Origin of the sequence: Hydrogenophaga laconesensis (assembly GCF_031457235.1) — a bacterium.
GTDB classification, from domain to species: Bacteria; Pseudomonadota; Gammaproteobacteria; order Burkholderiales; family Burkholderiaceae_C; genus Hydrogenophaga; species Hydrogenophaga laconesensis.
The window spans coordinates 1-56107 of record NZ_JAVDWE010000004.1 but is presented as its reverse complement, the minus strand read 5'-3'; the positions used below and the strand labels follow the sequence as shown (position 1 = coordinate 56107).

General features: G+C 66.9%; 53 protein-coding genes (1 of these 53 cut by a window edge). 33 read left to right on the top strand and 20 right to left on the bottom strand.

The genetic code is table 11. From position 1 onward, the window contains the following. Both dnaK and dnaJ read left to right on the top strand, forming a co-directional pair. A protein-coding gene (gene dnaK / locus J2X09_RS08830; protein WP_204733246.1) for a molecular chaperone DnaK crosses the window boundary here: on the top strand, positions 1-794 show its 3' portion. It extends 1144 nt beyond the left edge of the window; only the last 794 of its 1938 coding nucleotides appear in the window; the start codon falls outside the window, past its left edge; the stop codon is at positions 792-794. Positions 795-878: 84 nt separating this feature from the next. After that, positions 879-2012 (top strand): molecular chaperone DnaJ, encoded by a 1134-nt coding sequence (gene dnaJ, locus J2X09_RS08825; protein WP_204733247.1) that lies wholly within the window; start codon positions 879-881, stop codon positions 2010-2012. A 50-nt stretch (positions 2013-2062) separates the two neighbouring features. On the opposite strand, the gene J2X09_RS08820 is transcribed toward dnaJ, so the two are convergent. Continuing rightward, a complete protein-coding gene (locus J2X09_RS08820) occupies positions 2063-2455 on the bottom strand; it encodes a YfeK family protein (RefSeq protein ID WP_204733248.1) in 393 nt (130 codons plus the stop codon). A gap of 123 nt (positions 2456-2578) precedes the next feature. On the opposite strand from J2X09_RS08820, the gene J2X09_RS08815 reads away from it, so the two are divergent. The 4 genes from J2X09_RS08815 (at position 2579) to J2X09_RS08800 (ending at position 10387) form a co-directional block, all read left to right on the top strand. Then, complete coding sequence (locus J2X09_RS08815; protein ID WP_204733249.1) at positions 2579-3574, top strand: ZIP family metal transporter; 996 nt, start codon at positions 2579-2581, stop codon at positions 3572-3574. 189 nt (positions 3575-3763) lie between these two features. After that, the gene (locus tag J2X09_RS08810; RefSeq protein ID WP_204733250.1) at positions 3764-8386 is read left to right on the top strand and encodes an nSTAND1 domain-containing NTPase; all 4623 of its coding nucleotides are present in this window, start codon (positions 3764-3766) and stop codon (positions 8384-8386) included. A 17-nt stretch (positions 8387-8403) separates the two neighbouring features. Then, on the top strand, positions 8404-9075 hold the full coding sequence (locus J2X09_RS08805) for a hypothetical protein (protein WP_204733251.1): 672 nt from the start codon (positions 8404-8406) through the stop codon (positions 9073-9075). An 85-nt stretch (positions 9076-9160) separates the two neighbouring features. Continuing rightward, positions 9161-10387: a lytic murein transglycosylase gene (locus tag J2X09_RS08800; protein WP_204733252.1), complete on the top strand. Its 1227-nt coding sequence runs from the start codon at positions 9161-9163 to the stop codon at positions 10385-10387. 3 nt (positions 10388-10390) lie between these two features. Here J2X09_RS08800 and J2X09_RS08795 read toward each other — a convergent pair whose 3' ends face one another. After that, a complete protein-coding gene (locus tag J2X09_RS08795) occupies positions 10391-11365 on the bottom strand; it encodes a helix-turn-helix transcriptional regulator (RefSeq protein WP_204733253.1) in 975 nt (324 codons plus the stop codon). Between the two features lie 106 nt (positions 11366-11471). Between J2X09_RS08795 and J2X09_RS08790 the strand changes: the two genes are divergently transcribed. Beyond that, positions 11472-12077 carry a glutathione S-transferase family protein gene (locus J2X09_RS08790; protein WP_204733254.1) on the top strand — a complete coding sequence of 202 codons (606 nt, stop codon included), beginning with the start codon at positions 11472-11474 and terminating at the stop codon, positions 12075-12077. A 19-nt stretch (positions 12078-12096) separates the two neighbouring features. Here J2X09_RS08790 and J2X09_RS08785 read toward each other — a convergent pair whose 3' ends face one another. The 8 genes from J2X09_RS08785 to J2X09_RS08750 all read right to left on the bottom strand — a co-directional run bounded on the left by J2X09_RS08785 (position 12097) and on the right by J2X09_RS08750 (position 19047). Further along, complete coding sequence (locus J2X09_RS08785; protein ID WP_204733255.1) at positions 12097-12786, bottom strand: nucleotidyl transferase AbiEii/AbiGii toxin family protein; 690 nt, start codon at positions 12784-12786, stop codon at positions 12097-12099. Then, the gene (locus tag J2X09_RS08780) at positions 12779-13297 is read right to left on the bottom strand and encodes a helix-turn-helix domain-containing protein (RefSeq protein ID WP_204733256.1); all 519 of its coding nucleotides are present in this window, start codon (positions 13295-13297) and stop codon (positions 12779-12781) included. The genes J2X09_RS08785 and J2X09_RS08780 overlap by 8 nt, the downstream gene beginning before the upstream one ends. A 69-nt stretch (positions 13298-13366) precedes the next feature. Next, the gene (locus J2X09_RS08775) at positions 13367-13711 is read right to left on the bottom strand and encodes a YbjQ family protein (RefSeq protein WP_204733257.1); all 345 of its coding nucleotides are present in this window, start codon (positions 13709-13711) and stop codon (positions 13367-13369) included. Between the two features lie 57 nt (positions 13712-13768). Continuing rightward, positions 13769-15379: a DHA2 family efflux MFS transporter permease subunit gene (locus J2X09_RS08770; RefSeq protein ID WP_204733258.1), complete on the bottom strand. Its 1611-nt coding sequence runs from the start codon at positions 15377-15379 to the stop codon at positions 13769-13771. 15 nt (positions 15380-15394) lie between these two features. Further along, positions 15395-16693: an HlyD family secretion protein gene (locus J2X09_RS08765; RefSeq protein WP_204733259.1), complete on the bottom strand. Its 1299-nt coding sequence runs from the start codon at positions 16691-16693 to the stop codon at positions 15395-15397. Between the two features lie 48 nt (positions 16694-16741). Further along, complete coding sequence (locus J2X09_RS08760; protein ID WP_204733260.1) at positions 16742-18160, bottom strand: efflux transporter outer membrane subunit; 1419 nt, start codon at positions 18158-18160, stop codon at positions 16742-16744. A gap of 86 nt (positions 18161-18246) precedes the next feature. Then, the gene (locus J2X09_RS08755; RefSeq protein ID WP_204733261.1) at positions 18247-18729 is read right to left on the bottom strand and encodes a MarR family winged helix-turn-helix transcriptional regulator; all 483 of its coding nucleotides are present in this window, start codon (positions 18727-18729) and stop codon (positions 18247-18249) included. Positions 18730-18876: 147 nt separating this feature from the next. Then, positions 18877-19047: a hypothetical protein gene (locus tag J2X09_RS08750; RefSeq protein ID WP_204733262.1), complete on the bottom strand. Its 171-nt coding sequence runs from the start codon at positions 19045-19047 to the stop codon at positions 18877-18879. Between the two features lie 224 nt (positions 19048-19271). On the opposite strand from J2X09_RS08750, the gene J2X09_RS08745 reads away from it, so the two are divergent. The 17 genes from J2X09_RS08745 to J2X09_RS08665 all read left to right on the top strand — a co-directional run bounded on the left by J2X09_RS08745 (position 19272) and on the right by J2X09_RS08665 (position 34538). After that, complete coding sequence (locus J2X09_RS08745; protein ID WP_204733263.1) at positions 19272-20108, top strand: ABC transporter ATP-binding protein; 837 nt, start codon at positions 19272-19274, stop codon at positions 20106-20108. 45 nt (positions 20109-20153) lie between these two features. Continuing rightward, positions 20154-21155 (top strand): ABC transporter substrate-binding protein, encoded by a 1002-nt coding sequence (locus J2X09_RS08740; protein WP_310308001.1) that lies wholly within the window; start codon positions 20154-20156, stop codon positions 21153-21155. 39 nt (positions 21156-21194) lie between these two features. After that, positions 21195-21980 carry an ABC transporter permease gene (locus tag J2X09_RS08735; RefSeq protein ID WP_204733264.1) on the top strand — a complete coding sequence of 262 codons (786 nt, stop codon included), beginning with the start codon at positions 21195-21197 and terminating at the stop codon, positions 21978-21980. Positions 21981-22134: 154 nt separating this feature from the next. Then, positions 22135-22893, top strand: coding sequence for an SDR family oxidoreductase (locus J2X09_RS08730; protein ID WP_204733265.1), 759 nt, complete (start codon positions 22135-22137; stop codon positions 22891-22893). A 240-nt stretch (positions 22894-23133) separates the two neighbouring features. After that, entirely contained in the window at positions 23134-23631 is a 498-nt protein-coding gene (locus J2X09_RS08725; RefSeq protein ID WP_204733316.1) for a cupin domain-containing protein, read from the top strand. A 114-nt stretch (positions 23632-23745) separates the two neighbouring features. Further along, positions 23746-24564 carry an alpha/beta fold hydrolase gene (locus tag J2X09_RS08720; RefSeq protein WP_204733266.1) on the top strand — a complete coding sequence of 273 codons (819 nt, stop codon included), beginning with the start codon at positions 23746-23748 and terminating at the stop codon, positions 24562-24564. Between the two features lie 14 nt (positions 24565-24578). Then, entirely contained in the window at positions 24579-25406 is an 828-nt protein-coding gene (locus J2X09_RS08715; protein ID WP_204733267.1) for an IclR family transcriptional regulator, read from the top strand. After that, a complete protein-coding gene (locus J2X09_RS08710; RefSeq protein ID WP_204733268.1) occupies positions 25403-27076 on the top strand; it encodes a thiamine pyrophosphate-binding protein in 1674 nt (557 codons plus the stop codon). Before J2X09_RS08715 ends, J2X09_RS08710 begins: the two co-directional genes overlap by 4 nt. Positions 27077-27143: 67 nt before the next feature. Next, entirely contained in the window at positions 27144-27938 is a 795-nt protein-coding gene (locus J2X09_RS08705; RefSeq protein WP_204733269.1) for an aspartate dehydrogenase, read from the top strand. Positions 27939-28063: 125 nt separating this feature from the next. Then, on the top strand, positions 28064-29536 hold the full coding sequence (locus J2X09_RS08700) for an aldehyde dehydrogenase (protein WP_204733270.1): 1473 nt from the start codon (positions 28064-28066) through the stop codon (positions 29534-29536). A gap of 21 nt (positions 29537-29557) precedes the next feature. Continuing rightward, positions 29558-30544: a Bug family tripartite tricarboxylate transporter substrate binding protein gene (locus J2X09_RS08695; protein ID WP_204733271.1), complete on the top strand. Its 987-nt coding sequence runs from the start codon at positions 29558-29560 to the stop codon at positions 30542-30544. Between the two features lie 5 nt (positions 30545-30549). Next, the gene (locus J2X09_RS08690) at positions 30550-31536 is read left to right on the top strand and encodes a Bug family tripartite tricarboxylate transporter substrate binding protein (protein ID WP_310307998.1); all 987 of its coding nucleotides are present in this window, start codon (positions 30550-30552) and stop codon (positions 31534-31536) included. A gap of 5 nt (positions 31537-31541) precedes the next feature. Continuing rightward, positions 31542-31877: a hypothetical protein gene (locus J2X09_RS08685; protein WP_204733273.1), complete on the top strand. Its 336-nt coding sequence runs from the start codon at positions 31542-31544 to the stop codon at positions 31875-31877. After that, positions 31877-32320: a RidA family protein gene (locus J2X09_RS08680; RefSeq protein ID WP_204733274.1), complete on the top strand. Its 444-nt coding sequence runs from the start codon at positions 31877-31879 to the stop codon at positions 32318-32320. The genes J2X09_RS08685 and J2X09_RS08680 overlap by 1 nt, the downstream gene beginning before the upstream one ends. Positions 32321-32322: 2 nt before the next feature. After that, positions 32323-33102: an SDR family oxidoreductase gene (locus J2X09_RS08675; protein WP_204733275.1), complete on the top strand. Its 780-nt coding sequence runs from the start codon at positions 32323-32325 to the stop codon at positions 33100-33102. 67 nt (positions 33103-33169) lie between these two features. Beyond that, a complete protein-coding gene (locus J2X09_RS08670) occupies positions 33170-34153 on the top strand; it encodes a Bug family tripartite tricarboxylate transporter substrate binding protein (protein WP_204733276.1) in 984 nt (327 codons plus the stop codon). Positions 34154-34169: 16 nt separating this feature from the next. Next, positions 34170-34538 (top strand): RidA family protein, encoded by a 369-nt coding sequence (locus J2X09_RS08665; RefSeq protein WP_204733277.1) that lies wholly within the window; start codon positions 34170-34172, stop codon positions 34536-34538. Positions 34539-34559: 21 nt separating this feature from the next. Here J2X09_RS08665 and J2X09_RS08660 read toward each other — a convergent pair whose 3' ends face one another. Next, positions 34560-35786, bottom strand: coding sequence for an SEL1-like repeat protein (locus tag J2X09_RS08660; protein ID WP_204733278.1), 1227 nt, complete (start codon positions 35784-35786; stop codon positions 34560-34562). Positions 35787-35803: 17 nt separating this feature from the next. Then, positions 35804-36523 carry a hypothetical protein gene (locus tag J2X09_RS08655; RefSeq protein ID WP_204733279.1) on the bottom strand — a complete coding sequence of 240 codons (720 nt, stop codon included), beginning with the start codon at positions 36521-36523 and terminating at the stop codon, positions 35804-35806. Between the two features lie 246 nt (positions 36524-36769). On the opposite strand from J2X09_RS08655, the gene J2X09_RS08650 reads away from it, so the two are divergent. Together J2X09_RS08650 and J2X09_RS08645 are read left to right on the top strand one after the other, a co-directional pair. Continuing rightward, the gene (locus J2X09_RS08650; RefSeq protein WP_204733280.1) at positions 36770-37990 is read left to right on the top strand and encodes an MFS transporter; all 1221 of its coding nucleotides are present in this window, start codon (positions 36770-36772) and stop codon (positions 37988-37990) included. A gap of 144 nt (positions 37991-38134) precedes the next feature. After that, positions 38135-41194, top strand: coding sequence for a hybrid sensor histidine kinase/response regulator (locus J2X09_RS08645; RefSeq protein WP_204733281.1), 3060 nt, complete (start codon positions 38135-38137; stop codon positions 41192-41194). A gap of 14 nt (positions 41195-41208) precedes the next feature. Here the strand turns inward: J2X09_RS08645 and J2X09_RS08640 are convergent, their stop codons facing one another. Beyond that, complete coding sequence (locus J2X09_RS08640) at positions 41209-41664, bottom strand: NYN domain-containing protein (RefSeq protein WP_204733282.1); 456 nt, start codon at positions 41662-41664, stop codon at positions 41209-41211. Positions 41665-42044: 380 nt separating this feature from the next. Next, positions 42045-43016, bottom strand: a complete 972-nt coding sequence (locus J2X09_RS08635) for a hypothetical protein (RefSeq protein WP_204733283.1) — start codon at positions 43014-43016, stop codon at positions 42045-42047. Between the two features lie 212 nt (positions 43017-43228). Between J2X09_RS08635 and J2X09_RS08630 the strand changes: the two genes are divergently transcribed. Together J2X09_RS08630 and J2X09_RS08625 are read left to right on the top strand one after the other, a co-directional pair. After that, positions 43229-44038: a phosphatase PAP2 family protein gene (locus J2X09_RS08630; RefSeq protein WP_204733284.1), complete on the top strand. Its 810-nt coding sequence runs from the start codon at positions 43229-43231 to the stop codon at positions 44036-44038. 56 nt (positions 44039-44094) lie between these two features. Beyond that, positions 44095-44589: a DUF1579 domain-containing protein gene (locus J2X09_RS08625; protein ID WP_204733285.1), complete on the top strand. Its 495-nt coding sequence runs from the start codon at positions 44095-44097 to the stop codon at positions 44587-44589. 6 nt (positions 44590-44595) lie between these two features. Here the strand turns inward: J2X09_RS08625 and J2X09_RS08620 are convergent, their stop codons facing one another. The 5 genes from J2X09_RS08620 to J2X09_RS08600 are packed head-to-tail and all read right to left on the bottom strand — an operon-like array spanning position 44596 to position 50282. After that, the gene (locus J2X09_RS08620) at positions 44596-46227 is read right to left on the bottom strand and encodes a class I adenylate-forming enzyme family protein (protein ID WP_204733286.1); all 1632 of its coding nucleotides are present in this window, start codon (positions 46225-46227) and stop codon (positions 44596-44598) included. Between the two features lie 2 nt (positions 46228-46229). Further along, positions 46230-47207: a Bug family tripartite tricarboxylate transporter substrate binding protein gene (locus J2X09_RS08615; protein ID WP_204733287.1), complete on the bottom strand. Its 978-nt coding sequence runs from the start codon at positions 47205-47207 to the stop codon at positions 46230-46232. Positions 47208-47233: 26 nt separating this feature from the next. After that, on the bottom strand, positions 47234-48487 hold the full coding sequence (locus J2X09_RS08610; protein WP_204733288.1) for a thiolase family protein: 1254 nt from the start codon (positions 48485-48487) through the stop codon (positions 47234-47236). Next, positions 48484-49470 (bottom strand): fumarylacetoacetate hydrolase family protein, encoded by a 987-nt coding sequence (locus tag J2X09_RS08605; RefSeq protein WP_204733289.1) that lies wholly within the window; start codon positions 49468-49470, stop codon positions 48484-48486. Before J2X09_RS08605 ends, J2X09_RS08610 begins: the two co-directional genes overlap by 4 nt. Continuing rightward, the gene (locus J2X09_RS08600; protein WP_204733290.1) at positions 49467-50282 is read right to left on the bottom strand and encodes a cyclase family protein; all 816 of its coding nucleotides are present in this window, start codon (positions 50280-50282) and stop codon (positions 49467-49469) included. Before J2X09_RS08600 ends, J2X09_RS08605 begins: the two co-directional genes overlap by 4 nt. A gap of 106 nt (positions 50283-50388) precedes the next feature. Between J2X09_RS08600 and J2X09_RS08595 the strand changes: the two genes are divergently transcribed. Then, positions 50389-51123, top strand: coding sequence for a TetR/AcrR family transcriptional regulator (locus tag J2X09_RS08595; protein WP_204733291.1), 735 nt, complete (start codon positions 50389-50391; stop codon positions 51121-51123). A gap of 2 nt (positions 51124-51125) precedes the next feature. Here J2X09_RS08595 and J2X09_RS08590 read toward each other — a convergent pair whose 3' ends face one another. Beyond that, on the bottom strand, positions 51126-52115 hold the full coding sequence (locus J2X09_RS08590; protein ID WP_204733317.1) for an AraC family transcriptional regulator: 990 nt from the start codon (positions 52113-52115) through the stop codon (positions 51126-51128). A 135-nt stretch (positions 52116-52250) separates the two neighbouring features. Between J2X09_RS08590 and J2X09_RS08585 the strand changes: the two genes are divergently transcribed. From J2X09_RS08585 to J2X09_RS08570, 4 genes are all read left to right on the top strand, one after another. Then, entirely contained in the window at positions 52251-53390 is a 1140-nt protein-coding gene (locus J2X09_RS08585) for an FAD-dependent monooxygenase (RefSeq protein WP_204733292.1), read from the top strand. A 193-nt stretch (positions 53391-53583) separates the two neighbouring features. Further along, entirely contained in the window at positions 53584-54570 is a 987-nt protein-coding gene (locus J2X09_RS08580) for a Bug family tripartite tricarboxylate transporter substrate binding protein (RefSeq protein ID WP_204733293.1), read from the top strand. Between the two features lie 189 nt (positions 54571-54759). Beyond that, complete coding sequence (locus J2X09_RS08575) at positions 54760-55275, top strand: hypothetical protein (RefSeq protein ID WP_204733294.1); 516 nt, start codon at positions 54760-54762, stop codon at positions 55273-55275. A 273-nt stretch (positions 55276-55548) separates the two neighbouring features. Continuing rightward, the gene (locus tag J2X09_RS08570; protein WP_204733295.1) at positions 55549-56025 is read left to right on the top strand and encodes a hypothetical protein; all 477 of its coding nucleotides are present in this window, start codon (positions 55549-55551) and stop codon (positions 56023-56025) included. The last annotated feature ends 82 nt before the right edge of the window (positions 56026-56107 follow it).

Below are 56107 nucleotides of genomic sequence, written 5' to 3'. Positions count from 1 at the left end.
TGCTCTCCGGCGACCGCAAGGACGTGCTGCTGCTCGACGTGACCCCGCTGTCGCTGGGCATCGAGACCATGGGCGGCGTCATGACCAAGATGATCGCCAAGAACACCACGATCCCGACCAAGTTCGCGCAGGTGTTCTCCACCGCCGAGGACAACCAGCCGGCCGTGACCATCAAGGTGTTCCAGGGCGAGCGCGAGATCGCTTCGGGCAACAAGCTGCTCGGCGAGTTCAACCTCGAGGGCATTCCGAGCGCGCCGCGCGGCATGCCGCAGATCGAGGTGTCGTTCGACATCGACGCCAACGGCATCCTGCACGTGGGCGCCAAGGACAAGGGCACCGGCAAGGAAAACAAGATCACCATCAAGGCGAACTCGGGCCTGTCGGAAGACGAGATCCAGCAGATGGTGAAGGACGCCGAACTCAACGCCGCCGACGACAAGAAGAAGGTCGAGCTGGTGCAGTCGCGCAACCAGGCCGAAGCCATGGTCCACAGCGTGAAGAAGTCGCTGGGTGAGCACGGCGACAAGCTCGAGGCCGCCGAGAAGGAAGCCATCGAAGCCGCGATCAAGGACGTGGAAGAAGCCGCCAAGGGCGACGACAAGGAAGCCATCGAGGCCAAGACCGAAGCGCTGATGTCGGCCAGCCAGAAACTGGGCGAGAAGGTCTACGCCGCGTCGCAGGCCGAGGCCGCCGCCGCGGGTGGTGCCGAAGGCGCCGAGCAGCAGGCGGGCAGCAGCAAGCCGGCCGACGACGACGTGGTCGACGCTGAAGTCAAGGAAGTCAAGAAGGGCTGATCGGGAGCCCGCCTCCGATCATCACTCGCCGCGTCCGGGCAACCTGACGCGGCGTTTGTGTTCCACACAAGCTAGTTAGAGACCATGGCTAAACGCGATTTTTACGAAGTGCTGGGCGTGCCCAAGAACGCCTCGGACGACGAGATCAAGAAGGCGTATCGCAAGCTGGCGATGAAGCACCACCCTGACCGCAACCAGGGCGATGCGGCCAAGGCCGCCGAAGAGAAATTCAAGGAGGCCAAAGAGGCCTACGAGATGCTGTCCGACCCGCAGAAGAAGGCCGCGTACGACCAGTACGGCCACGCGGGTGTGGACCCCAACATGCGTGGCGGCCCGGGTGGCGCGGAAGGCTTTGGCGGCTTTGGTGACGCCTTCGGCGACATCTTCGGCGACATCTTCGGAGGCGCTCGCGGCCAACGCGGCGGCCGCCAGGTGTACCGGGGTGCCGACCTCTCCTACGCCATGGAAATCTCGCTGGAGGAAGCCGCCGCCGGCAAGGAAACGCAGATCCGCATCCCCTCGTGGGACAACTGCGAAACCTGCAGCGGCACCGGCGCGAAACCGGGCACCAGCGTGAAGACCTGCACCACCTGCCATGGGCAGGGTTCGGTGCAGATGCGCCAGGGCTTCTTCAGCGTGCAACAGACCTGCCCCACCTGCCACGGCCAGGGCAAGATCATTCCCGAGCCCTGCACCACCTGCCATGGCCAGGGCAAGATCAAGCGCCAGAAGACGCTGGAAATCAAGATTCCCGCCGGCATCGACGACGGCCAGCGCATCCGCAGCACCGGCAACGGCGAGCCCGGGCAGAACGGCGGGCCATCGGGCGACCTCTACATCGAAGTGCGCCTGCGAAAGCACGACATCTTCGAACGCGAGGGTGACGACCTGCACTGCCAGGTGCCGGTGAGCATGACCATCGCGGCGCTCGGCGGCGAGATCGACGTGCCCACGCTGGCGGGCAAGGCCACCATCGACCTGCCCGAAGGCACGCAGAGCGGCAAGACCTTCCGCCTGCGCGGCAAGGGTGTCAAGGGCGTGCGCAGCAGCTACCCCGGCGACCTGTACTGCCACGTGGCGGTGGAGACGCCGATCAAGCTCACCGAGCACCAGCGCAAGCTGCTCAAGGAGCTGGACGAGTCGTTCAAGAAAGGCGGCCACAAGCACAGCCCGAACGACAAAGGCTGGTTCGAGAAGGCGAAGTCGTTCTTCAGCTGATCCCGTTCTCCCATCAGACAAAGCGACGCCATGGCGTCGCTTTTTTTCATTCAGGGACGGTGACCACCAGCATTCCCGCGAATGGCCCTGAGCTGTTCACCCAGCCACTGCCGGCTTTCGACCGGCGCAGCACCTTCGCAGCCGACCTGATACGCCCGTCCCGACAGGCTGCTGCGCGATGCCGCCAGCTCGATGAACTGTTCGGCGTTCCGCAAGGTGCCGCGCTTCTCGATGTACTCGAGCTTGTCCAGCAGATGCGCCTTGGCGCGGGCGCCGTCGTGCCAGCTGCCGTTGCGCTGGAACCGGCAGCCCGAGGTCTCCAGGCGGTTCAGCATGGCGTCGATCTCTGCGCGCACCGGAGCGGGTGTGGACTGCGCGAAGACCGTCGCACTCCACACCAGGGCGGTGGTCAACACAATGGCGAAGCGGTGGCGTCTGGTCATCGAAAGGGCTCCTGAAGGCCACTGTATCGCCGTCGCTATGCCCTTCATTGCCAACATCCATTGGCCTGCATCGATAGTTTTTGACAAACTGAACGCTCTTTTCGATTCACACAGGAGCGCCCCATGGCCGAACTGATCCGCCAAGTCCGCCCCGTCTGGGCCCAGATGCAACAACGGGAACTGCCCCTGCCGCCACACACCCTGCGCACCGCCCTGCTCGCGCTGGGCACCGCCCTGTTGCTGATGGCCGGCCTGGCCTCCCTCAGCACCTTCTGGGCACCGACGCGCGCGTGGTGGGAGGCGGCCGAACATGGCGGCGCCATGGCGGCGGGCGTGCAGGCGTCCCTGCTCGCAGCGGTGGCCACTGCGGTGGGCGCGCTGCCGGTGTTCCTGGTGCAACGCGTGAGCAAGCTGCAGGAGGCCGCACTGATGTCGTTCTCGGCTGGTGTGATGCTCGCGGCCGCGATCTTCGCGTTGCTGCTGCCCGCGCTGGACGCAGGTGAAACCCTGTTCGGCGCACGCACCGCGGCCACCGCGCTGAGCGGCGTCGGGCTGGCCCTGGGCATGGGCCTGATGCTGCTCATCGATCGCCTGCTGCCGCACGAGCACGCGGTGCTGCCGCCGGCCGCACAAGGCCATGCCTCGCACACCGTGGATGGCGCGACCGCACAACGTGCGTGGCTGATGGTGCTGGCCATCCTGATCCACAACGTGCCCGAAGGCCTGGCGGTGGGTGCGGCCTACGCCGGCCCGCAGGATGCCAACAGCGTGCAGGCCGGTGCCTCGGTCGCACTGGCCATCGGCCTGCAGAACATGCCCGAAGGCCTGATCGTTGCCATGGCTTTGCGCACACTGGGCCGCAGCGCAGGCCAGGCCTGGGGCGTGGCCGCACTCACCGGTCTGGCCGAACCGCTGGGGGCCATTCTCGGCCTCGCGGTGCTCGGCAGCCTGCCGGTGTTCTACCCACTGGGCCTGGCCCTGGCCGCGGGCGCCATGCTGTTCGTGGTCAGCCACGAAATCATTCCCGAGACACACCGCAATGGGTTCGAGACCCTCGCCACCGGCACGCTGCTCGCGGGGTTCGTGTTCATGCTGCTGCTCGACGCCATGTTCGCCTGAAGCTCGCGCAACACCCCGGCGCTGAATGGGAGTGACTCGGCCGGACGGCCGGTCTTGGCGCAGCCATAGGTACTACCTTATGCTGTAACCAGACGTTTCTCCCTATTGGCTTGCAGACCCGCAACCTTCGGCCGTCCCCGCGCGGCGGGTTGCAGGGTTTCTTTGCGCTTCGGCGAAAGGTGACAGATCGTGCTCGACTGGCCTGGTTTGATCCTCAAACTGCTCCCCGTGGCAGAGAACACGCTGATGCCGGGCAAGTTCAAGGAAATACAAGGCCGGGTGAGCTGCCACGCGCTGTTCCACGACATCCGCAAGAACCACCATCTCAAGCGGGCCCTCCGGCTTTCCTGGATCTCGGCCGCGCAAGTGATCGTGAACGCCACCGAGGCGGACATGCGGGACTGCCCCGACCCCGAACTGCGCAAGGACTTCGCGCGCTTCCTGCCCGTCTACACAGGTGCCATGAACCAGGTGCGCGAGGCGGCCTGCAACCTGTCCAGCAAACAGGATCTGCCGGACTCCCTGATCGACGATTTCATCTACCACTTCGTGGAGGACATGCCCGCGCATCTGGCCTTCAACGAGGGCCAGGAGGGCAAGAACTATGTCACCGGCCGCTTCCTGAACGACCTGCGCAACATCACCTGCGCGCCCGATGAACTGCCTCAGGCGCTGGTGAACAGGGCAAATGCCGGTGTCTCCAACGGCACCGACCAGCCCAGGACGTTCGGCACATTGATGTTCGACGATTTCGCGTGCGTGCTGCAGGACCCGGCGGCCTACCCCGCCGCCAGGGCCAGCTTCCTGCAGGTCCAGCACGACGTCCACAAGGAACTCAGCCGCGAGAACCTGCTGGTCAGCCAGCGCATCGTCAAGCTCGTCGAGGGGGTCGACGAGCGGATGGACCGGCTGCTGGCACAGGACCCGCTGGCCTGGCTCAAGGGCGCGCTCCTGGATCGGCTTGATACCGTCTCCGGCCAGGTCTCCGGCGTGGGCGTTCAGGTTCAGGACGTCCATGAGGCCGTGCGGGGCGTCCATGCGGATGTCACCGGCATCCAGGACGATATCCATCGGATGCACACGGCGCTCAACGCGATGCCCGAGCAGCTCGCCAGCACCCTCAAGACCAGTTTCGGGGAGGCAGGCATCCGGGGTTCCAGCCTGGTGGAATGGCACGACCCGCTGATGCATGGGGCCGACCTGGATCAGACGCGGGTCATCCACTACTGCATGTCCGAAGACCCACCGCGGTTCCATCAGATCCGCAGCACATTCCATCGGATCCAGGAGGACATGCGGATCGTCGAACCGCTGGATCTGGTGCCCTGGCACGTCCCGTCGATCGAGCGGTGCGAGCAGCAGGTACCCCGCTACTTCCAGAACGCGCTGGCCTCACTCTGCGGCGATGCCCATTGCGCCACGGTGCTGGAACTGGGCGCCAACCTCGGCGCCAGCATGGCGTGCGAGCCGAGCTTCGCGGACAGGCTCGACGACCTGCGCTGGCAGGAGGATGGCATGCCCGGCGTGGACATCGACCTGCCCAGCGACATCGGCCGGCGCAGCAAGGCCGCCAGACAAGGCTTGTTTCCATTGACGGTGGAAACCCACCTCGCGCTCTCCACATTGATGAACCGCAAGCACCTGCGCATCCTGCTGCACGAGAAGCCGGACAAGCTGTCCCGGCCGATGGCGTGTTTCCTGTCGTTCATGGCCGCCCAGGGTGTGGTGGTGGAAGACGCCGAGGCCGTGCAGAAGGACAAGACCTGGGTGCTGCGGTATCTGCAGACACTGCTCGGCATCACCCCCACCTACATCGAAAACCCGTACCCGCGCCTGGAGCACTACACGATCGACGACGCCGACCGGTACCACGGCAGGGAAACCGAACGCGATGCCGCCCTCGCCCTGCTGGCCCAGAGACGACGGGAGGGCAGGCCCGCCGTGCTGGGCGTGCGCGGTCCCAGCGGCTGCGGCAAGTCGTCCTTCGTTCAGGCCTGTCTGGTCGCGGCGCTGGCGAAGAAAGGCCACAGGGCGCTCACGCTTCGCCGCACCGACTTCCTGGGCACCGATGGCGAGACGGTGGAAGCCGCGCGGCTGCTGACCGAGAAGATCCGCTTCACGCTGGGTGTGCCCGAGGCGGGAGAGCTGCCCACGCTGTACCAGGGTCAGCCATCCTTCGTGGTGGCCAGCTGCTGCCATCAGCTCTCCATGCTGCTCAGGAAGGCCGGCGAGCCGCGCCTCGTCATCTGCCTGGACCAGTTCGAGGAGGTCATCGACGACATCGCGGATGGCAAGTCCATTCTCGAATGGATGTCGCTGCTGGGGATCATCGACCAGCTCGCGGCGATGCCGGGCATCACCATCCTCTTCACCCTGGAAGACAGCCGCTTCGACAAGCTGGCATGGGTGGCCCGGAACACGGTCATCGCTGATCCGGCCTGGCTGCGGCTGGACGACGGCCATCCCGGGTTTCTCCGCACGATCGTGCAGGCGCCCCTGCGCGAGGCCGGCTTCGAACTGGACGAGGCCATCGTCACCCGATTGGTGAACGAGGCGATCGAGCTGGACCAGAGCAATGGCGACATCGGTTCACCCCTGCCACTGCTCTCGCTGAAGATGCACAACCTGTTTCGCGAGATCCGGCGACGGGGCATGGATGGCAACGTCGATGCACCCGAGAAGATCAGCGCTCATGCACTGGTCGGCCTGTCCCTCTCCATCGCCGAGGAAATCGAAGCGCTCGCGGAAGAAGCCTGGAGCCGTTCGGGCGCCGACGACAGCGACCTGGCCCACTTCCTCAGGCCGCTCGTGCGACTTTCGCAAAGCACCGTGGAGGGGGCACGCACCAACATCGTCCTGGGCACCGTCAAGGCACGCGAATTCGCCACCGAACGCCAGGTGGACAAGGCTTTCACGCGGCTGCGATTGCTGGTGCCGGCTGCCGGTGGCTGGCGCCTGGTGCACGAGAGCGTGATCCACCGCTGGAAGCGCTCGGCCCAGTGGTTCGCGACCAACAGGGACGAGCTGGCGCGAGAGGCCGCCATGCGCAAGGACGCTGAAGCATGGCATGAGCAAGGTCGTCCTGCCTTCACCGAGGCGCCACCGGAACAGCTGGAAGCCGCCGCGCTGGTGCTGCAGGCGCATATCCGCAACTGGGCCACGGACGTGCAGCTCAGCCTGTCGGACGCCGAGGCCCATCTGCGCGACTACGCACTGGCCCTGTTCGACCTGTCCGACACCCCTCTGCAACCCATCCCCACATCGACGCGCGGAGGCCTGTTCGTGCACCTGGCGGCGTCATACGGACGGACGGACCTGCTGCGTCGCTACGCCCTGGCAGACCCCTCGTCGCTGCACGCGAACACCAGGGAAAACCGCTCACCCCTGATGTGCAGCGCGTTCTCCCAGCTCGAAACCACGGCCTACCTGCTGGAGCAGAACGCCGATGTCCACCAGACGCAGGAAGGCAATGGCGCCACCGCACTGGACATCGCGACATGGGTACAACGCGAAGACATCGTGGACATCCTGCTCGCGGCGATCACGAAGTCGCCCGGGGGCCAGCGACCTGGTGCGCCCATGATCTCCGCGGCGCTCGTGGGCCACCTCGGCATCGTGCAGAAGCTGGCTGCGGCGGGATACAGCCACACGCAGGCCGATGGCGAACGCTGGACACCACTGCACGCCGCCGCCAGCACCGACAACATCGAGGTCTTCCGCTACTTCCTGTCCAGGGGCGACCTGGAGGCGGAGAAGGACGGCGGCCACACCCCCATCGACGTGGCAGCCGCCAACGGCCACTGGAACCTGATCCGCATCGCGCTGATGGAACACGTCGCCACCGGCCAGATCCTCAAAGGCAAACGGTCGAACGGCTGGACCACACTGGCTTTCGCCGCCCTGTACAAGTGGTACAAGACCGTCGAGATGCTGACCCCCATCTGCGCACCCAACGCCACCATCGACGCGCCTGGCGCCTACGACGGATACACGGCGCTCCATGTGGCGCTGCACGAGTACCACAAGGACCCTGAAAGCGCTTCGCAGCGCCTGCGCAGCCAGACCACCATGACCGTCGAAGCGCTGCTGTCGTCGGAGCAGACCGATGTGCTGATCCGGGCCAAAGGGAAAAGCGCATACGACATGGCCACCGGCCTGCCGGCGGTGCAGTCGGCCATCCTCGCCCACCCCAGCTTCGACCCCCTGCGACCGATGGACAAGGGGTGGACGGAGCTGATGTTCGCGGCGAACGCGAAAGACCGCGCGCGGGTGACGATGCTGTTCGACCACATCAAGAGCCGCGCGAACATCGACCACGTTTCAGACGACGGCACCTCGCTGGCACTGCTGCTGCTGGAGGCGGGCATGGCAGATCTGGTCGAACCCATGCTGGCCGCTTCAGAGGTGGACCCGTGGAAGGAAGAGAACGAATACCCTGGCTTGCTGATCGCGGCGGACACCCCGGCCACACAAGACCTGTTCCAGCGCATCCTGGCGGCCATGCCCCATCGGCTCTCGCCCGCCGCAACCGCGCGGATTCTGACCACCCTCATCAGCCGCAACAAGGCCAGGGACAACGACGGCGCGCTGGCGCAGCAGCTGCTATCGCACACCGACCTGACGGGCGACACCGCGCCGATGGGCCGGACCATGATCACCGCCGTGCAGCTCGGCCGGCTGGAAATGTTCCTGCTGCTGGAGCGGCATGGCCTCGAGCCCGATCTGCCCGACGCCTGGGGCCGGCAGATCGAGGACCTGGCCAGCGACGTCGTGCGCGAGGCATTGCTCAACCGGCGCAGGCTGCTGTCCTGATATCGAAAGGCCAGGCGATGAGCATCTTCCATCCCTCCAGCCCGTCCTGGGAACAGGTCAAGGGCCATCCATCGATCAGGGCCCGGCTCCAGGAAGGCGCGTGGCGCCAGGAGCACGACGCGGACGTCGTCCTCCACAGCATGGCCCTGCCCTTCTACCCCGGCCACCGGCTGATCATGGCCACCTGCCATCACTGGAAGCCGCAGTCCACCGCGCTCTACTGGCTGGTCGGCGCCGACACGACCTATCGGCTCAACGGCGTGTCGTCACCGATCCACGAAGCCAACGCGAAGGTCGGCCAGCGCATCACCGAGGACACGGCACTGGCCTATGTGACCTTCTTCTGCTTCTTCGTGCGCGGCAACGAAGGGCCTTTTGCCGTCGTGGGCTCACTCGATGACCCCTATCTGCCCCCCGCGCTGCGGCATGCCCGCGATCCTTATGACGAAACGACCGAGGAAAGGCGACTGCTCGCGCTGCGGTACCAAAGCCCGCGATACCACGGCATCAACGACGACGGGCAGATTCTCTACTCGGCCCTCATCTTCTATTCCAACGCCATGTTCGTGGCGGATTTTCTGATCCATCCCAATGGCATGGTGGACATGAGAGAAGACACGCCCGTGATCGCCGATCTCTCCTGCCGGGTGGACGCTCCCTTGACGCTATCGACCGAGTTCCAACCCTGAGCCCGGGCCCCGCCGTGTGCAGACTGTTACCGTATGCCACATCCGGCCGGCCTCACGCTGCAGGTGCATGGCTAAGATCGGGCGGATGAATGCACGATCCCATGCCCCTTCCCTGCTTGCTGCGCTGGCAGCCGCCTTGATCGCATCCACCGTCCACGCGCAGGCCCCGACACCCACCCCGCCACCCGCGCCCGGCGAGTTCGAGAGCTGCATGAACTCGTTGCGCGCGCCGGCCCGCGCCGTGGGTGTGAGCGACGCCACTTTCACACAGCACAGGCAGGGCCTGCAACCCGACATGAGCGTGATCGACAAGCTGAACTTCCAGCCCGAGTTCCGCACCGCGATCTGGGACTACCTCGCCGGGCTGGTGGACGACCAGCGCGTGGCAGAGGGCCAGGCCCTGCTGGCGCAACACGCCGACACGCTCAGGCGCGTGCAGGAACGCTACGGCGTGGACCCGGCCACCGTGGTGGCGGTGTGGGGGGTGGAGAGCAACTTTGGTCAGACCTTCGGCAAGTCGCCACTGGTGCAGTCGCTGGGCACGCTGTCGTGCTTCGGCCGTCGGCAGGCGTACTTCCGCACGGAGTTCTACGCCACGCTGCGCATCCTGCAGGCCGGGCACATCACGGCCGACCGGCTGGTGGGTTCGTGGGCGGGCGCGTTCGGTCACACGCAGTTCATGCCCAGCACGTTCGAGCGACTCGCCGTGGACTTCGACGGCGATGGCCGCGCCGACCTGATGGACAGCACACCCGACGCGCTCGCCTCGACCGCGAACTTCCTGGCCAAGGCTGGCTGGCAGAGCGGCCAGCCCTGGGGTTTCGAAGTGAAGCTGCCGCAGGGCTTGAACACCAGCGGCGAAGGCCGCCGCACCAAGCGCACCATGGACGACTGGGCCGCGCGAGGCGTGAAGCGCGTGGACGGCAGCGCACTGCCCCCCTCTGGAAGCGCTGGCCTGCTCACCCCCGCCGGGCCACAAGGCCCGGCCTTCCTGGTGCTGCGCAACTTCGATGCCATCTACAGCTACAACGCCGCCGAGAGCTACGGTCTGGCGATCGCGCACCTGGCGGACCGCCTGCGCGGCGGCGGCCCCTTCGTGACGCCCTGGCCCACGGACGACCCCGGCCTGTCGCGCGCCGAACGGCGCGAGGTGCAAACGCTGCTGATCGCGCGCGGGCACGACATCGGCGAAGTGGACGGCATGCTCGGCGAAAAGAGCCGGGTCGCGATCCGCGCCGAGCAGCAACGCCTGGGCCAGGAGGCCAGCGGGCGTGCTGGCCAGAAACTGCTGAAAGCGCTGCGCGGCGGTTGATGTTCAAGCACCCGTGCGGCCCAGGTTGCGCGCCAGGCGCTCGCCAGCCGCGCGCATGCGCTCGTGCAATCGCGGGGGCTCCAGCACGTCGAAGTCGACGTCCATCGCCATCAGCCAATACACCAGCGAGTCCAGAGAATCCAGCTGGCCCACACCGCAGCGCATGAGGCAGCGAGCGTCGTCAATGGCGTCCAGCGTGGCGGCAGAGGGCGGGATGATGCGCGCCATCACCTCGCGGGACCGGTGCAGCACCACCTGCGCCTCGTCGCCATGCTGCACACCCGCCAGGGTGCCTGAGACATAGGCGCGCAGGTCGCCTGCCGGCGGCGGGCGAGGTGCGAAATGCGACCCGGCGCTCGGTGCGCCTTCCACCCGGTCGATGCGGAACGTGCGCCAGTCGTCGCGCCCCGGGTCCCAGGCCACAAGATACCAGCGGCTGCCCGTGTGCACCAGGCCTTGCGGCTCCACCGTGCGCACGCTGCTCTGGCCGCGCATGTCGCGGTACCGGAAGCCCACCTGCAACTGGTCGCGGCACGCGGTGGCCAGTGTGGCGAGCACGCCAGCGTCGATGGTCGGGCCCGGGCGCTGCATGGGCAGGATGGCCGAACGCAGGGCATCGGTGCGACGGCGCAGGCGCGTGGGCATCACCTGCTGCAGCTTCACCAGCGCGCGCAACGAGCCCTCTTCCACGCCGCTCACGGTGCCCGAGGCCGCCACCTGCAGGGCTATCGCCACGGCCAGCGCCTCCTCGTCGTCCAGCAGCAGTGGCGGCAGGGTCTGCCCGGCACGGAACGCGTAGCCGCCTGCCACGCCACTGCTGGCGTGGATGGGATAGCCGAGCTGGCGCAGGCGGTCGATGTCGCGCCGCAGGGTGCGCGGGTTCACCTCGAGCCGGTCGGCCAGTTCCTGACCAGACCAGTGCGCACGCGTCTGCAACAGCGACAGCACCCGCAACAGCCGTGACGATGACGTAAGCATGCCGACACTCTACCTCTTATCGAGGGCCGATTCTGTCCGCAATGGCTGCGACATTGCCCACCTGCCCGGCGCGGTGCCGGGCCGAAACCCAACCCAGGAGCCCACCATGTCCAAAATCGTTCTCTACTGGCACCCCATGTCCAGCGCCACCCCCATCGCCTGCGCCCTGGCCGAACTTGGCGTCCCGCACGAGCGCGTCAAGGTCGACATCCATGCCGGCGAACAGCGCAAGCCTGCGTATCTAGCCCTCAACCCGAACGGCAAGGTGCCCACGCTCACGGTGGACGGTGCCCCGATGTTCGAGGCCCTCGCCATCCACCTCTGGCTGGCGGGGCAATACGGTGTGGAACGCGGCCTGTGGCCCGCCGAAGGCACGCCCGAGCGCCTGCAGGCCATGGCATGGAGCACCTGGTCCTACGTGACCTACGGCGCCCAGCTGGTGCGGCTGCAAACGGCTCGCGACATGGGCACGCCCGACGACCCACACGGCCAGGCCGGCCACAAGGCCATGGACGAACTGCTCGCCCTGCTCGATCAGCGCCTGGCCTCGCAGCCCTGGATGCTCGGCGCGAACTATTCAATGGTCGACCTCATCGTCGGCTCGGTGATCGGCTACAGCGCGTACATCGGCGCGCCGGTGCAGAAGCACCCGCACGTGCTGGCCTGGCTCGGCAAAGTGCAGGCGCGGCCGGCGATGCAGATCGACGCCTGATGTGGAGCGGCCAGAGGCCTCAGGCTTCGAGCCGAAGGCGCGAAATGCGTGCGCGGACCTCGGCTTCTGGCAAACGCATCTGCATGGCCTTCATGCACCTTGGCAGGCGGCCCTCTCGCTCGAGCATCAAGGCCTTGCCGCGCGTGAACGCCTTGTCGATGCCGCTGCCATAGGCGCGTCGGGCCTTCGCAACACCGGCTGCATTGAGCACCGCGTTGTCGGCCAGCATGGAGAGATCGATCAGATCGCGGCTCATCACGGCGTCGTCGGCATACCGGTCCGCGTTGGCCATGAGCTTGGTGGCCACCAGGTCTTCGGTAGACATGGTCCACACGCCACAGATCCTGTCCTCCTGCACCGGGTCCAGAAAGTCGATGCGGCCTTCGAACGTGACCTCCAGTTTGACGGGAACCGCGTCGACCGCGACCGCCATCCGGATGCCGTACTGGTCGACACGGGGTTCGCGAACCAGTTCAACGGAACGGGCAAAGAGCCAGCCCAGGTTCCGCGTGTCCACCGTTTCGCGCAGACCCCGGTAACCGTCAACCGACGGACATATGAAATCGATGTCGACAGATTCCCGGTATTCCCCGTGGGACAACGCGATGGCGGTACCCCCACCGAACAGGCACCGGTGCCTGAGCAACACCTGGACATCCAGGCGCTCGAGGATGGCGGCAATGCGCTGGTGAGGCTCTCGTTCAAACAAGCAGCACCCCCTTGCCCACCGTTTTCGTCAGCTTCTTGAGCACAGCGGCTTCCTTGCCCACGATCTTCTCGGGTTCGATGTACCGCCAGTTGCGTTCGTAGAGATTGAACACTTCCTCGGGCGTGAGCCGGGTGTCTGCATCGGGCAGGTGCCAGGCCGCCACCGTTCGCAGGCAAGGCAGGTCCTTCAAGGCGATGAGCCTGGGCAGTGCCGGCTTTCTGGGTTCGAGCAAGCTTGCGTCGCGCAACTGATGACCTGCACGGTCATCGCGGGCCAGCAGCATCAAATCGCCCGCCATGCCCAGCGCCCCCATCACCTTCGTGAGCGTGCCCAACGTGGCCGCCGCCGGCTCGCCCACTTCCAGTCGGTTGAGCGTGACGCGCGTGATGCCCGCCAGCTCGGCCAGCTTCTCGGCGCTCAGGCTCCGGCGCTTCCTTGCCAGGCGCAAGCGCATACCCAGCTCCTTCAGGAGCCGGGCGTCTTCATCGAGAACTTTGGTATAGGTCGGCATGATTCGTATTTTATACAAATAATACTGAATTTGACCCTCAAAATGCACAAAACCAATTGATGCGCAGTTCTACAGCTTCACCGCCGTGCCACTGACGGCGACCATCATCATTCCGTTGGTCTCGCCCAGCACCTCGTAGTCGAAGTCGATGCCAATCACGCCGTTGGCGCCCATCTCCTTGGCCGATTCGATAAGGTCTTCGAGGGCTGCGTCGCGCGCGCCCGAGAGCGCGCGCTCGTAGCCGCCGGCGCGGCCACCCACCACATCCCGCACGGAAGAAAACAGGTCGCGGAAGATGTTGGCACCGATGATCGCCTCGCCATGCACGATGCCGAGGTACTGCGACCGCTCGATGCCCGGCGGCAGCGTGGTGGCGAGAAAGAAACCGTCCTTGCTTTTCGAGAACCAGCCCATGCGAAAACTCCGCTGACGCACCACCCGTCGGGTGCATGGGCATGGTAGCGCGGGAGGTCAGTGCGCGCCGCCTCCGTCAACAGCAGCACCATGCACCGGCCGCGCGAACCAGATCACCGCCACCAGCACGAAGAACAGCACGGCCGACAGGTAGAACAGGTCCGTCACCGCCAGCGTGAATGCCTGCTGGTTGATCAGGCGGTCGATCGTGCCCAGGGCCTGATCGCGGCTCATGCCGCTGCCCATGAGCTGATCCAGCGTGGCCATGGCGGTGGCGTTGCCGGTGTTGATCGATTCGACCAGCTGGGCATGGTGCAGCGAGGCGCGGCTCTCCCACAGCGTGGTGAACAGCGACGTGCCCACCGCACCGGCCGTGATGCGCACGAAGTTGGACAGGCCCGCGGCCGACGGCGTCTGCTGCGGCTGCAGGCCCGAGAACACGATCGCCTGCAGCGGGATGAAGAAGAAGGCCATGGCCGCCCCTTGCAACAGCGTGGGGATGAGGATGGTCATGAAGTCGGCCTGGGTGTTGAAGTGCGAGCGCATCCACAGCACCGCCGCGAAACCGAGGAAGGCCACGGTGGCGAGCTTGCGCGGGTCGATGCGGCTCACGTTCTTGCCCACCCAGGGCGAGAGCACGATGGCCAGCAGGCCCACCGGTGCGGTGGCCAGGCCGGCCCATGTGGCCGTGTAGCCCATATGCTGCTGCAACCACAGGGGCAGCAACACCACGTTGCCGAAAAACAGGCCATAGGCAATGGACAGCGCGAACGTGCCGGCCACGAAGTTGCGCCGCGCGAACAGGCGGATCTCCACGATGGGATGCTTGTCCGTCAGTTCCCAGGCCACGAAGAACGCGAAGCTCACCGCGGCGACGATGGCCAGCGTGATGATCTCGCCGGACTCGAACCAGTCCAGCTCCTTGCCCATGTCGATCATGATCTGCATGGCACCGACGAAGAGCACCAGCAGCACGAGACCGATCACGTCCAGCGGCACACGGCGCGGGCCCGGGTCACGGCTGCGGTAGATGGACCACGTGAGCGCCGCGGCCAGCAGGCCCACGGGAATGTTGATGTAGAAGATCCACGGCCAGGCGATGTTGTCGGTGATCCAGCCTCCCAGCAGCGGCCCGGCCACCGGCGCGACCAGAACGGTCATGGCCCACATGGCCATGGCGGTGCCCGCCTTCGCTCTCGGGTAGCTCGCCAGCAGCAGCGTCTGCGACAGCGGAATCATCGGGCCGGCCACCAGGCCCTGCAGCACGCGGAAGGCGATCAGCGAACCGATGTTCGGGGCCAGACCACACAACCATGAGGCCAGCACGAACAGCAGCACGCTCATGGTGAAAAGCCGCACCTGGCCGAAACGCTGCGTGAGCCAGCCGGTGAGAGGCACCGAAATGGCATTGGCCACCGCGAACGAGGTGATGACCCAGGTGCCCTGTGCGGGGCTCACACCCATGTCGCCCGCGATGGCGGGAATCGACACGTTGGCAATGGACGTGTCGAGCACGTTCATGAAGGTGGCCAGCGACAGGGCGATCGTGCCCAGCACCAGTTGCGCCCCCTTGAGTGGCTCGAACACCTGCGGTGCGGCGGGCGGCGCCGGCGGTGGTGGCGTGGCAGGCAAGGCGCCTGACGCCGGTAGAGCGTGGCTGTCGGCCATGGTCGGGCACCGGGTTCAGCGGGCCAGGGCCACGGCACCGGCGTTGCCAGCCGGTGTGCCCGATGCGGGCGACGCCGATGGTGCACGCGACGCCACCGCGCGGGCGGCGCCACCACCGTGCTGGCCAATGATCTGCTGCACGCGGGCGTCGGCCTCGCGGTTGTCCTGCTCGAACACGGCGGTCTGCACCTCCTGCGGCGCGGTGGCCGCATCGGCCAGCATGCGGCCATCGGTCTTGCTCACGTCCACGCGCGCTTCCATCGACAGGCCCAGGCGCAACGGGTGTTCGGCGAGTTCCTTTGCATCAAGCCGCACGCGCACGGGCACGCGCTGCACCACCTTGATCCAGTTGCCCGTGGCGTTCTGCGCCGGCAGCAGCGCGAATGCCGCACCAGTGCCCGCGCCCAGGCCGTCGATGGTGCCGTGGTACTTCACGTTCTTGCCGTAGACGTCCGCGCTGAGCTCCACCGGCTGGCCCAGGCGCAGGTTCTTGAGCTGGCTTTCCTTGAAGTTGGCGTCCACCCAGACCTGGTCGAGCGCGATCACCGAAAGGAGTGGCGAACCCGCCGGCACGCGCTGGCCCAGTTGCACGTTGCGACGCGCCACGTAGCCAGCCACGGGGGCCTGCAGTTCGGCACGCTTGAGCGCCACATAGGCCTCGCGCACGCGGGCCGAAGCACGCAGCACGTTGGGGTGCTGGTCCACGGCGATCCCTTCGGTCAGCGTCTGGCTGGAGGCGAGCTGTTCGCGCGCGGCCAGCACGGCGGCCCGCGCTGCTTCGGCGCTGCTGCGCGCGGCGGCGAGCTGCGCGGTGGCGTGCTTGAACTCTTCCTGCCCCACCGCCCCCGATGCCACCAGCGGCTCGCGCCGCTTCACGTCGTCCTGCAGACGTTGCAGGTCGGCCTGCGCGCGCGCCAGGTCCGCTTCGCGCAAAGCGATCTGCGCGCCCTGGGTGCGGTTGTTGGCGTACAGCGTGCGCACTTCGCGCACCGTCTGCGCGAGTTGGGCCTCAGCTTGCTCCAGCGCGATCCTCGCGTCGGTCGGGTCCAGGCGCACCAGCCACTGACCGGACTGCACATGATCGTTGTCGTTGGCGTTGATGGCCACCACAGTGCCCGCCACCTGGGGCGTGATCTGCACCACATTACCCTGCACGTAGGCGTTGTCGGTGGTCTCGTAGTGGTTGAGCACCAGCGCCCAGTAGGCGCCGTAGCCCAGGCCGGCGGCGAGCACGACGGCGCTCACGGCGGTCAGCGCCTTCTTGCGGGCGGGGTTGCCTTTGGTTTGGCCAGTGGTGTCTGAGGAAGCATTCATGGGAGGCTCCGGAATCGGTGATCAGGTCGAGGAAGGGAATGAAGGGTTTCAGCGGGCGGAGGTGGTGTCGAAGCCGCCGCCCAGGGCACGCACCAGCGCGACCTGCGTCGACAGCGCGCGCGCCTGCAGATCGACGGTCTGACGGCGCTGGTTCAGCAGCGAGGTCTCCGCGCTGAGCACGGTGAGGTAGCCGCTCAGACCGGCCTCGTAACGCTGCCGGGCGATGTCGTAGGCCGCTTCGGCCGCGCTGCGCGCCTGCGCCTGCTGCTCGCGCTGGCGAACGAGCGACTGCCGCGCGTTGAGCTGGTCGGCGGTCTCGCGCACGGCTTCCAGCACCGCGCCGTTGTAGCTTTCCACGGCGGCATCGAGATCGGCCGTGCGCGTGCGCAGCTGCGCGCGCAGGCGACCGGCGTCAAAGATCGGCAGGTGGATGGCCGGGCCGATGCCGTAGTGCTGGCTGCCCGAGTCCACCAGGCGGTCGAGCCCGATGCTGGACAGGCCCACGAAGGCCGTGAGGCTCACGTTGGGATAGAACTGCGCCTTCGACACATCCACACCTTTCGTGGCCGCTTCCATGCGCCAGCGGGCGGCCGTGATGTCGGCGCGGCGGGCCAGCAGGTCGGCGGGCAGCACCTCGGGCAACGGCAGCGCCTTGAGTCTCTGCAGATCGGGCCGGAGCTGGTCGTAACTCTGCGGCGGCAGCGCCGCGAGCGCGGCGAGTGCATGGCGTGTGGCCGCGATCTGTTCATCGAGCTGCTCGATCTGCACGCGCGCGTCGGGCAGCGCGCCCTCGCCCTGCTTGAGTTCGACACGGGTGTCCAGACCGGCGTCGACGCGCTGGCGGATCAGACCCAGCATCTGTTCGCGCTGCGACAGCGCCTGCTGCGCCACGTCGCGCTGCGCGATCAGGCGACCGAGCTGCACATAGGCCTGCGCGACGTTGCTGGCCAGCACATTGCGAGCGGCCTGCAGGTCGGCAGCAGCGGCGCGCTCACCGCCCACAGCGGCTTCGATGGCCGAGCGGTGCAGGCCGAAGAAATCGAACTCCCAGATGCCGGCGATCTGGGCGTTGGCCAGCGTGCGCGTCGAGCCGCCCAGGGGCGGCGGGTAGATGCTGTTGGCGCTGAAGTGCTGGCGCGTGGCGTCCGCGCTGCCGTTGATCCTCAGGCCGTCGGCCGCTTCTTCGCCAGCGGTTGCCGCCTGGGCCCGGCTCAGGCGTGCCTGTGCCACCTTCAATGAGGGTTGTGCCTTCAGCGCCTGGTCAATGACACCCGTCAGGGCATCGTCGCCCCAGGTGCGCCACCAGTCGGTGGGCACGGCGACTTCGCTCGCCGCGCCAGAGGGCAGGCCCACGGCCACGGGCTCCAGCGCGGAGGCCTGCGAGGAAATGCCCGCGCTGCTCGCGCAGCCGGCCACGAGGGCGATGACAGCGAGCGACACGGCCCACCCGGCACGCCGGCCAGGCATCGGGCGTTGATTTTGTTGATGAGGCTTCATTTGCTTAGGCAACTATTAAGGAGAGAAAAAGGGCTCGGGCGACATCGATCAGCGGCTCACCCTGTCTCGCGCAGCGCATCGCCGGTATCGACCATGCGGCGCAGGTAACCCAGCAGCGCCTGCCACTCCGTCTTGCTGAAGCCGGCCAGGTGCTGGTTCATCACCTCCGCGAGCACTTCGGGCACGTGCTCCATCGCGGCCCTGCCCTCCGGCGTGAGTTCCACCATCACCACACGGCGGTCTTCGGTGGAGCGCACCCGCGTGCACAGGCCTTTCTTTTCCAGGCGGTCGAGCAGGCGCGTCATGGCACCCGCGTCGATCTGCGACCAGCGCGCCAGTTCCGCCACCGTGGCCGTGCCCTGCATGCGCAGCTTCATCAGCGGCCCCCACTGCGCGGTGGTGAGGTCGTGCAGGCACAGGCGCTTGTCGGCCTGGTAGACGATGGACATCATCACGCGCTTCATGAGGTAGCCCACGCTCTGGTCGGGCGTGAAGTTGTGTCCGTCGTAGAAGGCCGGGGTCTGGGTGGTGCGAGACATGGCGCAAATATACATGCCTAGGCAATATTTGTCTCGGCTTCAAAAATGACCGCGAATCCGGCAGGGCCAAAAGGCCGGGCCGGAAAAGCAAAAGGCCCGCGATGCGGGCCTTTCACAGAAGGCAGGCCGGTACAGGCCTGCGGGCAATCAGCCGCCCTTCTTGGAGCGCTTGCCGGGGTTCTTCTTGCTGCGCGTGGCCACGCCGCGCTCCAGGCTCACGCGCTGCCCACGGCCCGGGGTCGGCAGCGACACGCCATTGGCGGCTTTCGGACGGGGGGTGGCTTTGCGGTCGGCTTCGGTGACGATTTTGTTGCCCATGACAGTTTCCTGAGAGAGATTGCAAAAGCCGCTATTAGGCCATAGACGGCGGCCCCTCTTTTTCACCCCCCTCATGCACCCCCGCCGGGCCGCTGCCCACATGCGCCAATACCCCGTTGCGCCAGTAGGTTTTTGCAGACAAAGCCCCCCGACAGGCCTAGCATTGATTCCGTAATGAATCACCGTTTCATATACGGAACAACAACCGCACACCGCAGGTCCCCATGAACGACGCACTTCACGGCTCCCGCGCAACCGCCCCGGCCCACGGCGGTCTGCACCCCGCGATCGAATTCATCGGCGTCGACAAGCGATTTCCCGCCCGCGGCAAGAACCCCGAAGTGATCGCTGCGCGCAACGTGACGCTGTCCATCCAGCCGGGTGAGGTGGTCTCGCTGATCGGACCATCGGGCTGCGGAAAAAGCACCTTGCTGAACATGGGCTCGGGCCTGGCCAGGACGTCGGCCGGCACGGTCAAGGTCAACGGTGAAGAGGTGACGGGGCCGAACAAGCACGTCGCCTTCATGCTGCAGAAGGACCTGCTCATGCCCTGGCGCACGATCGCCCAGAACGTGGAGTTCGGCCTCGAGCTGCGCGGCGTGAAGGCCGCCGACCGCGCCGCCATCTCCACGAAGCTGCTGGCGCAATGCCACCTCAAGGGCTTCGGCAACAGCTACCCGCACCAGCTCTCCGGCGGCATGCGCCAGCGCGCGGCCATGGCGCGCACGCTGGCGGTGGACCCGCTGGTGCTGCTGATGGACGAGCCCTTCTCCGCGCTGGACGCACAGACCAAGATGATCCTGCAGCAGGACCTGGCGCGCACCGTGGCCGAGCACAACAAGACCGTGCTCTTCATCACCCACGACCTGGCCGAAGCCGTGGCGCTGTCGGACCGCATCCTGGTCATGAGCGAGCGCCCCGGCACCATCGTCGAAGAGATCGTGGTGGACATTCCCGGCCGCGACAACCCGATGGCGCGGCGCAAGCACCCGGCCGTGGGCGACTACGTCACGCGCCTGATGGACCTGCTCAAGCTCGACGCGCAGACCGACGTGCACTGATTTCCTCTCCCTCCCCATCCACGCCCACCCGCCCCAGGAGTTGCCATGAAGATGACCCGCGCTTTCAACGGAACCCGCCGCGCCTGCCTGAGCCTGTTTGCAGCCGCCGCGCTGGCCTCCCCCCTGGCCGCCCACGCCCAGCTGCAGGAAGTCACCTACCTGCTGCCCGCGCCCGGCACGCTGCCGGCCTTCGGCCCGTGGATGCTGGCGCAGGCCAAGGGCTACTACGAACAGGAAGGCCTCAAGGTCAACTTCGTCACGGCGCGCGGCGGCGTGGACGTGGCCAAGCAGATCGGCGCGGGCAATGCGGTCATCGGGGGCGCCATCGGCGACACGCCCATCATCGCGCGCGCCCAGGGCATTCCGGTGAAGGCCGTGGCGGTGCTGGGTGCCGGCTCGCTCACGCAACTGGTGAGCCACAAGGACGAGAAGATCGAGAGCCCGCGCGAACTCAAGGGCAAGACGGTGACCGTGCTGGCCTACACCGACACCACCTACTACGCGCTGCTGGGCATGCTCAGCAAGGTCGGCCTGACCAAGAACGACGTGAACATCCAGGCCGCCGGCCCGGCCGGCGTGTGGCAGCAGTTCGCCGCCAAGAAGGCCAGCGCCATGGCCGGCGTGCCCGACTGGACGGTCAGCGCCATGGAAGCCGGCGCCCAGGTCGACATCCTCCCGGCCGACATCTATTTCAAGAGCATGGCGCAGGCGATCCTCGCGTCCGACGAGACCATCGCGAAGAACCCGCAGCTGATCCAGAAGCTGGTGCGCGCCACGCTCAAGGGCATGAAGGACATCATGGCCGACCCCAAGGCCGCCACCACCGCCTACGTGGCACACGTGACGGTGCACAAGGGCAAGGAAGCCAGCATCCAGAAGGCCTTCGAGCTGTTCAACAAGTACGTGTACGCCGCGCAGAAGGTGCCGGGCACGATGGACGAGGCGCGCCTGGGCGAGCTGCAGAAGTTCTACGTCACCAACGGCGTGGTGCCGAAGGAGACGCCGCTGAAAGAGCTCTACACCAACCAGTTCGTGACGGGCAAGTAAGCCCCCCGCCCCTCCCTTCCTGCCATTGAGAGTCGCGAGATGAAAGACGTATTGCAGCGCTACAGCACAGCGCTCTGGAGCCTGCTGGTCCTGGTGGTGTTCATGGCCGCCTGGGAATTCGGTCCCGGCGCGCTGGGCGTGCCCGAATTCGTGCTGCCGCCGTTCTCTCGCGTGTGGGAAGAGGCCATCCGCATCTGGGGGGCCGAGCGCCTGCTGTGGCACTCGGGCATCACGGCCTTCGAGGTGGTGATCGGTTTCATCCTGGGCTCGCTGCTGGGCGCGGTCATCGGCTACGCGCTGGGCCTCTCGCCCAAGGTGGAAGCGGTGCTCTCGCCCTACCTGCTGGCCCTGCAGATCGCACCCAAGGTGGCCTTCGCACCGCTGTTCGTGATGTGGCTCGGCTACACCATGTCGCCCAAGATCCTGGTCGCGGTGCTGATCGTGTTCTTCCCGGTGCTCATCAACGTGCTCTCGGCCATGCGCACCATGGACCACGACCTCATCAACCTGGCGCGCTCGTTCTCCGCCACGCGCTGGCAGGTGTTCCGCATGGTCGAGTTCCCCACCACGCTGCCGCCGCTGTTCTCGGGCCTGCGCATCGCCAGCACGCTGGCGGTGATCGGCGTGGTCGTCGGCGAACTCGTCGGCGGCAACATGGGCCTGGGCTACCTGCTGGTGTTCTTCGAGGGCCAGGGCAACACCGCCGGTGTGTTCGTGGTCATCGGCGCGCTCACGGCGATCGGCATCGTCGCCTACTACGCCGTGGTGATCGCCGAGAAGCACGTGCTGCACTACCTGCCCAGCGCCGAGCGGCGTGTGGCATGAAGACGATGAACACCCCCCTGCGCCGCTTTGCGGCTTCCCCGCTCTCTGGCGCGCCTTCGGCGCTGGGAGGGGGGACGGCATCTCGGGCCGGCGTAGCCGGACCCTGGATGCCTCTGGACGGCGTTGCCGCATGCGCAGCGCAACGAACACCGGGATGAACACCATGTCGACCGAAATCATTCTCACCGGCCGCCGCGTGCTCGTCACCGGTGCCGCACGCGGCCTGGGCGCGAGCTTCGCGCAGGCCCTGGTGAACGCCGGCGCGCACGTGGTGATCAGCGACGTGCTGCACGACGCCGGCCAGCAGCTCGCGAAAGACCTCGGCCCGAGCGCGCACTACGTGCCGCTCGACCTGCTCGACGCGCAGAGCGTGCGCGCCGGCGTGGACGCCGCCGCGCAGTGGCTCGGCGGGCTCGACGGTCTGATCAACAACGCGGCCATCACCAACTCCGGCGGCAAGGGCATGAACGAGCTCAGCCCCGACACTTGGGACCGCGTGATGGACGTGAACGTGCGCGGCACCTGGCTCGTCACCGCCGCCGCACGCCCTCACCTCGCGGCCAGTGGCAGCGGGCGGGTGGTCAATATCGCGTCGGACACCGCCCTGTGGGGCGCTCCCCGCCTGCTCGCCTACGTCGCCAGCAAGGGTGCGGTGATCGCCATGACGAAATCGCTCGCGCGCGAGATGGGCGAGGACGGCACCACCGTCAACGCCATCGCCCCCGGCCTCACGCTGGTCGAGGCGACCGAATACGTGCCGCAGGAGCGGCATGAACACTACTTGAAGGGCCGCGCCATCCAGCGGCCCCAGGTGCCCGAAGACGTCAACGCCGCCGCGCTGTTTTTGCTGACGCAGGCCAGCGGCTTCATCACGGGTCAGCTGCTGCCGGTCAACGGCGGCTTTACGACATGACCCCCGTTTCTTGCTCACTTTGTGTAGCCGAATCCCCCCTCCAGGGGGCAATGCCAGTGGCCCGGCAAAGCCGGTTCCACGGCATTTCTGGTCAGACCATTCCACGCGACCTCTTACTCTGAAAGGAAGATCATGAGTACCGCCACCATCGACAAACCCGCAGCGGCCAATGCGCCGGTGTTCAACGAGCGCGGCCTGATGGACGCCAACATCCCACCCGAAGCGGAAACGCAGCGCGTGATGATGCGCCAGGAAGGCCAGACCTTCGCGCAGTGGATGGAAACGCGCGTGGCGCGCAAGTCCACCCGCAGCTACGACTGGGACGCGCTGAAGTTCCAGGCCGACTACGACCCGAAATACCGCCGCGCGCAGATGCGCTACGTGGGCACCGGCGGCACCGGCGTGAACAAGGACACCAACACCGTGCCCGCCGCGCACTTCACCTTCTCCACCATGGTGATCCCGGCCGGCAACATCGGCCCTTCGCACATCCACTACGACGTGGAAGAGATCTTCTTCGTGATGCGCGGCGCCATGAAGGTGGTCTGCGAGAAGGACGGCGAGCGCTGGGAAACCATCGTCGGTGAGCGCGACCTCATCTCGGTGCCCCCCGGCGTGTACCGCGAGGAGCACAACGTGGGCGACGAGGACGCGCTGATGTGCGTGATGCTGGGCTCGCCCAAGCCCATCACGCCGACGTACCCGCCCGACAGCCCTCTCGCCAAGATCAAGCGCTGACGGCTCCCCCCGCGCCGCTGCGCGTCACCCCCCAGGGGGCAACACCAGCGGCCCGGCAAAGCCGGTTCCGCGGTGTTTCTGGATCAACGACCACTCAACTCGCCAACGCTTCACATGACGCCTCTCCAAGCCCTCGCTTCCCATCCGCTGCGCAGCATCGCGCTGGCGGATGGCGCGCGCGTGTCGTACCGCGAAGCGGGCACGGCGGCGGAGGTGACGCATGTGCTGCTGCACGGCATCGGCTCGGCATCGGGCAGCTGGGTGCGCCAGCTCGATGCCGCCGCGAAACAGCGCGTGCTGGCCTGGGACGCACCGGGCTATGGCAGCAGCACCCCGGTGAAGACCGACTGGCCGCGCGCGGACGACTACGCCGAACGCCTCTGGGCCTGGCTCGACGCGCTGCAGGTGCAGGCGCCTGTCACCCTCGTGGGGCATTCGCTCGGTGCGTTGATGGCCGCCCGGGCCACCCTGCTCGCACCACAGCGTGTGCAACGGCTGGTGCTACTGTCGCCCGCCGGCGGCTACGGCAACGCCGAACCCGCCGTGCGCGAACAGAAGCTGCGCGACCGCCTGGCCAACCTGGAACGCCTCGGCCCGCAAGGCATGGCCAACGCCCGCGCGGCGGCCATGCTCTCACCCGGTGCACCGACCGAGCTGGTGGACGCGGTGCGCGAGAGCATGTCGCAGGTGATCCCCGCCGGCTACACGCAGGCCGCTCGCCTGCTGGCCCACGGCACGCTCGCCGCCGACCTGAAGCAGGTGCGCGCACCCATGGCGGTGGCCAGCGGCAGCGCGGACGGCATCACCACCCCGGCTTCATGCCAGGCCGTGGCGCAGGCGGCCGGCGTGGCGTGGAATGATCTGGGTTCCGTGGGCCACGCGTGCCCGCTCGAAGCCCCCAGCGCGGTGAACCACCTGCTGGGTCTCAACTGAACGAGGAGAAGACCATGGCCACCGAAAAGAACGACGACCGCTACACCGTGCCCGCGCTCATGCGCGGTCTGCAACTGCTCATGCTGTTCAACCGCGACGAACGCGAGCTCACCGGCGCCGAGATCTCGCGCCGGCTCGAACTGCCGCGCGCCTCGGTGTTCCGCATGCTGCAGACGCTGGAGCAAGGTGGCTTTGTCGAACGCGTGGGCGACGGCGCCTATTACAAGCTCGGCCTGGCCGTGCTGCGCCTCGGTTTCGAATTCCTCGCGTCGATGGAGCTCACCGAGCACGGCCGCCCTGTCATCGAGACGCTGCGCGACGAGTGCGGCTACTCGGCCCACCTGGTGGTGCGCGACGCGCGCGAGGTGGTCTTCATTGCCAAGGTCGCCGGCCGCAGCGCCCTCTTCCACTCCATCCAGGTCGGCGCGCGCCTGCCCGCGCACGCCACCGTGCTGGGCCGCCTGCTGCTCAGCGACCTGGACCTGCATGCCCTCAGGCAGCTCTACCCCGAGCCCGAACTGCCCAGCTACACACCCAAAACGCCGACGACGGTCGAGCAGCTCAAGAAGCTGATCGACCAGGACCGCGCCAACGGCTATGGCGTGAGCCAGGGCGGCTTCGAGACCGGCATCTCCACCATCGCCGCGCCGGTGTTCAACGACCGGGGCGAAGTCGCCGCAGCCATCAGCATCACCGTGCCGTCACAGCAGGTGCAGCCGGGCGAACTCGAGGTTCTCGTCAACCAGGTGCGCCAGGCCGCGGCCCAGCTCACCGAACGCATCAGCCACTCGCCCAACCGGGGCGGCTGGCAAACCAAACCGACCGAAAAGAAAGTCGCATGAGCCCATCTACGCAACGCATCACCGTGGGAGAACTCGCCGCCCGCTTCCTGGAGCAGTGCGGTGTACGCGCCGCCTTCGGCGTGATCTCCATCCACAACATGCCCATCCTCGACGCGTTCCACACGCGCCAGAAAATCCGCTTCGTCTCCGCGCGCGGCGAGGCCGGGGCATGCAACATGGCCGATGCGTATGCGCGGGTGAGTGGCACGCTGGGCGTGTGCGTCACCAGCACCGGAACGGGCTGCGGCAACGCAGCGGGCGCGATGGTCGAAGCCATCACCGCCGGCACGCCGCTGCTGCACCTCACGGGCCAGATCGAGTCGCCGTTCCTCGACCGCGACCTCGGCTACATCCACGAGCACCCGGCCCAGCTGGCCATGCTCAAGTCGGTCGGCAAAGACGCCTTCCGCATCCGCAACCCCGAAACCGCGCTGGCCACGCTGCGCGAGGCCGTGCGCCTGGCGCAGACGCCGCCCTGCGGCCCGGTGAGCATCGAGATCCCGATCGACGTGCAGAAGATGAAGCTGGACCTGCCGGCCGATCTCTCGCCCCTGGCCGTGCCGCCGGTGCAGCCCAACCTGGCCGCGGTGGACCAGCTCGCCGAACGCCTGCTGAGCGCCAAGCGCCCCCTGCTGTGGCTGGGCGGCGGCGCGCGCGGCGCCAGCGCGGCGGCGCAGCGGCTGGTGAAGATGGGCTGGGCCGTCGTGTCCTCCGTGCAGGGCCGTGGCATCGTGCCCGAAGACCACCCGGCCTCGCTCGGTTCCTACAACCTGCAGAAACCGGCGGAAGAGTTCTACGAAACCGTGGACGCGCTGCTCGCCGTGGGCACGCGCCTGCGCAGCAACGAAACGCTGAACTACAAGCTCAAGCTGCCCGCCACGCGCTACCGCATCGACGCCAATGCGCTGGCCCACAACCGCGGCTACACCAGCGAACTGTTCGTGCACGGCGACGCCGAGATCACGCTCAACGCCCTGGCCGACCGCCTCGAAGGCCGCATGCAGATCGACCCGAAGCTCGCGGCCGACGTGAAACGCGCGCGCGCCGAGGCCGCCTCGCTCGTGGACGGCACGCTGGGCCAGTACGTGAAGCTGAAGAACACGCTGGCCGAGGTGGTCGGCAAAAACCTCTGGTGGGTGCGTGACATCACACTGTCCAACAGCATGTGGGGCAACCGCGCCCCGGTGCTGGACCACCCGCGCGCCGGTGTGCACGCGCTGGGTGGCGGCATCGGCCAGGGCCTGGCCATGGGCGTGGGCGTGGCCGTGGCCGACGCCGAACACCAGCTGGGCCGCCGCACCGTCTCGCTCTGTGGCGACGGCGGCTTCATGCTCAACGTGGGCGAACTCGCCTGCGCCGCGCAGGAGAAGGCCAACGTGGTGTTCCTCGTGATGAACGACCAGCGCTACGGCGTCATCAAGAACATCCAGGACGACATCTACGGCAGCCGCCACGCCTACGTGGAACTCCACACGCCCGACTTCGCGCAGCTCTGCGCCAGCCTGCAGGTGCCGCATTTCAAACTGGCCGATCCAGCCACCACCAGGGACACGCTGCAGAAGGCCCTCGCCCACGGCAACGGCCCGGTGGTGGTGGAAGTGGACATGAACGCCTGGGGCCCCTTCGCCGTGAAGTTCGCCGGCCCGCCGAAGAAGAAGGAAGAAGCATGAGCGTGAGCGCAGCGCCGGGCCGCCCCAAGCAAGCTCGCACCGAAGTGCGCAGCACGGAGGTACTTTCATGAGTGCTCAACAGGTCACGCTCATCGGCTGCGGCGCCATCGGCCGCACCCTGATCGCGCGCATGGCGGACCACCCCACCGTGCGCATCACGCACGTGGTGGTGTCCGAAGGCCACACCGCCGAATGCCAGGCGGCAATCGGCAACGGTGTGACCGTGTGCAGCGAAGTGCCACCCGAAACCACGCTGCTGGTCGAATGCGCGGGCCATGGCGCCATCACCGACCACGTGCTGCCCGCGCTGGAACGCGGCATCGAATGCGCCGTGCTGTCCATCGGCGCGCTGTCGGAAAACGGCCTGCCCGAGCAGCTGGCCGACGCCGCGCAGCGCGGCGGCACGCGCGTGCACCTCCTGGCCGGTGCCATCGGCGGCATCGACGCCATTGCCTCGGCCCGCCTGGCCGGCCTGGACAGCGTGACCTACACCGGCCGCAAGCCGCCGCAGGGCTGGCGCGGCAGCCCGGCCGAACAGGTGACCAACCTCGACACGATCACCGAACCCACGGTGATCCTGGAGGCGACGGCACGCGAGGCCGCGCACCTGTACCCCAAGAACGCCAACGTGGCCGCCACCGTGTCGCTCGCCGGCCTGGGTCTGGACGCCACCCGTGTGCGCCTGATCGCCGACCCGACCGTGACCGAGAACATCCACGAGATCGACGTGCGCGGCGCCTTCGGCGAGATGCGCATCACGATGCGCGGCAAGCCGCTGCCCGACAACCCCAAGACGTCGGCGCTGACGGTGCTGTCCGCGCTGCGTTTCCTGAACAACCGCACCGCCTCGGTGACGATATGAAGCCCACCCCCGCGCCGCGCTTGCAGCGCGTCACCCCCTCAAGGGGGCGGCGTCTGGGACCGGCATAGCCGGATCCGCGACGCCTCTGGAACAGCAGCCCCCCGCGCCGACAAGAGAGCCACTTCATGACCGAACAACTCCAGAGCTATTTCGCGGGCCGCTGGCGCGATGCCTCCGGCCCCGAATACACCACCGAATACCCGCACGACGGCAGCACCGTGGCGAAGCTGCACGCGGCCACCGCCGCCGATGTGGACGAGGCCGTGCAGACCGCCGAGCGCGCACGCCAGCAGCCCGCCTGGGCCAGGCTCAAGCACCACGAACGTGCGGCCCTGCTCTACCGCATCGCCAGCGGCATCCGCGAGCGCGGCGAGGAACTCGCGCAGCTGCAGCGGCTGGACAACGGCAAGCCCATCAAGGAATGCCGCGCGCTGGTGGCCAGTGCGGCCGGCACCTTCCAGTTCTTCGGCGCCGCCGCCGAAACCTGGGAAGACACCATCACCCCCTCGCGCGGCGACTACCTCAGCATGAGCGTGAACGAGCCGCTCGGCGTCGTGGGCGCCATCACCCCCTGGAACAGCCCCATCGCCAGCGAGGCCCAGAAGCTCGCACCGGCCCTGGCCGCCGGCTGCGCCGTGGTGTTCAAACCCGCCGAGATCACGCCGCGCATGGCCATCGAGCTCGCCAGGATCGCGCAACAGGCCGGCGTGCCCGACGGCATCATCAGCGTGCTGCCCGGCAAGGGCAGCGTCGTGGGCGACGCGCTCGTCAAGCACCCGCTCATCAAGCGCATCGCCTTTACCGGCGGCACCAACGTGGGCATGGGCATCCAGCGCCTGGCGGCCGAGAAGTTGATGCCGACCTCGCTCGAGCTTGGCGGCAAGTCGCCCACCATCGTCATGCCCGATGCCGACCTGGACCACGCCGTGGCCGGCGTGCTCTACGGCATCTTCAGCTCCTCGGGTGAATCCTGCATCGCCGGCTCGCGCGCCTTCGTGCACGAGAGCGTCTACGCCGCATTCAAGGCCCGCCTGCTCGAAGGCGTGAAGCAACTGCGCGTGGGCGACCCTGCACTTGAGAGTACGCAGATGGGCCCGCTGGTGAACCTGGGCCACCGCGCCTCGGTGGAGAAGTACGTGCAGATGGGCCGTGACGAAGGCGGCACCGTGCTGTGCGGCGGCGAGCGCCCCAGCGGCGGCTACTTCGATGGCGGCAGCTACTACCTGCCCACCATCTTCGAAGGCCTGCCCAACCGCGCGCGCATGTGCCAGGAAGAGATCTTCGGCCCGGTTCTTGCGTTGCTTCCGTGGAAGGACGAGGACGACCTCATCGCCCAGTGCAACGACAACATGTTCGGCCTGGCCTCGGGCATCTGGACGCGCGACTTCAAGAGCGCCTGGCGCATCGGCCGCGCGCTGCAGACCGGCACCGTCTGGGTCAACACCTACAAGGTCTTCTCCATCAGCACGCCCTTCACCGGCGTGAAGATGAGCGGCTACGGCCAGGAGAAGGGCCGCCTCGGCATTCTTGAATACACAAGCCAGAAGAGCTTCTATTGGGGACTGAACGAATCGCCCATGCCATGGGCGACCTCCTGAAACTTTTTGCCAAGCAACTCCATGTCAACCCGCAGATCCCTCATCGCCCTCGCCACCGTTCTCGCTGTTTCCAGCACCATCGCCCAGGCACAGACCCCCGCCGAAAAGCACCTCGCTTCCGACAAGTTCACCCTCGTCGTGCCCTTCCCCGCCGGCGGCGCCATGGACGCGCTGGCCCGCCTGCTGGCCGACGGCCTGGCCAAGCGCTACGACCAGGCGACCGTGGTGGACAACGCGCCGGGCGGCGCGGGCACCATCGGCATGGGCAAGGTCAAGCGCGCCAAGGCCGACGGCCACACCCTGCTGGTGATTCCCGCCGGCAACCTCACCATCAACCCCACGCTGATGCCGAAGTTTCCCTTCGACATCCAGAAAGACTTCGTGGCAGTGGCCATGCTCGCCACCACGCCGAACGTGCTGGTGACCACGCCCAAGACCGGCTTCAAGAACGTGAACGACGTGATCAGGCAGGCCAAGGCGAAGCCCGGCTCCCTGTTCTACGCCTCCACCGGCATGGGCAGCGGCCTGCACATCGCGGGTGAACTGTTCAAGGACCAGGCCAACGTCGACATCCAGCACGTGGCCTACCGGGGATCGACGCCCGCCATCAACGACCTCATGGCCGGCACCGTGCCGCTGATGTTCAGCAACCTGCCCACGGTGCTGCCGCATCTGGAGAGCGGCCGCCTCGTCGCACTGGGCCTCACCGACCGGGCGCGCTCGCCTTCGGCCCCCGACATTCCCACCCTCGCCGAGCAAGGCGTGCCCGGCGTCATCGTGCCGTCGTGGTATGGCCTGCTCGCACCGGGCGGCACGCCGCCCGACGTGGTCGAGCAGCTCTACAAGGACGCCACCGAGATCCTGGCGCAGCCACAGGTGCGCGAAGCCCTCAAGGCGCAAGGCATGACCGAATGGAACATGAAGCCCGCCGCGTTCGACGCGTACATCCGCGAAGAGACGGCGCGCTGGGCCAAGGTCATCCAGGCCCGCAACATCACGATGGAATGAACACCATGACCACCCGCCGTACCCTCATCGCCCTGGCTTCCCTGCTCGCTTTCGCAGGCGCCACCGTTCACGCACAGACCGCTGCCGAGAAGCAGCTCGCCGCCGACAAGTTCACGCTGGTTGCGCCATTCCCTGCGGGTGGCCCGATCGACACCCTCGCCCGCGTGCTGGCCGACGGCCTGGCCAAGCGCTACAACCAGATCGCCGTGGTCGACAACGCGCCCGGCGCGGCCGGCAACATCGGCATGGACAAGGTCAAGCGCGCCAAGCCCGATGGCCACACGCTGCTCGTCATTCCCGCTGGCAACCTCACCGTCAACCCCACGCTGATGCCGAAGTTCCCGTTCGACATCCAGAAGGACTTCGTGCCCGTGGCCATGCTGGCCAAGACGCCCAACGTGCTGGTGACCAACCCGGCCACCGGCATCAAGAGCGTGGCCGACCTGATCGCACAGGCCAAGGCCAGGCCCGACTCGCTCTCGTACGCCTCACCCGGCGTGGGCAGCGGCCTGCACCTGGCGGGCGAGCTGTTCAAGTCGCAGGCCAACGTGGACATCCTGCACATCGCCTACAAGGGCACGCCGCCCGCCATCAACGACCTGCTCGGCGGCACCGTGCCGCTGATGTTCAGCAACCTGCCCACCGTGCTGCCGCACATCAAGAGCGGCAAGCTGGTGGCGCTGGCCGTGACCGACAGCGCACGCACGCCCACGGCCCCCGATATTCCGACGCTGACCGAGCTGGGCATTCCGGGCGTGGTGGTGCCTTCGTGGTATGGCCTGATGGCCCCCGGCGGCACGCCGCCCGACGTGGCCGCGCAACTGGCGCGCGATGCCGCCGCCATCCTGGCCGAGCCCGCCGTGCGCGAGCGCCTGCAGGGCCAGGGCCTGAGCGCATGGGACATCCAGACCGCCGCGTTCGACACCCACATCCGCGACGAGACCGCGCGCTGGGCCAAGGTCATCAAGGCCCGCAACATCACGATGGAGTGATCGCCATGAGCGACGCTGCGCCGGACACCGCCAACGTGCTCATCACCATCGTGCTCAGGCACCACGCCGGCCTCACGCTGGACGACGTGCAGGCCCGGCTCAAGGCCAGCGAATGGTGGGAGCGCTTTCCGGTGGAAGGCACGCGCGTCGTGTCGTGGACGGTGGCAATGGGCCTGGGCCAGATCGTCACGCTGGAGGTACCGCCCCACCTGCTCGGGCGCGTCAACCTGGAACTGGAGCGTTCGGCCTGGGGCGTGTTCACCACCGAGTGCTACCCCACCTACGACTTCGTGCCGGTGCGCGAACGCATCAAGGAGCGCGTGCGCGCCGGAGGCCAGTGATGGCACTTGCAGAAAAAATCCAGGCACCCCAGGTGCCCGACCTGCCCACCGCGAGCTGGACCAACGGCTACCGCATTGGCCAGGACGTGGTGATGTCGGGCATGACCGGCCACCCCGCCACACGCCAGGCCGCCGAGCGCGGCGAACCGCTCGGTGCCTACGACCAGACGCTGGTGGTGCTGAAGAAACTCGAAGCGCTGGTGACGGCCGCCGGCGGCCACCGGCACAACCTCGTGAAGACCGTGGTCTACCTGACCGACATCGCCGACAAGGACGAGGTGGGCCGCGCGCGACGCGACTTCTTCGGCGCGCACACGCCGTGCTCCACGCTCGTCGCGGTACAGGCGCTGGTGTTCCCCGAACTGTGCGTGGAGATCGACGCCTGGGCGCGGCTCGATGTCGATCTCCGCGAAGCGAAACCCCTTTCCTCCAAGGACAACTGAACATGGACCTGGGCATTGCAGGCAAGAAGGCGCTGGTGTGCGGCGCGAGTTCCGGGCTGGGCTATGCCTGCGCGGAAGCGCTGGTGAAGGACGGCGTGCACGTGGTGGTGGTCGCGCGCACCGAAGGCCCGCTGCGCGAAGCCGCCGAACGCCTGGCCGCGCACGGCGCGGGCGAGGTGAGCTGGGTGGCGGCCGACGTGACCACCGACGAAGGCCGCGCCCGCATCTTCGCGGCACACCCCGATTTCGACATCCTCGTGACCAACGCGGGCGGCCCGCCGCCGGGCGACTTCCGCCAGTGGGACCGCGAGACCTGGCACCGTGCCATCGACGCCAACATGCTCGCGCCGATCGAGCTCATCAAGGCGACGGTGGACGGCATGATGGCGCGCGGCTTCGGCCGCATCGTCAACCTCACCTCCAGCTCGGTGAAGTCCCCGCTGGACGGGCTGGGCCTGTCCACCGGTGCGCGCGGCGGCCTCACCGCCTTCGTCTCGGGCCTGGCGCGCAGCACCGTGGCGCGCGGCGTCACCATCAACAACCTGCTGCCCGGCACCTTCGACACCGCGCGCCTGGAAAGCAACTTCGCCGCCCAGGCCAAACGCGAAGGCAAGACCGTGGACCAGGTGCGCGAGGCGCGCCTGGCCAAGCACCCGGCCCACCGCATCGGCCAGCCCAGCGAACTCGGCCACACCTGCGCCTACCTGTGCAGCGTGCACGCGGGCTACATCAACGGCCAGAACATCCTGCTCGACGGAGGCTCCTTCCCCGGCGTGTTCTGACCGCCCCGCATCTGCCCTCCGGTTCCGTCTGCGTTCTATTCCAAAAACCACCCTGGAGACAACGACCATGATCGCCCGCCGCCCCCTGATGCTCGCCACGCTGGCCGCCGCCGCACTCGCCCTGCCGGGCGCCGCTGCCCTGGCCCAGACCTACCCCAGCAAGACCGTCACGCTGGTCGTCTCCTTCCCGCCCGGTGGCGACACCGACGCGCTGGCCCGCACCTTCGCCGAGAAACTGCAGGCGCGCCTGGGCCAGCCGGTGGTGGTCGAGAACAAGACCGGCGCCAGCGGCACCATCGGCAATTCGTTCGTGGCGAAGGCCGCACCCGATGGCCACACCCTGCTGTTCACACCCAACACCTTCGCCACCGCGCCGCTGGTGCTCAAGCCCGGCACCGGCGCGGTGTACGACCCGCTCAACGACTTCACGCCCGTCCTGCTCGCCGGCACGCAGTCCCTCTTTCTCATCACCCACGCAGGCTCGGGCCTGAACACCGTGAAAGACGTGGTGGCCGCCGCCAGGAGCGGCAAGATCGGCAACTACGCCAGCCCGGGCAGCGGCTCGCCCATGCACATCCTGGGCGAAATGTTCAACCGCTCGGCTGGCGCGAAGCTCACGCAGGTGCCCTACCGCGGCAGCGGCCCGGCCATCGTCGACCTCGTGGCCGGCCACATTCCGATGATGTACACCACCCTCGGCCCGGTGGCGCAATACATCGCCCAGGGCAAGCTGGTGAACGTGGCCGTGGCCGACCCGCAGCGCTCACCCCTCGCGCCCCACGTTCCCACCCTGGCCGAAGCCGGCGTGAAGGACGCAGAGGTCGGCGCGTGGCAAGGCTTCTTCGGCCCGAAGGGCATGCCCGCCGAGGTGGTGCGCACGCTCAATGGCCACCTGAACGAAATCCTGAAGATGCCCGACGTGCAGGCCCGCATGCAGACCATGGCGCTGATTCCCGCCGGGGGCGAACCCGCCGCGCTCGCGAAGATCAACGCGCACCACAACGAGCGCTACGGCAAGGTGATCCGCGAAGCCGGCATCAAGGCCGACTGAGCACGGCAGCACCGCCATGAAGGAAGTCATCGACGTCGGCCTGCCGCCGTTCAAGCAGCCCTTCTCGTGGATGGTGCGCGCCGGCGGCGTGCTCTACACCGCCCATGGCCCGGTGCGCGAAGACGGTACGGTGGACACCACCGGCACCATCGAACAGCAGGCCCGCCTCACCTTCAGCAACCTGCAGCGCGCCGTGGAACGCGCCGGCAAGACCCTGGACGACGTGGCACAGGTGCTCATCTACATGACCGACGTGGCCGACATGCCGGCCATCGACGCCGTGTACCGCGAGTTCTTCCGCGCACCGTGGCCCAACCGCTCCAGCGCCGGGGTGGCGCTGGTGGTGCCGGGCATGAAGATCGAGATCGTGGCCTACGTGGCGTGATGCCCGAACGCCATCGCGCGCTCAATCGTTCACATTGAAGACCGTGTCGCCCATGGACGGGCTGGTGCTCACCACGGCGTAATCGACCCGCTGGTTGCAGCGGTGCAGCGGCTGAGCCTGCGTTCCAGCGTTCTTGCAGGCCACGGGTTCGACCTTCACCGCACGCCAGGACGCATACCCGGGCCGGCCACTGGCATGCGCGGCGACCTGCTGGTCAAAATGCGCTTCCTGGCGGGCGCGTGCCCGTGCCACCTGGTCCGTCGCGTCCTGCGACCGGCGCGTGCCGGTACCTTCGGTGTAGTTGATGCGGTACGTCCAGTGGTGCAGCGGTTCGCGTTCCGCCGGCACCGTCGCCTGCCGCATGCGCTCCTGCACCTCCACGCGGGCCTGGTCCAGCCGCGCCTGTGCGTCGACACGCGCCGCTTCGGCCCGACCGTGATCCCTGGTGGCCTGTTGTTGCGCGGCCCGCCACCGCTCTTCACGGGCTCGCTCGTTGGCCTGGGCCTGGATGTTGTTCATTGACTGCTGGTGGATCGCCGACACCCGTGCGCTGTCGCGCTGAAAGTTGCCGAGGCCTTCAGCCACACCTTGCGCGGCCCAGTTTCTGTTGCCCGATGGAGCGTCGTCCAAGTCAGCGGCGTCGCGGTTACCAGCCCGTCGGCGCGCAGCCGCCTCGGCCGCCTCAGACTCGGCCAACACGCGCTCCGCCTCGCGCAACGGCGCCTCAATGGCCTCGATCTTCTTGTTCAACGCCATGGATCGCTGCAGCGAAAGCTCATCGCCGTTGGCGCGCGCCTTGTCGTACCAGTGGCGGGCGAGTTTCAGGTCCGAGCTTTCGTACAACTCGCCGAGGCGGCGCTGGGCGAGCATGTATTCCTGCCGTGCCGAGCGCGAATACCACACGATGGCCTCGGTGCGCGAAGCCGCTACACCAGCGCCGTGCTCGTACAGATAACCCAGGTTGTACTGAGCGACCCGGTTGCCGTTCTCGGCAGAAAGTCGTGTCCAGGCCAGCGCCGCAGCGGGGTTCTTCTTGACGCCCTGGCCATTGAAGATCAGCTCGCCCAGCAGCCGCTGCGCCTCGTCATTGCCGCCATCGGCCAGCGGCGAGAGGATGCGGACCGCCTCGACGTACTGCTTGGCCTCAATGGCGGAGACGCCGTCTCCCACGGTCTGCGCGATCACCCCGGCCGGCAACAACAGGCCGGCGACCATGGCGTGGAACACCCAACGTGTGGCGCAGTGCATGGCCTCTCCCCGCCTGTTCAGAAGAGTTCGCCCGGCTTTTTCTCGGACTTGGCCCGCTCGGTCATGCGGCGCGCGGCCTCGATCGGGCGGCAGAGCCTGCCCGCATGAGCGAAAGCGCTTGCAAGGCGGTTGGCCAACACCTCATCGCCCAGAGCTGCAAAGCTCATGCGATCCGTGGCACGTCTGGTGTCCGGCTTGCCGCTCACTGCAATCAATGGAACGATGTCCTTGTAACTGCCCTGCAGGAGCACCCTTGCCTTGGGGTCTTCCGGTCGGGTGTAGCCCATGGTGTTGACGCGGCGCAGGAGCTGGTTCCCATTCACGGTCCCGATGTCGCCGCCGGGCAAGGCCTCTTCGGCGATGTCACCCAGCATCCCGTCCATGGTTTCGGGGAGCACCCGATCGCCGCTGCTGCTGCTGAGGCCACCCGTGATGTTCACCCGCTCGATCTGGGCCACGTTGAACCTGCATTCGTCGTCAGCGGGAAAGTGGGCAACGTAGCGAACGGCGTAGGTGTCGAACCGCATCCCTTCGTAAGAACTGCGCTTGTCGACCTTCAGCCATCCGACCTCTTGCAACTTGTCTGCAATCCACTGCTTTGTCTGTTCCAGCGTAGGGCCAGCCTGGGCCTGTGCAGCCGCACGCGGCATCGGTGCCTCACCGAGTTGCGCGTAGGCCGGCAAGGCGCATGCCGCGCCCACCACCCACACCACCAGAAGTTTTTTTGTGTGCGTCATCCTGAATCTTCTCCTCCATGGTTTGCGCTGCAAGTTTAGCGACCCACCTCGCAGCATCTCGAGCCGGTCTGCGCGCGCATCGAGAACAATTCCTCGTCTCCGCTGCCTTTCAGCCACCCCCAGCCTGCCCATCGCATGGGGTGGTCGCCTGCGTGGTTTGAGGGACACAACCCCTGCCTTCAGCCGTTCTGCGACATGAAGCGGACAATCAGGGCCCAACGTTGTCTCCAGGCCCCGACGCCGCGCATGCCCTCTCCCTCCTCGCCACCCAACGCCACGTCAGAGAACGGGTTTTCCTTCAAGCGGCTCGCCGTCCCCATCTTCGGCCCTTCCCTGCTGTTCAGTCTGGGTGAAGGCGCCATCCTCCCGATCATCCCGCTGGTGGCGCGCGAGCTGGGTGCCTCCGTGCCGGTGGCCGCGCTCATCGTCGCGCTGATGGGCCTGGGCTCGCTGCTCAACAACATCCCCGCCTCGCTCATCACCATGCGCTTCGGTGAACGCTGGGCCATCGTCACCGCCGGCCTCTGGAGCGCCCTGGGCATGGCCCTGTGCGTGTTCACCTCGCACCTCGCCCTCTTCGCCGCGGGCTGCCTCATGGTGGGCATGTCCCGCGCCGTGTACAACCTGGCGCGCCAGAGCTACATGGCCGAAGCCGTGCCCATCGCGTACCGGGCGCGGGCGCTGTCGACCCTGGGTGGCGTGAGCCGCATCGGCAGCTTCATCGGCCCGTTCCTGGGCGCTGCGGCCGTGTACGCGTTCGGCCTGGCGGGCGCCTTCGGTGTCGGCATCGCCGGTGTGGTGGCGGCCGCCGCCCTTGGCGCGCGCGTGCCCGACCTGGAGACGCCGCCCCTGGCACCCGGCCAGGCGCAGCCCGCGGCCACCACCATCGTCTCCACCCTGCGCGACCACCGCCGTGTGTTCCTCACGCTCGGCATTGGCGTGGTGCTCGTCAGCGCCGTGCGGGCCTCACGCCAGGTGGTCATTCCGCTGTGGGCCGACCACCTCGCCCTGGCACCCGCCGTGGCCTCGCTCATCTACGGCCTGGCCGGTGGCATCGACATGCTGGTGTTCTACCCCGCCGGCAAGGTGATGGACCACAAGGGCACGCGCTGGGTCGCGGTGCCCTCCATGGTGATCATGGGCACGGCGCTGCTGCTGATGCCGTTCACCTCCGGCTTCACCACACTGCTGCTGGCCTCGCTGGCCGTCGGCTTCGGCAACGGCATCGGCTCCGGCATGATCATGACCCTGGGCGCCGACCACTCGCCACGCCACGGCCGAGCGCACTTCCTGGGCGTGTGGCGCCTCTTGTCGGACATCGGATCGTCGTGCGGCCCGGTGTTGCTGTCGTTCCTGGCGGGCAGCCTGTCGCTGGCGGCGGGCATCGGCGCCGTCGGGGTCATTGCCTTCGGCGCGGCGGGGGCGCTGGCGTACTGGATACCGAGGTCGCGGGCGCTCGGGCGCTGACGGCGCCCCGCCTTCCGCGCGACACCCGCATGTGTGGGCACTGTCCTACACCGCGCCACAGCCGCAGCCGCTAAGTTCCAGTTGTCAGCCCCAGACCGGTGCGCGGCCCATGCGGCCCCGGTTGCACCCAAGCGGCACATCACCATGGACAACAGCAACAACAACCAGGACGTGCTGGCGCGCACATTCATCGGCAACAGCGAAATGGCCAGGCTGATGCGTGCGCACGACTGGAGCACCACTTCGCTCGGAGACCCCGCCGGCTGGCCGCTGGCATTGCGCTGCGCCGTGCAGATTCTGCTCACCTCCCGGTTCGAGATGTGGGTGGGCTGGGGCCCCGACGTCGCCTTCCTCTACAACGACGCCTACCGCCCCACCCTGGGAGGCAAGCACCCGCGTTCGCTGGGCATGCCCACGCGCGAGCTGTACCCCGAGATATGGGATGAAGTGGCCCCGAGGTTGCGCCGGGTGTACGAGCACGGCGAATCCACCTGGGACCGCGCGCTGCTGCTGGTTCTTCACCGCCACGGCTACCCCGAGGAGACCTACCACACGTTCTCGTACAGCCCGCTCAGCGGCGACGATGGCCAGGTGGAGGGCATCTTCTGCGCGGTGAGCGAAGAGACCGAGCGCGTGATCAGCGAACGGCGGCTGGGCTCGCTGGAGGCGCTGGCCACCTCCATCGCCGGCACCGAACAACTCGAAAGCTTTTTCCCTGCGGTGGCGGGCGCGGCCGCCAAGGCGAACCGGGACATCGTCTTCAGCGCCCTCTACCAGCTGGACGAAGCGGGCACGCCCCTTCCGCTGTACGAGGACCTCGGCGGCGCGGCACCGGAGCCCCGCACCACCTGGCGGCTCGACACCCTGCGAGAAGCACCGCCGCTCTTTGCCGTGCAGGCCCCGCCCGGCCTGCCCTATGGCGCGTGGCAGGTACCGGCCACCCAGGCCGCCGTGATCGCCCTCTCGCACCCCGGCCAGGACCACCCCACCGCGGCGCTCGTCATCGGCCTGAACCCCATGCGGCCCCTGGACGATGACTACGCCAGCTACCTGAAGCTCTTTGCCGGGCAGGTCTTGGCCCGCTGGACGAGCCTGGAGGCCCGCCGGCGACTGGCGACGGAGGTGGCCGCGCGCACCGAGGAGCGCGACCGACTGCGCGCCATGTTCAAGGACGCACCGAGCTTCATGGCCCTGCTCTCGGGGCCGGGCCATGTGTTCGAGCTGGCCAACGACGCCTACATGCGCCTGGTGGGCCCCCGCCCCCTCATCGGCCTGTCCGCACGCGAAGCCCTGCCTGAGCTGAGCGGACAGGGCTACTTCGAACTGCTCGACAGGGTGTACGCCACGGGCGAGGCGTTCGTGGGCGAGGCCATGGCCGTGCGCATCCAGCGCGCGCCGGGTGCGGAGCCGGTGGAGAGGTTCGTCCACCTCGTCTACCAGCCCCTTTTCGTGGCGGGCCGTGTGCAAGGCATCTTCGTCGACGGCTACGACGTGACGCACCAGAAAAACGCCGAGCACGCGCTTCGCCAGTTGAACGCGACCCTGGAAAACCATGTGCAGGCCCGCACCGCAGAGCTGGAGCTGGCGCTGGAGCGCCTGCGGCACGAAGGCGAAGAACGCAGCCGTGCCGAAAAAGCCCTGCAACGGGCGCAGAAGATGGAAGCCCTGGGCGCGCTCACAGGCGGCGTGGCGCACGACTTCAACAACTCGCTGCAAGTCATCAGCGCCAACCTCCAGCTCCTGGCCGTCTATACCAAGGGCCAGCCGCTCGCCCAGAAGCGCGTGGAATCCGCGCTCAGCGGGGTGGAGCGCGGCGCCCGGCTGGCCTCGCAACTGCTGTCGTTCGGCCGCCGCCAGCCCCTGGAACCCCGCGTGGTCAACGTGGGCCGCTTCATTCGCGGGCTGGAAGAAATGTTGCGGCGAACGCTGGGCGAAGGCGTCGAGGTGGAAACCGTCATCTCCGGCGGCCTGTGGAACACATCGGTCGACCCGAGCCAGGTGGAGAACGCGGTGCTCAACCTCGCCATCAACGCGCGCGACGCCATGGACGGGCACGGCAGGCTCACCATCGAGGCCGGCAACGCCTTTCTTGACGCGGACTACTGCAAGCAGCACGACGACGTGCGCCCGGGGCAGTACGTGATGATCGCCGTGACCGACACCGGTTCAGGCATGCCGTCCGAGGTGCTTGATCGCGCGTTCGACCCCTTCTTCACCACCAAGCCCGAAGGCAAAGGCACAGGCCTGGGCCTGTCCATGGTGTACGGGTTCGTCAAACAGTCGGGCGGGCACGTCGTCGTCTACAGCGAGGTGGGCGAAGGGACGACCGTCAAGCTCTACCTGCCGCGATCCATGCAGGTGGAAAATGCCCCTCCGCCGGGCGTTGCCGATGGGCCGGTGGAAGGCGGCAACGAAACCGTGCTGGTGGTGGAAGACGACGAGGAAGTGCGCGAGACGGCTGTGGCCATGCTGGCCGGCATGGGCTACCGCGTGCTGCGCGCCCGCAACGCCGACAGCGCGCTCATGGTCATTGAAAGCGGCGTCGCCATCGACGTGCTGTTCACCGACGTGATGATGCCCGGCCGCCTGCGCAGCCCCGAACTGGCGCGCATCGCCCGCCAGCGCCTGCCCGGCATCGCCGTGCTCTTCACCTCGGGCTACACGGAAAACGCCATCGTCCACGGTGGCCGGCTCGACGAGGGTGTGGAACTGCTCTCCAAGCCCTACACCCAGGAGGCCCTGGCGCAGCGCATTCGCCAGGTGTTGAACACCGCCCGGCAGCGCGCCGCGCCACCGCAAGCGCCCCCCACGGCGGCGGTACCCGGGCGCTTCAAGGTGCTGATGGTGGAAGACGACGAGGCCATACGCACCACCGCTGCAGACCACTTCCGCACCCTCGGCCACGAAGTGATGGAAGCGGCCACAGCGGGCAGCGCATTGCTGACCCTGGGTGGACAGGACCACTTTGACGCCCTGCTGCTCGACCTGAACCTGCCCGACATGAACGGCGCCGACCTGGCGCGCGCCGCCCTGCGCACCAGACCCCGCCTGGGCGTGGTGTTCGCCAGCGGCGCACAACCCGCCCCGGGCCACGAGCTTCCGCCCGGCGCCAGGTTGCTGCTCAAACCTTACGACACCAACCAGCTCGTTGCCGAGTGTGAAGCGGCCATACGCGCAGCGAGCGCGAGCGAACCCAAGGCCTAGCGAGCGGGCAAGCCTCACCCCGCCGTTGCAATCGACTCCGTGTAGATGAAGCTGCTGCACGCCGCCACGAAAGCCCGTGGCGTCTGCTGCGCGCCAAAGCCATACACCCGCAAACCCTCGCGCCGCACACCGAACGCCAGCGGCGTGAGATCGCTGTCTGAAGACACCAGGCACACGCCATCGAACTGCCCCGTGTTCACCAGCGACATGGCTTCCACGCTGAGCATCACGTCTGCCGCGTTCTTGCCCCGGGTGTACGGAAAGAGCTGCACCGCCTCGATGGCGTTGTGCAGCAGCACGTTCTTGAAGCGGCCCATCTGCGGCCGGGACCAATCGGCATACGCACGCTTGACGACGAGCACGCCATAACACGCGGCGCGCAGCAGGATGGAACGGATCAGTGTGTGCGAGACGTTCTCCGCGTCGATCAACACGGCGAGCTTCTGTTGCTTGTGCTGCAGCTTCGGCATGCGGTGGCTTCCCTTCCCTGTTCGTTGGCTGTTCGGTGAGGTGAACAGCCGCCGCCACGTGACAGAGTGGCGGCGGCCCGAACGGGGTGAGAACCGGGAACTTCCTTGCGAAAACCGGCAGGCCTCGCGGCCTCCCATCCGGGCCGCCATAAAAAGCGAGCGCGAACGACAAAGGCCGCTGTGCTAGCGGTGTACAGCGGCCTTCAAGCCGCAAAGTTGTTCCGGGTTCTCACGCCCGGCTCACCTTTTTCGTGAGCGGGTGGGACTTTACATCAATAAACGCGCTCAGCACTGGTAGACGAACTTGGAACAGCTCCCCCCTCACTAATGTTTGAGCTTGTGGCAGGTAGACGTAGAAGCCAATCGCTCCTTAGATTGATTTAAGACGCAAAAGCCAATGCCGCAAGCCAAATCCCCATACCTTTCAAAAATCCGTAGAAAATTGCGGTCGCAATTGCGAAAATTGTTGATTTATGAGATTTGGCAAGAAATTTTGTCAGCCTTTGCCTATCCCCTGAAGTAATCTCAAACACAGGGATTGCATTCATCCGAGAAATATGTTTGGCAAAAGCACGCATCAATATCCAAGAGATATGTCGAGACATCAAAAAAGCAATACCAGTACCCATTGCCCAAGCTAAAGCAGTTCGCAAGCTTTCGGCTTTATCTTCGGGAACCATGTGAAGCCATAACCCGATGGACGCTGCCAAGGCTATCATCGGAGTAACCGCCACCACATAACTTCCGATTAGAGCCTCCCTGTCATCTAGCCACCTTATCAAACCAAAAGTCGGCTCCGCCTTAGGCAACGCCGCAACCCACTCCGAAACAACTGAAAGCAACTCCCCACTAAACCTCCCGTCAAAAAAATCCACTCTACACGAGACAGGAGCCATCGCTTCTTTGTCAAAGCTTTCTAAGTCTTCTGAGGAAAGTGACATAGCCCGTTGAATCAACATTGCCGGGTTAGGCTTTTCACCCACTCTCACATATACGGAATGAAGATGCTCTTTTCCGTCTGCGCAAAACAAAAACTGCCACCGCAAAGAAACTGAACTGGTAGTCGCAGTTATCCTGGTATCAAAAGACATCGCCTGATCGATATCCGCGAATGTGATTGTTTTGTCGTTGGCAAGCTGGAGAGAAACCGAAACTTGAACGGAGTCAATTTGATGAAGACGAAGTTTACTGACTATTTTCCAATGCAAGTCACTCAAAGCAGCAGTATTTACTCGTACCGCTTTGGGATAAAACTGACTTTGCGAATTCTGCGAGGCAGAGGCAATACGGAGTACAGCTAGTTCAGTGTTGGATTCATCATCGTGAGTAACGGTCACATGAAAGTCTTTCATCCCTATCCCCCTTGTTGCATCTTGAAAAGATAAGTTGCGAAAATCATCCACAACAACGAGTAATCATACGTAACCGACAGCTCTTTTGGCATCCCATAGTTGTGCAGCGCTATGACCAACATCACGGCGAGGCCTTCAAAATGCGGGAAAGCGAGTGCCTTAGCTATACGCGACTGCAAACCGGCCCTATGCGTGGACAGTAAAGTCAAAGGATGCAGCATGACCTCACCCAAGCCTTGGCCTTCGCCGAATGGCTCGGCAAGCACTTCATACCCGTGCTCGCCGTCGCCCTGGTGCTGGCCCTCCTCGCCACCACCGCCCTCGTCATCGCCTACCGGCACTCCAGCGTGCGCAACGCCTGGAGCAACTGGCCGCGCCCTCTTCTGCTCGGCGTCTGCCTCGCCATCGGCGCGGGCATTCTCATCGGCACAGCCTCGCTGTTCGCCGAGATGCTGGAAGCGTTCGATGCGGACGAGGAGATTGGCCGGTTCGATGAGCGGCTGACGGAGACGCTGGCGCGTGAGCTGTCACCGGCTGCCCTGCGCTTCTTCGGCACCTTGACGCACCTGGGCGACCCGATGCCGTTGACGCTGCTGGTGATTGCCCTGGGTGTGGTGCTGCTGGTGCGCCGGCACACCGCGCTGGCCCTGGGCTGGGTGGTGGCGTGTGCGGGGGCGGGTGCGCTCAACCAGTTGCTCAAGCGCATCTTTGAACGGGTGCGGCCTGTGCACGACCACGGCTTTGCGCAGGCCGATGGCTACAGCTTTCCCAGCGGGCACACCTCGGGTTCGCTGGTGGTGTACGGCATGCTGGCCTACCTGTGCCTGCGCCTGTTGCCGCCGCGCTGGCATCTGCCCAGCGTGCTGCTGGCGGCGGCGCTGGCTTTCAGCATTGGCTGGAGCCGCGTGGTTCTGCAGGTGCACTGGGCGAGCGATGTGGTGGCGGGGTTCGCGTTTGGCGTGGCGTGGTTGACGCTGTGCATTGCGGCGCTGGAGTTGTCGCGGCGGTTCGCGCGCGCTTAGCCAGTCGTCAGCCCTGGCAGCCATCTCGGCCAAGCCGTTGAAGGGAAGGAGACGTTATGGGTCGCAAGGAATTCGAAGCCTCTCTCGCAGGTGGCGCGCACGCCCGGCTGGCGCGCATGGCCGGGCAATGGGAAGGCCGCTTCCGCCTCTGGTTCGAGCCGGGCACGCCAGCCGAAGATTCGGTACAACGCGGCAGCATTCGCGTGCTGCTGGGTGGGCGCGTGCTGTTGCACGAGTACGCCGGCCACTGCAGCGGTGAGCCGATGGAGGGCGTGGCGCTGATCGCGCACCACCTGGACGAGCGCCGCTACGAATCGGCCTGGGCGGAGAGTTTTGGCACGGGCACGTCCATCATGTTCAGCACCGGCACGCCGGGCGACCCGCGCCTGGCGATGCTGGGCAGCTACGCCGACGGCCAGGGCGGCGAACGCTGGGGCTGGCGCACAGAGATTGACCAGCCCGACGACGACACGCTGGACCTGCGCATGTTCAACATCTCGCCGGCCGGTGAAGAGGTGCTGGCGGTGGAGGTGAACTACCGCCGCGTTTGAACAGGGTCAGTCCGCGTCCACAGCGGCCGGCGCTGGGGTGGGCCAGCCGAGCGCAAGGCCTGGTTGCTCCGCCAGCATCTGGCTGAGCACACGGGCCAGCGGCTTTTCCGAGGCAGTTTTGGGAATGGCCTTCAACGGCAGCACCTGCTGCAGCACCACCGGCCTGGGCAGTGCGGCGCGGAGTTCGGCCACCGCAAGGCGCTCGTCTGCAGGCGCGTTCTGTGCGAAGACGACGGCCGCCACCACGTCAGACTCGCCGGGCACGCGGGACGCGGCGGGCACGCCGAACACGAAGACGTCGTCGACCAGGCCTGTTTCGGCCAGGGCCTTTTCGATGGCGGCGGCGTCGATGAAGTCGCCGTTGCGGCGGATGCCGTGGCCCATGCGGAAGTCGAAGAACAGCCAGCCGTCGGGGTCGCGGTGCACGACGTCGCCGGTCCACAGCCAGCCATCGCGGCATTTGGCTTGCGAGGCTTCGGGCTCGTCCACGTAGTGCACCTGGAACGGCGTGCCGTCTGAAGCGCGGATCAACAGTTGGCCGCGCTCGCCGGGTGCCACGTCTTGCGCCGCGTCGTCAACGATGCGAATGCTGAGTGTGGGTGGCGGCTTGCCGATGCTGCCTGCCGGCCCCACCCCGGGCGGTTTGATCGTGAGCCCGCCTTCTGCCGTGCCGTAGAACTCGAGCAGGCTCACGCCGAAGCGTTGCTCGAAGTCGCTCCAGATGCTGGCGGGCATGCCGGCCGACACGACGAGCCGCACCGGGTGGTCGCGGTCGGCGGGTGTGGGCGGGGCGCAGTAGATGGCGGTCGTCATGCCGCCGAGCAGGGTGAGGCTGGTGCAGCGGTGCTCGCGCACGGTGTGCCACATGCGGCTTTTGCTGAAGCGGCGCGAGAAGACCACGGGCAGGCCACGCACCAGGGCGGCGCCGAGCGTGACCAGCTGGGCGTTGGCGTGTGTGAGCGAAAGGCCGGAATACAGCCTGTCGCCCGGTTCGTAACCAAAGGCGGTGGCCGCCAGCCGGGCGGTGTCGGTGAATTTGCGGTGGCTGTAGACGATGCCTTTGGGGTTGCCGGTGGTGCCGGAGGTGAAGAGGATCTGCATGTCCTCGTCCGCAGGGCGCCGATGCGCGGCGATGTCGGGCGAGGCGGTGTTGGCAATGAGGCTGCGGTAGGGCACCACGCCGGCGGCGGGCATGGGGGGTGGATCGCCCAGCACGGCGATCTGGCGCAGGCTTGTGCAGGTGTTGCGCACCGCCAGCGCGCTGGGCAAGGCGGGCGGTTCGGCCACCAGCAGCGCGCAACGGGTTTTGGTGAGCATGTAGGCCAGCCGCTCGGGGGGTGTGCGGGCGTCGATGGGGACCAGCGTGAGCCCGATGAGGCTGCTGGCAATCAGCATGTCCACGAATTCCGGGTGGTTGGCCATGAGCAGCGCGGCGCGGTCGCCCGGGCCAAACCCTTGCTGGTGCAGGCCGGTGGCCAGCCGCGTGGCGGCGTCCCACAGTTGCGCATAGGTTCGGTGCTCGGTGCCTTGTGCGGGCGGCGCGGCGTGGTCGATGAAGGTCAGGGCCAGGCTGTCGCCGCGCTCGCGCGCCAGCGCCTCAACCAGATCGGCGATGGTGTGCAGGGTTGCAGGTGCCATCGTCAATCTGCCTTGATGCCCTTTTCGCGGATCAGCTTGCCCCATTGCGCCGACTCCTGGCGGGTCAGCTGATCGAGTTCGCTGGGCGAAGAGCCTTGGGGGTCAAGGCCCATTTCGCCGAGGCGCTTGCGCAGCTCCGGCTCTTGCAGCGTGGCCTGGATGGCGCGGGACATTTGGTCCACGATGGCGGTTGGCACGCCGGCAGGGGCCCACACGGCGTTCCAGCCGGTGAGTTCGAAACCGGGCACGGACTCCTTGAGGGCGGGCACCGACGGCAGCGCGGCCAGCCGCTCGCCCGTGGTGACGGCCAGTGCCTTGACCTTGCCGCTGCGCACCAGCGCCACGGCCGAGGTCTGTGTTTCGATCTTGACCTGGATCTGGTTGGCCATGAGATCGGTGTTGGCCGCGGCACTGGTGCGGTAGGGCACGTGCAGCAGGTCGATGCCGGCGCGCTGCTTGAGCAGTTCCATGCCCAGGTGTGGCGCACTGCCGTTGCCGAAGGACGCGTAAGTCAGCGCACCTGGGTGGGCGCGGGCGTGCTGGATCATGCCGGCCACGTCGTCAAAGGGCACGTTCGGGCCGGCAATGAGGACATAGCCGCCTTTGGAGATCAGGCTCACGGGGGCGATGCCTTTCACCGGGTCGTAAGGCAGCTTGGCGTAGATGTGCGGGTTCATGGTCATCAGCTGGTTGAACCCGAAGAGAAAGGTGTAGCCGTCAGGGGCTGCGTTCAGGGCTTTGTCAGCCCCCAGGATGCCGGAGGCGCCCGGCGTGGGTTCGACCACGATGGGTTGGCCCAGGCGCTGGCCGAGCCGGTCTCCAATGAGGCGGGCCATGATGTCGGGGCCGCTGCCTGCACCGGCGGGCACGACCAGGCGGATGGGCTTGGCGGGCCAGGGGGTTTGCGCCAGCAGCGCGGGGGCCAGCGCCATGCCGGCGAGCAGTGTGGTCACTTGGCGGCGGGTGAGGGTTCTCTTCATGTCATGTCTCCTGGTTTTGAGGGGGTTCAAGCTCGGCCTGGGCGCGCTGTGCCCAGCAGGGTGACGCACGCGACGGCCTCTTCGTTCTCGATGAAGCCACCGCCGTTCTCGGCCAGGGCCACCCGGGCACCGTCCACTTGCCGCGGGCCGGCCCGCCCGCGCAGTTGCTGGGTCAGTTCGCCGATTTGCATCAGGCCGGTGGCGCCGATGGGGTGACCTTTGGATTCGAGCCCGCCCGACACGTTGACGGGAAGCGAGCCCCCGAGCGATGTGGCGCCAGATTCGGCAAAGCGTCCACCGTCGCCGGGGGCACAGAAGCCCAGCGCCTCGGTCTGCAGGACTTCACCGAAGGCGGTGGCGTCGTGCACCTCGGCCACGTCAACGTCGGCGGGCCCCAGGCCGGCGCATTCGTACGCGGCAAGTGCTGCGCGATGCGTGATGGCCTGCGCCGCATCGTCGTCGCTGCGCGGCAGACCGCTGACCAGTTCGCAGGCCAGCACGGCCACCGGGGTCGCGCCGGGCAGGCGCTGCAGCCCGGCGGCGTTGCAGACCAGCACGGCGGCGGCCCCGTCTCCGATGGGGGCGCACATGGGCAGCGTCAGCGGATAAGTGATGGCGCGGCCCGCCAGCACTTCGTCCACCGACCAGGGGCGGCGGTATTGGGCGAGCGGGTTGTGGACGGAGTGCGCGTGGTTCTTGGACGCCACGACCGCCAGTTGCCGTTGCGTGAGACCGTGGCGCTGCATGTGGTTCACGGCCAGCGCGGCGTAGATGTCCATGAAGATGCTTCGCTCCGAGGAGGCGCCCTCTTCCATGGGGACGCCGGCGGCCTGGTTCAGGCGCGCCAGGTAGGCGAGCAGCTCGTTTTGGCGGGTGACGTCGAACCCGCCGCCGAACACCTCGAAGGACTTGGCGCGGTCGGCATGGAACAGCTTTTCCGCGCCCACGGCGAGCGCCATGTCGGCGCTGCCCGATCGCACGCTCTGGCAGGCCAGCCAGAAGGCGGTCGATGCGCTGGCGCAGGCGTTTTCGACGTTGATGATCGGCACACCCAAGATGCCCAGGTCGCGCAGAACAACCTGCCCTGCCACCATGTGCTGCCCCTGGAGGTAGGACGCGGCGACGTTGGAGAAGCAGGCCATGTCCACGTCCCTGGCGGTGGCGCCGGCATCGGCCAGCGCGGCGCGCACGGCGGTGGCAGTGAGTTGGTGCAGGGAGGTGTCGGCGAATTTGCCCGTGGGTGTCATGCCCACGCCAACGATGTAGACCTCGTGGCTCATGCCGTGTCTCCCGCCACAGGCTGGACGATGGTGTTCTCCAGCACGCCGATGTGCTCGGCCTCCAGCTCGATCCGGTCACCGGGCCGCAACAGGCGCCCGGTCTCCACGCCGCAGCCGCGCGCGAAGGTGCCTGACGCAAACACTTCACCCGCATGCAAGGTGCAGGACCGGCTGGCGTAGGCGATCAGGTCTTCAAAGCCGATTTCCATGCTGGCCGTGTTGTCCACGGTCTGCATCTCTCCGTTGAGCCGCGAGGTGACGCGCAGCCTGTACAGGTCCGGCAACTCGTCCAGCGTGACGATGCAAGGCCCGAGCGCATAGGCACCGTCGAAGTCCTTGCTCTTGCCCGCGGGCTGGCCTTCGGCCGCCTGCACGTCGCGGGCGGTGAAGTCGTTGAACAGCGTCACGCCCAGAATGAAGTCCCGAGCCCGCTCGCGGGCAATGTCTTTGCCCGTGCGACCGAGAACGACGGCCAGCTCCAGCTCGTAGTCGAGCTTCTGGGCGAATGCGGGCCATTCGATGGCCTGGCCGGGCCCGGCGAGGTTCAGCGGGTTGGCGGTGTAGAAGCGCGGCACGGTGAACCAGTTGGGCGGCAAGTCCAGTTGCCCATCCAGGCGCGCCGCCTCCAGGGCTGCTGCCGGGTCCGGGCTGGCTTGAGCGCGCTGGCGCGCGCGCATTTCCAGGAAGAACTTCGGGTGCGCGGTCATGGTGCCCCAGTCCCGCATCAGCGGCGGTCGCGCCAGAGGGGTCAGCAAGGTGTAGCCGCCGGCCGGCACCTCGTGAGCGCCACCGGGCCTGTGTGCCTCTGCGTCGCGGCGCGCCTGCGTGAACGCTTCTTCACCGCCAGCGATGAAGGCCGCCATGGAGGCAAAGCGCGCGTCACCAGCGTGCAGGGAGGTCAGGCACAGGACGGTGCCGTCGGTTTGAAGCAGGCCGAGGCGGGGTGCCTGCGCGGGCACCGTTTGGTAGCTGACGAGTTTCATGCGGCAGCCCCTTTCCCGGAAAGAAAGGCCACGGCCCGCGCGGGTGCGGCGCTGGTGCGTGCCAGCTTGATGGGGAAGAAGCCGACATGAAAGCCACTCACGGGCAGCGCCGCGAGGTTGCACAGCTGCTGGACGATGAAGGCCTCGCGTTCGGTGATGGCCTTGTGCGCATCCCAGAGGTAGCGGCGGTCGTTGGTGCGGCGGAAATCCGCCGCCATCGTGGCGAATGGCCGATCCCAGCCGACCGCATCGGTGCCCAGCACCTTGGCGCCCAGGCCGGTGAGATGGAGCGTGCTTTCACGCGTCATGCCGGGGTACTGGAAGAACCCCGGGTCTCCCATGCGAAAGCGCTCCTGCCCCGTGCGCAGCAGCACGGCGTGGCCGGCAACATCGTTCACGCCAGCGGCGTCCATCGCCACGTTCAGCATCTCGGGGGTGATCGCGCCACATGGCGTCACCATGGCGCGCAGGTCCAGAACAACACCGGGACAGAACAACTCGTCCAGCTCGATCTGGTCGATCGTGCGTGCCGGTTGGCCTTCACAGCGCGAACCGCTGTGCATCGGCGCGTCCACGTGCGTGCCGCAATGAGACGACATGTCGGTCAGCACTTCAGACCCCCAGCCCTCGCCATCGGGAAGGTCTTCGTGGGTGCAACCGAAAAATTCGCAGAAGCGGTCCTTGCCTTCGGCTTCGTCAGGGCGCTGGTATTCGATCTTTGGGGCCACAACGCCGGCCGCGGCGCTTAGCGCGGGTGGAAGAAGGTCTCGGTCGTGGGGATCAAGCAGTGTGCTGAGGTCGATGAGTTTCATGTTTATACGTCCGTGTAACTTAATCTTATACGGTCGTATGATTTTTTGTCAACAGGCAGAATCACCCATCCAAATTGAGCGCCTTGCGAGGGGCGCGGGAGAGCACATGGCCACGAAGAAAGCGAGTCCGGCTGTCAGACGCAGGCGGACGCAAGACACCGGTGAATCCGAGCGCCCCAACACGCGCGAGCTGATCCTGGATGCGGCAGAGCAGTTGTTCGCGGCTCAGGGTTACGGAGGAACGAGCATTCGGCAGATCGCAGAAGCTGCCGAGGTCAACCTCGGGATGTTTCAGTACTACTGGGGCTCCAAGCAGGCGCTCTGCCAGGCGGTGCTGGAGCGCCGTCTCGGGCCCATCATGGAGGAGCGGGTGGCGCGGCTTTCGTCGGCGATGCAGACGCAGGCACCCATCGAGGAGCTTCTTCTGGCCGCCATGGAGCCTTCCCTGCGTGTGACGGGTTCCAGCCCTGAGCAGCGCGACGCGTTCCGGAGTTTCTACGGCCGCATGCTCGCCGACCCTTCACCGGAGATGCGCGAAGCGATGGGCGCGATCGTCGACGGGTTCGCCAAGGAATTCATGCAGGAACTGCACCGGCGTTACGCGCACATCGACGACAAGGAGTTCTACTGGCGCATGGTGTTTCTCTTCGGTGCCTTCTTCTACGCGCACAACGCACACGACCGCATCCTGACGCTGCTGGGTGCACAGATCACGGCCCCACCGATCGAAGACGCGGCGCAGTATCTGGTGCGCTTTGTCGCTGACGGCCTGAAGGCGGCGCCGCTGAGCGAGAAGGCCGCGCCTGTTCAACGCAAGCGGAGCAAGGCGACTTCGCGCTGACTTCAGTTCCCCGCAGCCGCCCGCTGGGGGTCGGTCATCGCCGCCCGCCTCGCCACCTCGCGCTTCGCGTACGCCGTGGGCGGCAGGCCAGACCACCGGCGGAACGCGCGCGCAAACACCTTGTCCGACTCATAGCCCGCGCCCTGCGCCACTTGCGCCAGCGGCAGGTGCCCGGCTTCGAGCTGTTCGGCGGCGAGGGCCATGCGGTGGTTGCCGAGGTAGCCCATGGGCGTGTCGCCCACCAGGGCCTTGAAGCGGTCGCTGAAGCGCGAGCGCGACATGGCGGCTTCGCGGGCGAGAGTCTCCACCGTCCAGCTGCGTGCGGGGTCGCGGTGCATGGCAGAGATGGCGCGGGCGATGGCGGGGTCTGAGAGGCCGCGCCACCAGTTGGCTTCAGCAGGCGCGGCGCCGCGCAGCAAGTGGCCGCGCAGGATGTTGATGAGCAGCAGCTCGCCCATGCGGCTGGCGGAGAGGCGCCAGCCGGGGCGCTGGTCGAGCGTTTCGGTGACCAGCGTTTCCATCGATGCCGCGAGCACGGCCGCCGTGGACAGCTCGCTGGCGCGCACGTGGATGAGCGGTGGCAGCGCGCTGAGCACCGAGTGCCGGCAGTAGGCGGAGAACCAGAGCAGCGCGCTGAACATCTCGCAGCCTTCGCCGCCACCGCCGTGCCGCAGGTCCAGCGGGGCTTCGTCGCGGGCGCCGGGGGTGCGCTGCGTGAGCAACTGGGCGAAGGAAACGGTCGGCGCGTCGGCCGTGGAGCCCATGCGGTGCGCGGCACCGAGCGGCATCATGACCAGGTCACCGGGTTCCACACGCACCGGGCCGTTGCCGCCCGCGGCCTCGATCCACCACGGCGCACCGCGCGCCATGCGGATCATGGCGGAGCCGGCCACGCCGTTGGAATGCAGACCCCAGGGCGCCGAAAGATGGAAGCGCGCGGTGACCGCGCGTTCGGCGCGGCAGATGGCGAGAACCTCACTCAAGACATCCATGTGGCGCGGGTTTGTTACGTAGGCAAAACACGGAAAAAGGTCTGGACGAATCGTACCCATTTCGGGCGTTCGTGCGGTTGAGTGCAGGAAGCGTGCACAGAACAATGCGCCTTTCGTCAACGCAGGAGCAACCCCATGAGCAGCAGTCTGAAGATCGGTATCGCCGGTGGTGGTGTGGGTGGCCTGGCCGCCGCCATCGCGCTGCGCCAGCAGGGCCACGACGTGACGGTGTTCGAGCAGGCCAGGGGTTTCTCGCGCGTGGGGGCGGACATCAACCTCACGCCGAATGTGGTGCGCGCCATCGACGGTCTGAACGCGGGCGCGGCCATTCGCCGCACGGGCGCGCAGCCCACCTTCCGCATCAGCCGAGACTGGGACACGGGCAAGGAAACCTCGCGCCTGGGCATGAGCAACATCGCCGAAGAACTGTACGGCGCGCCGCAGGTCACCATCCACCGCGCGGACATCCTCGCCGCGCTGGCCGAGCAGTTCCCCATCGAGAACATCCAGTTCGACAAACGGCTGAAGACGCTCACGCAGAACGACGCGGGCGTGACGCTGCAGTTCGAGGACGGCAGCGAGGCGACGTTCGACGTGGTGGTGGGCGCCGACGGCATTCACTCGCGCGTGCGCACCGCGCTGTTCGGCGAAGAGAGCCCGCGCTTCACGGGTGTGGTGTCGTTCCGTTCGGTGGTGCCCACCGAGCGCGTGAAGCACGTGCCCGAGATCGAGGCCTTCACCAAGTGGTGGGGCCCGAACCCGCAGAGCCAGATCGTCACCTTCCCGCTCAACCAGGGCAAGGAGACCTTCGTGTTCGCCACCACAGGCCAGGAGAGCTGGACGGAAGAGTCGTGGACGAGCCCGGGCGACGTGAACGAACTGCGCGGTTTTTACAAGAACTTTCATGCCGACGCGCGCGCATTGCTGGAAGCCTGCGACACCACGCTGAAAAGCGCGCTGTACGAACGCGAGCCGCTGCCGCAATGGTCCAAAGGAACGGTGACGCTGCTGGGCGACGCCTGCCACCCGATGCTGCCTTTCATGGCGCAAGGGGCTGGCATGGCGATTGAGGACGCCGTGGTGCTGGGCCGTGCGCTGGCCGGCGTGAGCACCCGCGCGCAGGCCGTGGAGGCGCTGCGCCGCTACGAGAAGACGCGCATGGAGCGCACGGCGAAGATCCAGATCGGCTCACGCGGCAACCAGTGGATGAAGACGCAGGGCAATGCCGACTGGGTCTATGGCTACGACGCGTGGAACACGCCGCTGGAGCGATGAACACCCCCCTGCGCCGCTGCGCGGCTTCCCCCCTCTGTGGCGCGCCTTCGGCGCTTCGAGGGGGGACGGCATCTCGGGCCGGCGGAGCCGGACCCTTGGTGCCTCTGGACTGCACCGCTTCATGCGGTGCGGAACGCGCTCCGGCGTGCTTCGTCTGAATTCTTTCCCCCACTTCAACCCTGGAGAAGCCACCGTGAACCACCCCAAGCGCTCTTTCACCTTGTGCCTTCTCGGCACCGCGCTCGCCGCTGCCCTGCCCTTCGCCGCCACGGCGCAGGCCTTCCCGAGCAAGACCATCACCATCGTCGTGCCCGTGCCAGCCGGCGGCGGGCCTGACCTGGCCGCGCGCGTGCTGGCCGAGAAGATGGCCGCGAAGCTGGGCCAGCCCGTGGTGGTGGACAACCGCCCCGGTGCCGGCACGCTGCTGGGCGCCGCCGCCGTGGCCAAGGCCGCGCCCGACGGCCACACGCTGCTGCTCACGCCCAACACCATGGCCATCTCGCCCCACGTGATGGCGCCTGGTGCCGGTGGTGGCATCGACGTGCAGAAAGACCTTGTGCCCGTGATCGCGCCCGCCACCACGCCCATGGTGCTGGCAGCCAACCCCACGCTGGGGGCCACCAATCTCAAGGCCGCGCTGGACGCGGCGCGCAAGACACCCGGCCTGCCTTACGGCAGCGCGGGCAACGGCTCGCCCATGCACTTCGCGGGCGAAATCCTCAAGCGCCAGACGCAGGTGGACCTGATGCACGTGCCCTACCGGGGCGTGGCACCTTCGCTCACGGCCGCCGTGGGTGGTGAGGTGAAGCTGCTGTTCACCGCCCTGGGCGGCGCGGTGCCCCACATCAAGGCCGGCCGGCTGGTGCCGCTGGCGGTGATCGAGAGCAAGCGCTCGGCCCTGCTGCCCGACGTGCCCACCGCCACCGAGCAAGGCGTGCCAGGCGTGGAAGTGAACGCGTGGTACGGCGTGTTCGCCCCGGTGGGCACGCCCGCCGCCGCCATTGCACGCATCAACCAGGAAATGAACGACGCGCTGCAGCTGCCTGACGTGAAAGAGAAGCTGATGGGCGCCGGTCTGGAAACACTGGGTGGCACGCCCAAGGTGCTGGCCGATTTCATGAAGGCGGACAACGAGCGCTACGGCAGGCTGGCGAAAGAGTTGAACATCAAGGCGGACTGACCGCCTCCACCACGTATCGCCTCCCCTGGTGCAAGGGGAGTGAAGCGAATCCGGGCGATCCATAAGACGGTTTCATGACCGCCCTGTTAGGGCGGAAGTGGGCCGTCTCACTGTTTTTGGGGATGGGCGGCGGGGCGCTGCCTCCGCAGAATCGGGCCACCGCGCCACGCGGATAGAAAGGCCCGATCCATGAAGACCCGTTTGCTTGTCCTCGTCTGTGTGCTGAGCGCCTCAGCAGCCACGTGGGCGACCGCCCAGACCGCGCCCCTCAACGCATCACCCACCAGCGAGTCGCGAGACGCTTCGCTTGCCTACTTCGGCACCTCGAATTTCGTCGTCGGAAGAATCGGCCGGGATTGCCTATCGCTCGTGGGGCGCCCTGAATCTCCCCAGGACTTGGTGGCGGCCTGGCAGCAGCGCAACGCCAGGTACGCGCTGGCGGCCGACAAATACATGGAAGCCCGCCTGGCCGAAGCGGAAGCGAACGGCGGCAAGGCCAAGCGGGACTCGGTCATGCAGGAACTCAACACGGCTGTACAGAACGGCGCATCGGTCATCGTCAAACGCTGGACCAACCACCCCGACAAGCCCGAGGCCTGCAAGAAAGCACTGTCGCTCATTGACTCAGGAGCGTTCGACATCTCACCGAAGTCGCCAATGTTTGGTGAGCTGGAGGCGATGGTGAGTTGGGCGGAAGGGCGGTAGTTGGCTTTGAAAGACTGGGCGAACTGGGCAAGAACGAATTCAACACGGTTGAAAAAATAGGCACGCCCATCGCACCAGATTCAAAGATGCCAATGACCGACGAACTGAGTGCAACGCGACACTTGGACCGTGGATGCTTCGCCGTGCAGACGGAGCTTTTGCATGCAAGGCGTGGGGAGTGTGTGCAGTCACCAAAGTCCCCGAGCAAGAAGCTACGGCTTCACTGCATTCAAAGCGATTGAGCAATTTTGTACAGAACCACGAAAGACACCAATGAAGCTGAATCGATCAACTTTCTGGACGCGGTTTTTTGCCGGAGTTTTGCTGGCAGTCGTATTTGCCCTGTCTGCGTGTGCGACAGGGCCGAAGCTGGTGGCTCATGCATTTTCTTTTGATGGTCGAAATGACGAATGGGCCGCACAGGTAGACCTGCTGGAATACAGCTACGGCGACCAGTACCACATGGTGCGCAACAGCGTCACGAATCCTCGCAGCCCGGTGTTCAAGGGACTTGCAGCGCTGCCGCCGAGCACTAGCGTAAACGGCTCCATGCCCGTAGGCGAGTTTCTCTATGTGAAGTGGCGCATCAAGGCAACCGGTGAGGTACTTGAGGACCGAGTGGAGCTGCGCAACCTGCTTCCCTCGAACATGTTTGACCATCGCATCACCTTCGCCATCGACGGCAAGCAACTGTACGTGTACCTCGTCACGCCAACGCCAAGAGACTCCAAACAGCCTAGGGCCTGTTAACACAATCTCAGGCCATCAGCGACGAGCACGAAGCTGATGAAGCCCAGGAACATGAGGTCGAGTTTCTCAAACCGCGAGAAGA

Excerpts from the sequence above, each read along its gene's own strand:
- dnaJ (WP_204733247.1), top strand. The coding sequence starts at position 879 with ATGGCTAAACGCGATTTTTACGAAGTGCTGGGCGTGCCCAAGAACGCC.
- J2X09_RS08820 (WP_204733248.1), bottom strand. The coding sequence starts at position 2,455 with ATGACCAGACGCCACCGCTTCGCCATTGTGTTGACCACCGCCCTGGTG.
- J2X09_RS08815 (WP_204733249.1), top strand. The coding sequence starts at position 2,579 with ATGGCCGAACTGATCCGCCAAGTCCGCCCCGTCTGGGCCCAGATGCAA.
- J2X09_RS08805 (WP_204733251.1), top strand. The coding sequence starts at position 8,404 with ATGAGCATCTTCCATCCCTCCAGCCCGTCCTGGGAACAGGTCAAGGGC.
- J2X09_RS08800 (WP_204733252.1), top strand. The coding sequence starts at position 9,161 with ATGAATGCACGATCCCATGCCCCTTCCCTGCTTGCTGCGCTGGCAGCC.
- J2X09_RS08795 (WP_204733253.1), bottom strand. The coding sequence starts at position 11,365 with ATGCTTACGTCATCGTCACGGCTGTTGCGGGTGCTGTCGCTGTTGCAG.
- J2X09_RS08790 (WP_204733254.1), top strand. The coding sequence starts at position 11,472 with ATGTCCAAAATCGTTCTCTACTGGCACCCCATGTCCAGCGCCACCCCC.
- J2X09_RS08780 (WP_204733256.1), bottom strand. The coding sequence starts at position 13,297 with ATGCCGACCTATACCAAAGTTCTCGATGAAGACGCCCGGCTCCTGAAG.
- J2X09_RS08775 (WP_204733257.1), bottom strand. The coding sequence starts at position 13,711 with ATGGGCTGGTTCTCGAAAAGCAAGGACGGTTTCTTTCTCGCCACCACG.
- J2X09_RS08770 (WP_204733258.1), bottom strand. The coding sequence starts at position 15,379 with ATGGCCGACAGCCACGCTCTACCGGCGTCAGGCGCCTTGCCTGCCACG.
- J2X09_RS08765 (WP_204733259.1), bottom strand. The coding sequence starts at position 16,693 with ATGAATGCTTCCTCAGACACCACTGGCCAAACCAAAGGCAACCCCGCC.
- J2X09_RS08760 (WP_204733260.1), bottom strand. The coding sequence starts at position 18,160 with ATGCCTGGCCGGCGTGCCGGGTGGGCCGTGTCGCTCGCTGTCATCGCC.
- J2X09_RS08755 (WP_204733261.1), bottom strand. The coding sequence starts at position 18,729 with ATGTCTCGCACCACCCAGACCCCGGCCTTCTACGACGGACACAACTTC.
- J2X09_RS08750 (WP_204733262.1), bottom strand. The coding sequence starts at position 19,047 with ATGGGCAACAAAATCGTCACCGAAGCCGACCGCAAAGCCACCCCCCGT.
- J2X09_RS08745 (WP_204733263.1), top strand. The coding sequence starts at position 19,272 with ATGAACGACGCACTTCACGGCTCCCGCGCAACCGCCCCGGCCCACGGC.
- J2X09_RS08740 (WP_310308001.1), top strand. The coding sequence starts at position 20,154 with ATGAAGATGACCCGCGCTTTCAACGGAACCCGCCGCGCCTGCCTGAGC.
- J2X09_RS08735 (WP_204733264.1), top strand. The coding sequence starts at position 21,195 with ATGAAAGACGTATTGCAGCGCTACAGCACAGCGCTCTGGAGCCTGCTG.
- J2X09_RS08730 (WP_204733265.1), top strand. The coding sequence starts at position 22,135 with ATGAACACCATGTCGACCGAAATCATTCTCACCGGCCGCCGCGTGCTC.
- J2X09_RS08725 (WP_204733316.1), top strand. The coding sequence starts at position 23,134 with ATGATGCGCCAGGAAGGCCAGACCTTCGCGCAGTGGATGGAAACGCGC.
- J2X09_RS08720 (WP_204733266.1), top strand. The coding sequence starts at position 23,746 with ATGACGCCTCTCCAAGCCCTCGCTTCCCATCCGCTGCGCAGCATCGCG.
- J2X09_RS08715 (WP_204733267.1), top strand. The coding sequence starts at position 24,579 with ATGGCCACCGAAAAGAACGACGACCGCTACACCGTGCCCGCGCTCATG.
- J2X09_RS08710 (WP_204733268.1), top strand. The coding sequence starts at position 25,403 with ATGAGCCCATCTACGCAACGCATCACCGTGGGAGAACTCGCCGCCCGC.
- J2X09_RS08705 (WP_204733269.1), top strand. The coding sequence starts at position 27,144 with ATGAGTGCTCAACAGGTCACGCTCATCGGCTGCGGCGCCATCGGCCGC.
- J2X09_RS08700 (WP_204733270.1), top strand. The coding sequence starts at position 28,064 with ATGACCGAACAACTCCAGAGCTATTTCGCGGGCCGCTGGCGCGATGCC.
- J2X09_RS08695 (WP_204733271.1), top strand. The coding sequence starts at position 29,558 with ATGTCAACCCGCAGATCCCTCATCGCCCTCGCCACCGTTCTCGCTGTT.
- J2X09_RS08690 (WP_310307998.1), top strand. The coding sequence starts at position 30,550 with ATGACCACCCGCCGTACCCTCATCGCCCTGGCTTCCCTGCTCGCTTTC.
- J2X09_RS08685 (WP_204733273.1), top strand. The coding sequence starts at position 31,542 with ATGAGCGACGCTGCGCCGGACACCGCCAACGTGCTCATCACCATCGTG.
- J2X09_RS08680 (WP_204733274.1), top strand. The coding sequence starts at position 31,877 with ATGGCACTTGCAGAAAAAATCCAGGCACCCCAGGTGCCCGACCTGCCC.
- J2X09_RS08675 (WP_204733275.1), top strand. The coding sequence starts at position 32,323 with ATGGACCTGGGCATTGCAGGCAAGAAGGCGCTGGTGTGCGGCGCGAGT.
- J2X09_RS08670 (WP_204733276.1), top strand. The coding sequence starts at position 33,170 with ATGATCGCCCGCCGCCCCCTGATGCTCGCCACGCTGGCCGCCGCCGCA.
- J2X09_RS08665 (WP_204733277.1), top strand. The coding sequence starts at position 34,170 with ATGAAGGAAGTCATCGACGTCGGCCTGCCGCCGTTCAAGCAGCCCTTC.
- J2X09_RS08660 (WP_204733278.1), bottom strand. The coding sequence starts at position 35,786 with ATGCACTGCGCCACACGTTGGGTGTTCCACGCCATGGTCGCCGGCCTG.
- J2X09_RS08655 (WP_204733279.1), bottom strand. The coding sequence starts at position 36,523 with ATGACGCACACAAAAAAACTTCTGGTGGTGTGGGTGGTGGGCGCGGCA.
- J2X09_RS08650 (WP_204733280.1), top strand. The coding sequence starts at position 36,770 with ATGCCCTCTCCCTCCTCGCCACCCAACGCCACGTCAGAGAACGGGTTT.
- J2X09_RS08645 (WP_204733281.1), top strand. The coding sequence starts at position 38,135 with ATGGACAACAGCAACAACAACCAGGACGTGCTGGCGCGCACATTCATC.
- J2X09_RS08640 (WP_204733282.1), bottom strand. The coding sequence starts at position 41,664 with ATGCCGAAGCTGCAGCACAAGCAACAGAAGCTCGCCGTGTTGATCGAC.
- J2X09_RS08635 (WP_204733283.1), bottom strand. The coding sequence starts at position 43,016 with ATGAAAGACTTTCATGTGACCGTTACTCACGATGATGAATCCAACACT.
- J2X09_RS08630 (WP_204733284.1), top strand. The coding sequence starts at position 43,229 with ATGCAGCATGACCTCACCCAAGCCTTGGCCTTCGCCGAATGGCTCGGC.
- J2X09_RS08625 (WP_204733285.1), top strand. The coding sequence starts at position 44,095 with ATGGGTCGCAAGGAATTCGAAGCCTCTCTCGCAGGTGGCGCGCACGCC.
- J2X09_RS08620 (WP_204733286.1), bottom strand. The coding sequence starts at position 46,227 with ATGGCACCTGCAACCCTGCACACCATCGCCGATCTGGTTGAGGCGCTG.
- J2X09_RS08615 (WP_204733287.1), bottom strand. The coding sequence starts at position 47,207 with ATGAAGAGAACCCTCACCCGCCGCCAAGTGACCACACTGCTCGCCGGC.
- J2X09_RS08610 (WP_204733288.1), bottom strand. The coding sequence starts at position 48,487 with ATGAGCCACGAGGTCTACATCGTTGGCGTGGGCATGACACCCACGGGC.
- J2X09_RS08605 (WP_204733289.1), bottom strand. The coding sequence starts at position 49,470 with ATGAAACTCGTCAGCTACCAAACGGTGCCCGCGCAGGCACCCCGCCTC.
- J2X09_RS08600 (WP_204733290.1), bottom strand. The coding sequence starts at position 50,282 with ATGAAACTCATCGACCTCAGCACACTGCTTGATCCCCACGACCGAGAC.
- J2X09_RS08595 (WP_204733291.1), top strand. The coding sequence starts at position 50,389 with ATGGCCACGAAGAAAGCGAGTCCGGCTGTCAGACGCAGGCGGACGCAA.
- J2X09_RS08590 (WP_204733317.1), bottom strand. The coding sequence starts at position 52,115 with ATGGATGTCTTGAGTGAGGTTCTCGCCATCTGCCGCGCCGAACGCGCG.
- J2X09_RS08585 (WP_204733292.1), top strand. The coding sequence starts at position 52,251 with ATGAGCAGCAGTCTGAAGATCGGTATCGCCGGTGGTGGTGTGGGTGGC.
- J2X09_RS08575 (WP_204733294.1), top strand. The coding sequence starts at position 54,760 with ATGAAGACCCGTTTGCTTGTCCTCGTCTGTGTGCTGAGCGCCTCAGCA.
- J2X09_RS08570 (WP_204733295.1), top strand. The coding sequence starts at position 55,549 with ATGAAGCTGAATCGATCAACTTTCTGGACGCGGTTTTTTGCCGGAGTT.